The organism is Vibrio lentus, assembly GCF_002875945.1.
In the GTDB taxonomy this organism is placed as follows: domain Bacteria; phylum Pseudomonadota; class Gammaproteobacteria; order Enterobacterales; family Vibrionaceae; genus Vibrio; species Vibrio apostichopi.
The window spans coordinates 1-53,534 of sequence record NZ_MCZK01000015.1; the positions used below are offsets into that span (position 1 = coordinate 1).

Sequence of the window (53,534 nt, forward strand, 5' to 3'; positions counted from 1 at the left end):
TTGCACAAAAACTTGGAGTACTAAAAGGCGAAAGAGACCTCCTAAGATATTGTTTTATAACAGATTAAAGCTAATTAATCAGAATGGTATTAGACGTTTCGTGATGAACATGCTCAAACAATGTGACTGTGGAGATCCAAGCCAAAGAGTGAAGTGAAAGAAAGCTGGATGGAGCAACGATTATCAGGGTAACCCATTAAGCTGTAGGTACTACAGTTTAGTTTTTATCAACGCGAGCAGAGAATATTTGAACCTTAAGCTAATTTAGGTTGTGATAATGGCACTACATTCTCAATGGTAAGAGTTTGCAATTTTTCACCCCAAGCCTGCAATACAGATAACTGCTCATCAAGATAGTTATGGTGATTGTAAACTCTTAACATTCCCGGTAGCTGGTGGCCTACTGTTTTTTCGATCGCCACAATATCCAATCCCATCTCACTACAGCGGCTAATGAAAGTACGTCGTAGATCGTGTGGAGAGAATCGTTCAAAATCGGCTGGTAGATTACGTTTGATCAACGCACGTACTGCTGCTGGCTCTTGAACTTTATCTACCGTTAGCTGAGGCCAGACCAACTTCCACTTACTTGGCACATTTGTACGCTGCTCATTGAGAAGAGTAAGCAGATAATCACTTAAAGGGATTTTGCGACTTTCCGGGCTTTTGGTGTGACGATCCTCTGAACTTGCTGGCAATAACCACACCTTCTCTTTCAGATCTAACTCACTCCAACGCATTTCAAGCACGGCACTAATACGTTGCCCACAACCAAGTAAGAACTGCATCAAACAGATGTTAGAAGAGTCTGTACGCCAAGAATGAATACTCGTTAACAAAATTTTTAGTTCAGAAAAGCTCAAATTACGTTTTGTGACTTTAGAGCCGCCACCAACGTCTTTTGCTTTCAGTTGTGGTGCAGGATGAGTTTCAAGCATATTTAGCGCTAAGGCATGGTTAATCACTTGATTAATAATTTTATGGCAAGCAGCGATGGCTCCAGCCATACGCTTTCCATCCTTATCAACCTTCGCATCAAAGACCCTATTGAGGTCATATATACTTAAATCTGCCAATTTGATGTTACCGAGAATTGGCTTGATATCTCGATTGTAAATGATCCTCGACTGGTCGCCCCGTAGCTGTTTTGAAAGACGTTTTTCATCGAAGCTAATAAACGCATCATCAAAGGTCTTCGCTTCATCCTGCGCTCGTTTCTCGATATCCAGTTCAACCTTTGGATTCTTACCATTCTCCAACCAACTTCGATAACGACCAGCTTCCTTTCGCGCCTGGTCTAATGTCATCCCGCGTTCTGGTTTAATCTTAATGTATCGACCCATAGAGATTTTTTCGTGTTTCTTCCCTACTTGAAAACGAAAGATCCAGGTCATTGTGCCCGTTGGACGAACTCGAATGTTCAATCCTTCAACCTTTTTATCGGGGATCGAGTATTCCTTACCCTGTGGCTTCAATGCTTGCAGCGTTGCATTGGTACTGATTCGTTTTGTCATCATTGGAAAACCTCTGCATTTCTGGGTACGGCTCTGGGTACGGCGTGGGGTACGGGAAGCATCGAGTTTCTATTGTACGGCTTTGGACTCTAACGGACAACGAGATCATTAAAATAACTATAAATCATAATGTTACAGTTAAAAAATATAACTCTGTAGACGTTAAAGGACTAAAGGATCCATATACGCACCACATGGAAGCCGGTGTATTCCTAGAGCGTAAAGCATAAATCTCGCTCTCTAGGTCGTACAGCAGATACAAAAAAACGAGCCAATTGGCTCGTTTTTTTATTTATACGTTGGTTTAAGCGGTTTTACCGATAAAGCCTAGCTTCTTACCTACCCAAGCGAGTAGCAGCATCGCGACAATAATCGCAAAGAAGTTTGAACCTGCATCAGGGTGTTGTGCTTTCACAAAAGCCGAGTGGCCAAATGCACCCACAAAGAAACAAGCTAAACCCACTAATGGAATATCTTCAGATACTGGATTCGTTAGGTATTCTTGGTAAAGCGCTTGTACAGCCAAAACTAAAGCAATCAGCGGAAAAATAGAGAAGCCCACTTCGCTCATTGTTACCCAAGATAACAGTGCATCACCACACACACCTGCAACAACAGCAAGTACGAGTGTCTTTCTTTCAGAACCACGGTTTACAGTATTATTTTCATTCGACATTATTCAATCCCGCCTTTTAATCGGTTACGTTCACGTTCTTTACGATACCAAAAAGCCCCTTTGGCCATCATTCGCAATTGCATGATCAAGCGATCAGCCAATTCATCTCGCTGACGTCGATCTAAATCTAATGCTTCTGCCCCTGAGTTGAAGACCAAAATGACGGAGGCTTCAGCTTGAGTAAAAGCTTCATCTCGTGTCATGCCAGTCGTTATCAAATATTCGGTTAACTCAGCAGAGAAGTGCTGTATCTCACGAGCTACCGCTGCACGAAACTCAAACGAAGTTCCTGAGCGCTCTCGCAATAACAGTCTGAATACGTTTGGACTGCTTTCAATGAATTCCATAAAGGTTTCAACCGATGTGCGAATCACACTGCCTTCTTTGACTATGCGTTGCCTAGCTTGTCGCATTAGCTGGCGCAATAGTAAGCCACCTTCATCAACCATGGTTAAGCCAAGCTCATCCATGTCTTTGAAGTGACGATAAAAGGAAGTCGGTGCTATTCCAGCCTCACGAGCGACTTCTCTCAAGCTTAGATTGGAAAAACTACGATCAGCACTGAGTTGGCTAAATGCCGCATCGATTAAGCTACGACGAGTTTTTTCTTTTTGCTGTGCGCGAATGCCCATTGGTTTCATACTTTATCAACATCTTCTTTTACAGCCTAAACAGGCATGTCTAATACTCTCTTCAATATAACGCGAATCACTTATTTATATAAGGCACTCTGGTTATATAAGACACTCAACATACCTCTTTGTTCACGTACCGAAGTAAATACGTTCGAAGAAAAAATTTCAATCTCCACACTGTCATTTGGAGACATACGACATACCAAATATTATTTTTTCGATAACACTGCGTGATCCCACCGACTCTCTGATGCCCTTTTCATGTACCCAAGAACAGAATCAGTTAAAATCTCGCTAAAGCAATGTTAATCAAATATAACAAGGAAGATATCTATGCCGCACTCCAACCACTTTGATGTAATCGTAATTGGTAGTGGCCCCGGAGGCGAAGGGGCAGCGATGGGATTAACCAAAGCCGGGTTGAACGTTGCAATCATTGAGAAAGAGAGCAGCGTTGGTGGTGGTTGTACTCACTGGGGAACCATTCCTTCAAAAGCACTGCGTCATGCCGTGAGTCGTATTATTGAATTCAACAGCAACCCGCTGTTTTGTCAGAACAACAAAAGCATTCACTCAACCTTCTCCAACATACTGGGTCATGCTAAATCAGTCATAGATAAGCAAACTCGACTGCGCCAAGGTTTCTACGATCGCAACCAATGTACACTGGTATTCGGTACTGCCCGTTTTATCGATACCAACACTATTTCTGTTTTACAAAGCGATGGTACTGAAGAACATTACAGCGCAGACAAGTTTGTTATCGCGACAGGCTCTCGCCCTTATCAGCCAGACAACGTCGACTTCCTACACGAACGTATCTACGACAGCGATTCTATTCTTTCTCTTAAACACGACCCTCAACACATCATCATTTATGGTGCTGGTGTTATCGGTTGTGAGTACGCGTCGATCTTCCGTGGTTTAGGCGTAAAAACCGATCTCATCAATACTCGAGACCGCTTACTGTCATTCCTAGATAATGAAACTTCAGATGCGCTTTCTTACCACTTCTGGAACAGTGGCGTCGTAATTCGTAACGATGAAACCTTTGAGAAAATTGAAGGCACTGATGACGGTGTAATCATTCACCTAGAGTCAGGTAAGAAAATGCGTGCTGATTGCCTACTGTATGCCAATGGCCGAACAGGTAACACAGACAAACTCAACCTTGGTGCTGTAGGGCTAGAATCGGATTCACGTGGTCAAGTGTCGGTTAACAGCAACTACCAAACCAGTATCAACCACGTTTATGCCGTGGGTGATGTAATTGGCTACCCTAGCTTGGCTAGTGCTGCCTATGACCAAGGTCGTTTCGTGGCTCAAGCAATAGTGAAAGGCGAAGCGGAAGGCCATCTGATTGAAGACATTCCAACGGGCATCTACACCATCCCGGAGATCAGCTCTGTTGGTAAAACAGAGCAAGAGCTTACCGCCGCGAAGGTTCCTTACGAAGTTGGACGCTCTTCATTCAAACACCTCGCTCGTGCACAAATCGCGGGTAAAGATATTGGTAGCTTAAAAATCCTATTCCACCGTGAAACCAAAGAGATTTTAGGTATCCACGTGTTTGGTGAGCGTGCTGCGGAAATCATCCACATCGGTCAGGCGATCATGGAACAGAAAGGCGAAGCAAATACCATCGAGTACTTTGTGAATACAACCTTCAACTATCCAACAATGGCCGAAGCTTATCGCGTCGCAGCGCTGAACGGACTTAACCGTTTATTCTAAACAAAGAACCAACAGGACTATTTGACCACCTGTAGGCCAAATACATAAACAGCAAGCCATGAGCTTGCTGTTTTTATTTAAACCACTGAATTATATAGCCATGTGAGTAATTAGATCATGATGTTCTAAATACCATTTTACCTGCACAGCTTCTCTTTTTCGCTCCCTGAACTAGTCTAGCTAAGCTATCTAAGTAAGCTAAGCGAGAAACTCTCCTTTCTTCCATTGAGAAACAAATAAAACACCAAGACCAATCCCACGCATCGCCATAAAGCTCAACATTGCTAACCACAGCGCATGGTTTTCTAAACCTGATGCTAAGTAGAAAATTGCAAAGAAACTGCAGGTGGCCACAAACATACTGTTACGCATATCTTTGCCTTTGGTCGCGCCCACGAAAATACCGTCCAGCAAGAAGCACCACATAGAAACGAGTGGCATCGCAATCAACCATGGTAAATAAACTTCAGCCTGAGTCTTAACTTCTGGGATTGTGGTGATCATATTAATCAAACTAGACCCAGCAATCGCGAACACTATGGTCAGCACCAAACAAATATTGAAGCTCCAAAAGAAGGTGCCTATCAAAGACTGATTTAGCTCATCTTTATCTTTCGCGCCGATCGCTTTACCGACCATGGCTTCCATGGCGTAGGCAAAACCATCCATCCCATAAGAGATGATCATCAAGAAACTCATCAGTACCGCATTGGCTGCCACCACATCATCACCAAAGCTTGCGCCCTGGAAAGTCATAAAAGTAAAAGTGGCTTGTAAACACAATGAACGGAGAAAGATATCGCGATTCAGCTTTACGAAACGACTCAAGCCTTGACTGGTTTTCTTAAGCAGCTCCCATGGGGATGGCAGTTGCCTCTTCATCCAGATTCGATACACACAAATTAAGCCAAACGTTAGACCCGCATAATCCGCAATCACCGATGCCAACGCAGCGCCTTCAACTTGCCAGCCGAGGCCAATCACAAATACGATATCTAAAACGATGTTGGTGATATTAGTAATGATCACCATCCACATAGGTGCTTTGGCATTTTGGGTTCCGAGTAGCCAACCTAACAGTACAAAGTTAGTCAACGCAGCAGGCGCACTCCATGCTCGGATCGAGAAATATTGCTGACCATAGTGTTTCACTTGGTCACTAGCACTACTCAGAGAGAAAACCGCATCCGCAACGAAGCTGTGCAATAGCAAAAAGACACCAGCAAACCCTAAGGCCATGGTCACGCCTTGCACAAAGACTAAGCCAAGCTGCTTACCATCGTTCGCCCCATAAGATTGCGCGGCCAGTCCGGTCGTCGACATTCGTAGGAAGCCAAGCAACCAAAAAGTCACACTGATCATAGTGCCACCCAAGGCCACACCACCTAAATACCAAGAATGCTCTAAGTGACCGATAACCGCAGCGTCGACTAAACCCAGTAGAGGAACCGTAATATTGGAAAGAACCATCGGGATCGCGAGCAAAAGCACTTTTTTGTGCATCGCTTGATTGGATAGAGTTTGAAAAATAGTTTGGGGATTAAATAGCTTCACGATCACCTCTTTGATTAGAGGCGATAGTTTAACCTAGTGAGTGTGCTTTCACTATGTTGTGTACTTTATGTCTTGGTTAGCTTTTCCCAAGCTATCTGTTGATAGAAGAAGCTAGCATTACCATTTAACCAGTACTAATTGAGGAGTTAAACGCTTTTTAAACTGAGAAATCTTACACAACAATCGCTGCCATAACTTCCAACGATTACATTGCTGCTCTAATGGTGAAAATGACTTAACCCATTGCGCCCATGGCAACCAATTAAGAACACTATCTATTGGTGAAGACAACCCGTGAGCATATTCACCAGATCCTAGCTTCTTCCCCAACGTACTTGAGCTCTTATCTCCAGCCAATACTAAGCAGGCGTGGGCATGAGTAAAATAACGACTGAGAGACTGAATAAAATGTGCCGTCTGCTGTTCGTTGCAATCAAGCAGAGCATGTTCACACACCACCATCACTGAGGCTTGCTCTGGAATGTTCAATTCATCGAGCCACGTCAGATCGTCAACCGAGCCACATTCCAAACGATAGCGTTCATTTTTGTGGAACAAGCGTTGGCGCCAAACTAGGTTCTCTGTGACATCTAATTCAACCCAATGACAACGACCATTATCTAAACGGTAGAAACGCGTATCGAGCCCGGCTCCAACATTAATGATCCAAGCATCTGGATTATGAGATAAAAACTGCTGAACTTGAGAATCGCAAAGCTGAGTCAATGTGGCATAGAGAAGTTGTTGCTGGTCGAGTTCACCGGTAAGACATTCAGGCGCTAGTTGGCAACGCTTACAGGCTTGAGCTGCAATAGGATCATAAACTAGACCATCATCGGCAAGACTTTCGCGACTGCGAAACCAAAGGTGTTGAACGAGATTGGTCGGAACTTGAAATTCTTGATGTGCAGACCTTTGATCAGAAGAAGTCTTTTGATCAGAGGAGCGCGGCTTACGAATAAGCGGCTTCATTTGAGGTTTGGTTGGGTTTGGCATCATCATCTTCCTTGTATCTCGACAAAGAAGATGATAATGAATATCAATTACAATAACAAGTTATTGAGAATAAATATCAATAATCTGCTTGTAATGACTACATCCAGTCCGTGTTACGAATAATACCAACCGCAAGCCCTTCAATAGACAAGTGTTGGGACTCTAGGTCCACATGAATTGGAGAAAACTCTTCATTTTCAGCATGTAACAGAACGGTAGAACCTTTGCGTTCTAGGCGTTTTACCGTTACATCATCATCGACACGAGCAACGACAACTTGTCCATCACGCACGTCTTGTGTTTTATGCACGGCCAGTAAATCGCCATCCATAATACCGATGTCTTTCATACTTTCGCCATTTACGCGAAGTAAGAAGTCAGCTTGTGGCTTAAACATACCTGGGTCAACTTGATAATGCATTTCTACATGCTCTTGAGCCAAAATAGGCTCGCCAGCGGCAACCTGACCGATTAATGGTAAACCTTGCTCTTCGTTCGCTGCATCTTCAAGCAAAATACGAATACCGCGAGACGCACCCGGGATAATCTCAATCGCTTCTTTACGAGCAAGAGCTTTCAAATGTTCTTCTGCAGCATTAGCAGAACGGAAGCCTAGTTCGCGTGCAATTTCTGCGCGTGTCGGTGGCATACCGAAATCGTCAATCTTACTTTTGATAAGATCGAAAACTTGTTGTTGGCGGGGCGTTAACGGCTTCATGATTCACCTGTCTTTTTATACAGTTGACTGTGAGTATATCCAGTAACCGAACAAAAGCAAAGCAATTGGTTGTTTTTAGTTCATTTTTCAAAAATCACAAAAATAAAATGTCTAGCCAAACATAACCCGCCAAGCCTAAACAGACAAAAACCGCAGCAGAACCGGCATCTTTAGCCATGCCCGCTAGCTCATGATGTTCACTGCCAATTCGATCAACGACTGCTTCAATCGCCGTGTTGATCAACTCGACCACGACCACTAACACAACGGCCGCAATCATTAAGATACGCTCTACCTGGCCCACATCTAAGTAGAACGCCAGTGGGATTAACACCGCTGCCATAAATACTTCTTGGCGAAATGCCGCCTCGTTTTTAAATGAGCTAGTGATGCCTTGCCATGAAAAGCCTGCTGCTTTCACTATGCGTTTGAATCCGGTGTTTGATTTTTTGCTCATTTTTAACCCTATACTCAATCAGTCGATGAATGATTTTAAACAAACTTAACGGCAATATGACTATTTCCATTAAAAGGTTAGACCAGTTTCTGGTATTCTTGCATCGATTAAATTTACGCCTAGGCTTATCCCTATTTCACTCACAGGATTTATCCTTTCATCATAGAAATAGAGATACGCTTAAGCACATTGAAATAACTATTGAGGCAGTGAACCTATATGTCTTCTGGACAATCTTTTTCACGTTCATTAATGAAGCTACCTTTATCCGTTTTGGTAAAGGGCACATCAATACCTTCGAATCCGGTTGAGGATTTGAACATTGATTTAGGCAAACCGATTGTATACGCCTTACCATTTCGCTCAAGTGTCGACCTACTTACGCTGCAAAAGCATGCGCTGGAATTGGGCTTACCCGATCCTTTTAGCAAGCTTGAAATAAACGGCAAATCACTGCAACGCTTCGTGTTCATCTCTTCACGCAAAACATTGCTGCAAGACGATGACTATGTTCCAAGCTCTTCAATTGAAGTTTTCTCTGAGCTGCTTTCACTGCATGCTGAAGACTCAGAGCTTGATGTTCAAGTTATCCCAGCAACCGTCTTGTGGGGACGTAAACCAGGTAAAGAGAATAACCAGAAACCTTACCTACAAGCAATGAACGGCTTAGAAAAATCAAAAGCCGTATTACTGGCTGGTCGTGACTGTCTGGTTCGCTTTAGTCCGGTTGTCTCTCTACGCTACATGGCCAACTCACACGGTACTGATAGCACTATCGCGCACAAGCTTGCTCGCGTGGCACGTATTCACTTCTCTCGTCAAAAGCTTGCAGCATCAGGTCCTAACCTGCCAAGCCGCCAAGCACTGTTCGACCGCCTGTTAAAATCAGAAGCAATCAAGAAGGCGATAGAAGACGAAGCTGAAGCAAAAAATATTTCCATAGAGAAAGCGAGCAAAGAAGCTCAGGACATCATGGATGAGATCGCAGCTAACTTCTCTTACTCGTTAATTAAACGCGGTGAGAAGATTCTTGGTTGGTTGTGGAATAAGTTGTACCAAGGTCTGCATATTAGCAACGCTTCAACGGTTCGTAAGCTAGCTCAAGACGGTCACGAGATTGTTTACGTGCCTTGTCACCGTAGCCACATGGATTACTTGCTGCTTTCTTATGTGCTTTATCATGAAGGCATGGTGCCTCCGCACATCGCTGCGGGTATTAACCTCAACTTCTTCCCTGCCGGTCCTATTTTCCGTCACGGCGGTGCGTTCTTTATTCGTCGTAGCTTCAAAGGCAACAAGCTTTACTCAACGATTTTCCGTGAATACCTAGCCGAACTGTTCGCTAAAGGTTACTCAGTTGAGTACTTCAGTGAAGGTGGTCGTTCTCGTACAGGTCGTCTACTGCAAGCGAAAACGGGCATGCTAGCGATGACCATTCAAGCGATGCTGCGTGGTATGAACCGTCCTGTAACTTTGGTTCCTGTGTACATCGGTTATGAACACGTAATGGAAGTGGCGACTTACGCCAAAGAGCTGCGTGGTAAGCGCAAAGAGAAAGAGAATGCGAGCCTTGTGATTCGTACTCTGCGTAAGCTGCGCAACTTTGGTAAAGGTTATGTGAACTTTGGTGAGCCGATTCAGCTTAACCAATACCTGAACGAGCACGCGCCAGAGTGGACTAAAGACATCGATCCAATGGGCACCAGCAAACCACAATGGATGAACCCTGTGGTTAACGATCTGGCGACTAAGATGATGACGCACATTAATGATGCAGCAGCGACCAATGCACTGACACTCTGTGCGACCGCACTACTCGCTTCTCGACAGCGTGCATTGTCTCGTGATTCTTTGGTTTCTCAAATCAACTGCTACCTGTCTCTGCTTAAGAATGTTCCTTACTCGGATACATTCACAGTGCCTAAAGACAGCGCTGAAGATCTGGTAAAACACGCAGAGTCATTGAACAAGTTCTTGATTGAATCAGACACGATGGGCGACATCATTTCACTTGATCGTCACCAATCGATTCTGATGACTTACTACCGTAATAACATCATCCACTTGTTTGCACTGCCATCATTCATTGCTCAGATGACAATTCGCCAGCGTGGTATCTCAATCGCGAATATTCAGAAGAATGTCGCGGCGATCTACCCGTTCTTGAAGAAAGAGCTGTTCTTAAGCTATGACGAAGATCAGCTTGAAGATGTTGTTGCGAACATCATTAATGAGCTAGTCAACCAAGGCATGATTGTCGTTTCTGACGGTGAAGTAACAATCAACCAATCAAACAGCCAAGCACTGATGCTGTTAGGTCGCACGATTTCAGAGACTTTACAGCGTTACTCAATTGCGTTGAATCTGTTGGCAGAGAATCCTGATCTTGATAAATCCGATCTTGAGCAGAAGAGCCAAGACATCGCACAACGACTAGGCCGCTTGCATGGTATCAATGCGCCAGAGTTCTTCGACAAAGGTGTATTCGCATCAATGTTTGCGACACTGAAACAGCAGCAATATCTTGATAACGATGGTAACTGTGATTTAGAAAAGACTCAGCAATTCGCTAAGCTTCTTTACTCGATGCTTTACCCAGAAGTCCGTCTAACGATTCAAGAGAGTATTCACCAAGCAGAGTAACCTCTTGCTATACCGTGAATCTTTGTTCAAGGTTTGATTGAACACGATCGAAAAAGGCACCCAATGGGTGCCTTTTTATTTGGAGCGGATTCAGTTATCAACGTTTACCAGAAAGTAATAAATAAGCCTGCTGTCACTGCCATCCCAACGTAGTTGTTGTTTAGAAAAGCTTGGAAACATAAGTCTCGGTCACGATGACGCATCAAATGTTGTTGATACACAAACAAGCTACCGGCCACCAACAAAGCCCAATAGAAGGTATCACCCAACTGGTAATGCATGCCTAGCGCAATCAGCATCGCCAGTGTCACTAATTGTAAGAAGCCAACGATAAGCTTGTCGAAGCGGCCAAATAAAATGGCGGTCGATTTGATACCAATTTTAAGGTCATCGTCTCGATCCACCATCGCATATTGCGTGTCGTAGGCTATCGTCCAAAGCGCATTAATCACGAAAATAAACCACACTACATTTGGCAGTTCATTGGTTTGAGCAGCCCACGCCATTGGAATCGCCCAACTAAAAGCTAACCCAAGAAACAGTTGTGGAAGATGTGTAAAACGCTTCATGAAAGGATAGATAAAGGCTAAGCCAACACCGATAACAGAAAGCTTAATCGTCAGCGGGTTCATGGTTAACACCAACAAGAATGAAACCACCGCTAATACTAAGAAAAGTAATATCGCTTCTTTACTGGAAACTAAACCAGAAGGTAATGGGCGCTGCTTGGTGCGTTTTACATGACCATCGACTTTGCGATCAGCAAAATCATTGATCACACAGCCCGCCGAGCGCATCAACACGACGCCGAGCACGAAAACAACCAAGACATCAAAATCAGGCACGCCTTGCGCGGCAATAATCAGAGACCATAAGGTCGGCCAAAGGAGTAATAAGGTACCAATTGGGCGATTCATTCGCGTTAACTGCCAATACGCTTTCGCTTTGGTGGCCAGCATTTACACATTCTCCTTAGAGTAAATTGGGGCTGTGGGTAAAAACAACTCTGCCACAAGCATTGGCTTATGGTTCATCCATAATCGAGAGCGGCGCGCGAGCAATCGCTCATCGCCTGCAGTAACCCAACCGACTTGCAGCGCATCTCGCTTCACGTTCTCAGCGCTGAAAACCGTTAAACCAAGCGGGACATTCCCTTGTTGAGAAAGGTCAGAATGCTGATCGTCTAGCGTGACTCTTGGAATTAAGGTACGACCTAACACCCACGGGGTATCATCACCCTTTAAAATTACTTTACGCAGCAAGCAATCAAATGATGATAAAAGATGTTCCTCGTCAGGTTGGAGCATTGAGCGCTCGACAACTTGATTATGAAGCAACTCAACAGATAAATGCTGACAGCACTCCCCTAACTTTCGGGAAAGAGAACCTTGCTCCATCAGCCACTCTTTGGTGGTTTCATTAGGAAAATCAAATGTTTCTGTACTTTGCCAATCTACATTCATTAACGAATTAAGATACAGCGATATTGGCTGATTCATACTAGTATTCAATAGGTGACTTTACACGTACAATAAAGCTTCAACTTTCGAACAAAATTAAAGCGTTCTTCGAATTGTAAACGTATTTAGATTTAGACCGCTCATTGTAACAAGACAAACGCGTTTCGAATATCGCGAATAAACTAAAGAAAAGTCACAAATATGCACAAACGTTATGTAGCCCAAATATTTCTTGCGATTACCCTACTATTTTCAGCATCAAGTTTTGCAGAAGAAGAGTCTGGACCTAAACTCGCCTACTTCACACTAGAGCCTGACCTCACTACCAATTTTTACACTAAAGGTAAAAATCTTGGCTATATTCAGGTACGCCTCGACATCATGGTAGCAAACAGTGATGACCTAGCGGCCATTGAGCATCACCAACCTTTGATTCGTGATGCAGTGATTGAATTACTTGGCAAACAAAACGAAGAAACCATTAAATCGTTGTCTGGTCGTGAAGATTTAAGAAAAAGCCTAGTTGAGCACCTCAACAAGATTCTGCTTCCGGAAACAGGCAAAACGATCATTGCTGACTTACTGTTTACCAAATACCTCTACCAGTAACAGTCATTACCAATAGATTCCAAATAAAAAAGCGGCCAGTGGCCGCTTTTTTGTTGTTATCGTTTCTCTATCAATGAGAGAGCATCATTTAACTTCTTGCTGAGTTCGGCGCTTTCATCGCATCAATCAAACCAATTATCACACCAGCCGCTAAGCCAGCGAGATGCGCAGTATTGGCGATGGCCATGAATGGCTGCATATAACCTAAGACTAACCATACCAACATAAAGCCGACGATTTGTCTTGGGATACCTAAGCCAAGCTGAGGTGCTTTTGCACCCACTACCCACAAGTAACCGACCAACGCATATACCACGCCAGAAAGACCACCAAAGTTCGCCCCCTCAACCCAGTATTGTCCAGCACCAGAAAGAGCAGAAGACACAGCAAAGATCTGAAGCAACTTGAGGCCGCCTAACTTTTTCTCTATATCTCCGCCCAGTTGCCACCACCACAAGATATTGAATGCGATGTGCATAACAGAGAAATGCAAAACAGCGTGACTTAACCAGCGCCAAAGCTGCCATTGTTGTCCATCAACCGCAGGAAAATGTAAGGCGTTAAAGATTGCCTGACCAAAACCTATCTGCTGCAGAGCAAAAATCACCACACACACCAGCATGATACTCAGTGTCACAGGGCCAGCTTTGGCTTTTATCATGCCCATGAAGCTTGGTGTGTGGTAATGAAAGTTACTCTTTCTGGTCTCTGCCATGTCCCAAGACGCCGCTTGATAGCGCTTATGATTAGGCTCAGACAAGAAGCGATTGAGCTCAGCTTCGGTTTCAACCTGAAATTGGCTATCAAGAAGCCAAAGAGCAAAACGCCCTTCCCCCTCAGGAGACATCTGAATAGGGATCTGACGAGACGCCATATAATCAATAAATGCTTGAGCAAGACGTGGGTTGTCTAACACCATCAATCTAATCATTGTTACTTCCTATTCATGCTATGAGAGATGCTTGAAGCGTAAAGGTAATTAACCAGCAATCACAGGAAGTTCAGCACGGTGCCAAGCTTCGAAACCGCCATCTACACTATATACCTCTTCAAAGCCTTGATTCACTAAATATTGTGCAGCACCTTGGCTACTAATACCGTGGTAACACATCACCAAGATAGGTTGCTCAAACTCAACTTCGTCCATGAACGACACCATCGTATCGTTCGTTAGGTGATAAGCGGTTTTAGAGTGAGCGACCGCAAAAGACTGCGGGTCGCGGATATCGACAAGTCGAGCTTCACCTTGTTCTATAAGGGCTTGAGCACCTTTAACATCGATATGTTTAAACTGGTCCATGACTTTCTCTTTTATGCTGATTTACTTTGCTGCCATTGTAACCTATCCCAAGGCTAACAATCACATCCACTTAATAAGGTTATCCACCAGCGATCACTTTTACACCGATTGTGGATAAACCTGTGAATTGCGTGAATAAAGTGGTTTTTGAAAAATGGATCCACAACATATAGTAATGATCCTGATCTAGCTGTGGGTTACTTAAAACATATCCCCACACCAAAAACCCTTCCAAAGCCTTACTACACCCTGCTTTTAGACAGCTGACGAATAAACTTCTCACAGAGTTATCCACAAAATCACAATGCAAATATCGATCGCAAAAGTTGAGAATTCGATCCAAAACAAAAAGGCCGAGATCTCTCGATCTCGGCCTTTTTAAATTCTAACTTTTTATGGTGCTGTTAGTTTAGTGCTTAGAAGTCGCCAACGGCTTGTTTCAACTTCTTCATGGCATTCTTCTCTAACTGACGTACACGCTCAGCTGAGATGCTGTAGGTATCCGCTAAGTCTTGCAGGGTCGACTTGTTATCATCCAACCAACGTGAGCGCACAATGTGCTGACTGCGTTCATCTAAGCTCTTCAGTGCGAGCCCTAGACGATTATTGGTATGAGATTCCCAGTTAGCCGCTTCAACCGTTTCTGCAACGTCTGACGCTTTGTCTTCTAGGTAGTAAACCGGAGCCGTGTAAGCAGAACCGCCTTCGTCGTCATCCATCGGAGCTTCAAAGGTTGCATCTTGTGCCGCTAAGCGAGATTCCATTTCACGAACTTCTGAAGGCTCAACACCCAGTTCACGCGCAACAGTCTCAACTTCACCGTTATTGAACCAGCCTAAACGCTTCTTAGATTTACGCAGGTTAAAGAACAGTTTGCGCTGTGCTTTGGTTGTCGCAATCTTAACGATACGCCAGTTACGCAATACATATTCGTGAATCTCAGCTTTGATCCAGTGAACAGCAAAAGAAACCAGTCGAACACCCACTTCAGGGTTGAAGCGCTTCACCGCCTTCATTAGGCCGATGTTACCTTCTTGGACGAGATCAGCCATTGGCAGCCCGTAGCCAGAGTAGCCTCTTGCAACGTGCACCACGAATCTTAGGTGTGAAAGGATCAAACCTTTCGCAGCATCGATCTCACCTTTGTAATGTAATCGCTCTGCAAGTCCACGTTCCTCTTCAGGCGTCAGCATTGGGTAGCTGTTCGCTGATCGGATATAGCTATCTAAACTATCTTGTGTGACTAAAGCCATTTGATACGATTGGTTTGCCATTCGGTTCCTCATCAATCTCTGATCTGGAGTAATATATCTATTAAAACCCGACAATCTTGAACCTAAAATGAACAGGATTCAAGAAGGGGGAAGTAATTATGCATAATCAATTCGTCTATACAAGGTAAAAACTGATTAAAAAGTGCCTATTTATCGTCTAAATATGACTCTATTCAACTAAACAGGTTCAATTTCTTTTAGGTGGCGCTGTGCGGAAAGCTTCGCAGCCACACTGCCTAATAGGGTTCCAACGATCAAAAGCAGTAACGATTCATCCCAACTTAAGCCAATCAGTCTAAAGTGACTATCGTAAAGCTGAGCTAAATCATCAACCGCACTGTTAAGTAAAACCGTAATCAATGCCGTCATTACCCAAGCGCAGATCGCGCCTAACACACCAAACCACATTCCAGAATATAGGTACGGGCGTAAGATGAAGCTATCGGTGGCACCAATCAGCTTCATGGTTTGAATCTCTTCTTTATGCGCCAACACATTAAATCGCAATGTATTGCCAATAATCAAAAACACAGCGCCCAGCATAAGCACGGTTAATGTAATCACGATGACAGCCGCCAGTGCTTTGATCGCATCCAGCCTTGCAAGCCAATCTTCGTCTAAACGAACATCGGTCACGAGCTCTTGCTTCTTAACCTTGCTCGCCAATTCTTTGATTTGCGTGTCGTTGTGTACACTTGGCGTAATCACCAATACACCAGGCAACGAGTAATCATCTAAAATCGTCAGTGCGTCATCAAAACCAGAATACTTGCTCAGATCAGCAAGGCCTTGCTGTGGTGAAATGTATTCAACCAGCTCGACTTGATCCCAGCCTTCTATCTCATCTTTCAGCACTATCACTCGAGGTTCAGGAATTCCATCCTCTACGTAAGCACTGATTTGTGATGGGCTAGTGACGTCTTTCGCCACTTCTCCAACGTTTTTACCTAATAAGTACAAACAAGCAGGCATCGCCAAGGCCATTGAGATAACAGCCAACGTCAGTAGATTACCCAGTGGACGCTGCCACATTTGCGAGAAAGACGACTTGGCTTGTTTCCAGTGAACAACAAAAAAGCCATCACTGGCCGCACGGCTCGCGGCTCGGTTGGATTGAGGTTTCTTGATACGCTTATTAGCGGCCATAATCTTCAACCTCACTCAAAAAGCCTTGGTTTAATTCAAGATGGCGGTATTGGGGGCGAGTGTTCACTAACCCGATATCGTGCGTCGCTAGGATGATCGTTACACCCGCGCGGTTAAACTCTTCAAACAAGCGCAGGACACGGTTCGACAATTCAGGGTCTAGGTTACCAGTAGGCTCATCCGCTAAAAGCAGAGTCGGACGGTTAACCACAGCGCGAGCAATACCCACGCGTTGCTGCTCACCACCAGAAAGCTGGCTTGGCAAACAACGGGCTTTATCTAGTAAGCCGGTTTTATCCAACGCAGCACTGACTCGGCGCTTTATTTCATTTTCAGAAATAGATTCAATACGCATAGGCAGTGCGACGTTATCAAAGATAGATCGATCCATCAGCAGGCGATGGTCTTGAAAGACAATCCCAATATTACGGCGTAAAAAGGGAATGTCTTTGGCTGGTATACGAGTGATATCGTGGTCGTTAAACCAAACGCGGCCATCCGTTGGACGCTCGATGGCGCAAATCAACTTCAGCAAGGTACTTTTACCAGCACCGGAGTGCCCGCCTAAAAATGCCATCTCTCCACGTTTGAGATGAAAGTCCACTTTTTGGAGTGCCTGGCGTCCGCCTCGGTAGGCTTTACTCACTTGCTGAAATTTGATCACCGAAAATTCCTCTTACGATCACTCATATCAAACTTAAAACGGTAGCAGGTTAAGGATAAACCAATTTGCTACACGAGTTACTCTTCACGACTAAATAGTGCTTCAATAAAGTCTTTCGACTCAAATGGACGTAGGTCATCAATGCCTTCACCCACACCAATATAACGAATTGGAATCTGGAACTGGTCAGCAATTGAGAAAATCACACCACCTTTCGCCGTACCATCTAGTTTAGTTAGCGTAATACCCGTTACCGGTGCTACTTCACTGAACAGTTTCGCTTGGCTGATCGCATTCTGACCAGTGCCTGCATCTAACGTAAGCATGATTTCGTGCGGTGCAGAGTCATCAATCTTCTTCATTACACGAACAATCTTGCGTAGCTCTTCCATCAAGTTGCTCTTGTTCTGTAAACGACCGGCAGTATCAGCAATCACGACATCAACACCACGCGCTTTAGCAGCTTCAATGGCATCGTAGATAACAGAAGCACTGTCTGCACCAGTGTGTTGAGCAATTACAGGAACGTCATTACGTTGCCCCCAAACTTGAAGTTGCTCTACAGCTGCTGCACGGAAGGTATCACCTGCCGCCAACATCACTTTTTTGCCTTCGCCTTGGAATTGTTTCGCCAGCTTACCGATAGTGGTCGTCTTACCCACACCGTTCACACCCACCATTAAAATAACGTAAGGCGTTTTCGTTGTATCAACCACAAGAGGCTGTTCAACTTGGCTTAGGATTTCTGCCATCTCTTCTTTGAGCAGACCATATAGAGCTTCACCATCTTTTAGGTCATTGCGAGATGCTTTTTCTGTCAGGTTTTCAATGATCTTAACGGTAGTATTCATACCCACGTCAGCGATCAGAAGTTGCTCTTCCAGCTCTTCAAACAGATCATCATCGATTTGCTTACCCTTGAACAAGCCAAAGAAGCCAGCACCGATATTCGCTTTAGTACGACTTAGGCTGCGCTTAAGACGCGCAAAAAAGCTTTCTGTTGGCTTTTCTTGAACTTCTTCAATCTTAGCTTGAGGAACAACAACTTCTTCCTGTTCTGCTTCTGCTAGGACCGGCTGCTGTTCTTCTTGAGTCTCTTCAAGCGCTTGATCTGATTCAGCAAGCTCAGATTCAACTGACTGAGTTTCAGTTGGCTTAGCTACTTCAGCTTCAGCCTCGACTTGTGATTCAACTTCAGTTTGCTCTTCAACGTTTTCTACGTTCGCTTCATTCTGAGTTTTTGGGCTTTGTTCTTCTTCACCAAAACCAAGCCACGATAATAATCCGCGCTTCTTTTTTTCCGTCATCAGAGGAGTTTCCTAGATCTACTAATTAACTGCATTGACTTAATGCACGTCGACTCTTTGCTATTGTTATACAATACAAGCTTGTACAAACGAATAGTAAAGAAAAATGACAAAGCAGTGATAAGTTTGCTTTTAGCTTGATACACTTTGTCATTGCAAATTTATTTAATACCCGAACCCAACTAAATTGGGCTCGGTATAGTATCACTTTATTAGCGGTCAAAAAATCTATGGTAAGACGTCGCCAGCAAAACACATCACAAAAAAAGCCATCCGGAGGCTTTGTTCGAATTATTAGTGGCTCATGGAGAGGTAGAAAACTGCCCGTTCATGACTTAGAAGGCTTACGCCCGACCATTGATCGAGTAAAAGAGACTCTTTTTAACTGGGTAGCACAAGATATCCCACACTCGACCTGCTTGGATGTATTTGCTGGTTCTGGTGGTCTAGGTTTTGAAGCGGCTTCTCGCCAAGCAAAATTAGTGACGCTACTCGAAATGAATCAGAAGGCCGCTAAGCAGCTTGCTGATAATGCAAAAGAGCTCAAAGCAGACAACATCAACGTGGTGAACACTGATGCGATCTCTTTCCTCAAAAAGCCGGGTACTCCTTACGATATGGTTTTTCTTGATCCTCCATTTCGTAAAGGCTTATTAGCTGAAACTGTAGAGCTTCTTGAGAGTAATGGCTGGCTTGCCGACAATGCCATCATTTACGTTGAGACCGAAAAAGAATTACAACTCGAAGCAATGCCAGAGAACTGGGAATTGCATCGCGATAAGACCACGGGGCAGTCGAGCTACCGTCTGTTTAATCGAACCACTGAAGAATAGGAGTTATTGAATGAAGTTCTTACTTCCACTAGCAAAAGCAGCCATCGCCTTTGTTTGGTTTATCTTAATCGCCAACATTTTCTACCCATTCCCGGGTAATGCTGCGATTGCGCTTTATATCATGACAGCATTCTTGTTCTTCATGCACGGCCTGCAGATGCTGATCTTTATCGGTGCTTTCGGCGATAAGATCGAAATGTCACGTTGGGAGAAGTGGTCAATATTGATTTTCGGAGTCTTTGCCCTCCTCGATATCCGACGCAAACACATGATGTAGTCGAGCTAGAGCCTAGATATACAAGCTTCAGTACACAGTACTCGATGCAGAAAGCCTAGTTACGAGAAAGATAAATAAAAAACGCCGCTCATTTGAGCGGCGTTTTTTATTGTTCGAGAAGAAATTGAACGATAAGAAAATGCTAAGACATGTAGCTTTTCACGCCATCTAAGAACATTTGAGTCGACAGCATAACCAACAGTAGGCCCATTAGACGCTCTATCGCCTTCAAGCCTCTCTCACCAAGAATACGCAGGAAGAAACCATTAAACATAAGAATGAAGAAGGTTACGCCCCATGCCAGTAAAACCGACAGAGACAACTCAAACATCTGGTCTGGGTTTTGAGTTGCCAAAAGAATCAGCGCAGCGATAACCGATGGGCCCGCAATCATAGGAATGGCCATCGGCACGATAAACGGCTCTTCACCCGCGGCTAGGCCTGTGATGCTGCCTGCACTTGGGAAGATCATCTTAATCGCAATAATAAATAGAATGATACCGCCAGAAATACTCAGAGTTTCAGGCTGAACGTGCAGGAAGTTCATGATGCTTTGGCCAGCAAACAAGAACAGCAACAAGATAACGAGTGCAAACATCAGTTCACGAACGAGAACAATACGACGACGCTTAGGATCGATATGCTTAAGGATTGAGAGCACGATTGGCAGGTTGCCAAGCGGGTCCATAATAAGAAACAGCATGGTTGCTGCAGATAAAATTTCCATAAGTTTGTCTCGAAAAGCGTAAGTGCGCGGAGTATAGCAGCCTCAACATTGATTTTCGAACGCAGTAATAAACGAGTTAACTTATGCTATTTAGAAGGGAATTTAACGAGAGCAAAAAGAGAATTTAAGGAGTGAAGCCGAAACATCGTATCCACTCTTCTTATCTATAAAAGCCAAAAAGCTCTAAAAACCAAGTCACTGAGAATTAGTGATTACACACACGTTCGCGATTGGTGCAAAGCTTATCATCGACAACCACAACCTTTTCCATCTTCAGGAAAAACTTAAGCAGGCCATCCAAATCTAAACCACTTAGCTTACAAGTATGGAAACGAGCTTCTGCGCCATACGTTTGAGCAAGTTCTTGTGTTAGCTCTTCGCGAGTCAGTGGCTTTTCACTAAGTAGGTTTAAAACATTGTGTGCGTGAATTTCAGTCGTCATAACTCTATCTCAATATTTAATGAATCAAACGTAGAGTACCGATTTTCAGCAACCCTGCCTTGATGTAGCTCAGAGTTGAGAGCGCTCTATCCTAAATGGTTAGAGATGCCACGATAAGAGCATGAGCTAGGAAGTAACTGCCCGTAACCCAAAGATAAGCGCCCTTGATTGGACTACGATAGCAATTGAGAGCATACGCCAATGCAGAAAGCAGCAGCACGCTACAGCCAGCAAAACCGACCGCGTGTGATAGCTGAGGCTCAAGCAACCAAACCTCACCAGAGGCCCAAGCCAGCTGGATAAGCACAATGCCCATAATGACCACGGGAAAAACCAATCTATCTAGGCGCGGAAGAAGTAAGAAGAAAGCGACAACGCAGGCAGCCAACAATAATGCAAACAACCACCAAACCATCTCTCCTGAGAGTTGTAGCCAAAATGCCTTGCTATAACAGAGTTGAGCCAATAAAAAACAGACAAAATGAAGCGGTCGTTTTTGAGTCACCGTATGCAGAACATCAGCCACAGCCGAGATAGCTAAGCCAGCGACAATCCAATAAGTATAGTCAGCAACGATCGATTGAGTGACCGCCACTACCGCCAACAAAACAAAGGTAAACACCTTGTACACTAAGGCCTGACCGATATGTCCATGTTTCGTCCCTGAGATCGCTCCGATACCAGATAAAGAAACCGCTAACCAACTCCACATACCCATTGCCCTATTGCTTTAAAACGTCGCCAGTCTAGGCACACGAGTGTTGATGTAAAGCCTAAGCCCCTCAAAATTGGATCTTGATTACGCTTCCACTAAAAAGAGTCCCTTTCAGTTAAAGCCATGACAATTACGCGGAGATAGCAGTGATTCGTTTAAAACTAAAGCGATTCGCCGTAAAACACCTTTAAAATGGCGTTACACGACTCAGCTTTCAATTTTAGACACTTCTCGATCATTGAAATCCCAATAAACCACTAAATACCGCCAAAAACCACGACTAAAAGTTAAAAAAAAACTCACCAAAAAACATTAAAAACATTAAAAACAAATACTTAAATACAAAAAATCAGAGTTAACTAGCGAATAAAAACCCCAGACGACTCTAGGTTTGTAAAGTGAGAAACTTGTTTTCCTCATACCTAGAATTGTCAGAATTTCCCAAGCCTCGTGTAAAAAAAACCACCAAAACCGAGCTAAAAATCCAGAAACAAAACCAAATCAAACCTCACCACCGCCAACCCCTATTAATACAGTTTAACAACCTTTAACAATATAAATTACACATAACAAACATTATAAAACAGCAACTTAAAACAAATAAGAACAAACATGAATCACAACGAACAAAATAAGAACACACCAAAACACACAGTTAAACAGAGTCAAACAAGCCAAAAACCAATAGTTTTCTACTACTTTTGGAGCTTTCGAAAGTAATTCTTGATCTAAACCTATAAGTGGGCTATTCTTTAAAACATAGCGAGAGACAACCAAATTTAGGAGTAGTGTTATGATTTCATCTTCGCAAAGACAAGGACTTGTAATGATCGCGGTAGTTGTAGGTCTTATGACACTACCGATGATGTACTAAGCAAGTTACAGATAAAAAAAGGGACGCCATGAGCGTCCCTTTTTTTGTTCAATTTTTTCACTTCGAAAACAGATGCAGCGTTAACACATCCCAGTTCGCGTAATAGAAACCCGCTGCGGCTAAAGTCATTGCCATCATCAGTAAGATAGCAACTCGCCAGATAAAACGACCGCTTCGTGGAGTCAGTTCCTTCTCACAGTCGTTACACATCATGATGAATTTATGCTGGTCTTCCAGTTGAGCGTCATGCTCATTCACTACCTTGTTACGACACGTTGCGATATAACGCAGCTTGATTACCATATCGTGCGGTAGCCTTTCTTCACAGCTTGTCACAAGCTCGTGCAATCCTTCGCCTTCAGCGTGGTATTGAAGTCTCAATAATTTTTCAATATTGCGAGTTCTTGTCACCACTTTTTCAATATCGGTCATCTTAGCCCTCCCACTCCACACTATAATTCTAGTCGAGCATTTCCCTATTTTTATACAAAATCATTGCTATTTACTTAAGAAAGAGACAATAAATAACAATGCTTTATCCCAAGGTTGCCATTAAATGTGATATCAGCCGAAAAATAATCAGCTTAGCTTACAGCAGTTCACGAATAGCGGCTTTAAACACATATCCCTATTGCCCGAAAGACTAGAATAACCATCACGACTACATGGAGGTTCTATGCCTAATTCACTCTTTCTTGCCACCTTTGCACTTGCTGGCCTTGCTGCTTGGGTATTTCTTGGTTTCTATCGAAAACACATGCAAGGTGATAACGCGCCAGAAAAGAAAGTGAATGTCACTGTACTAGACAAGCAGTCGATCGACCTTCCTGACGCAGAGCCTGGCCAAGAAGATCAAGAGTACTGGATTTACGTTCAACGTGGTGTTGTTGGACCGAAGCGAGAATTCCAAGTCGGTATCCATTACTTTCATGCTCTTAACCCTGGCGATAAAGGAACTCTAACCTACCAGGGCGATAAGTTCTTACACTTTGCATTGAAACGTTAATTACTTCAATACAACCATCCTCAGCAGAACTAAGGCAATAACCAACTCGTTTTCTCAGATTTAGAAACCAGCCAGCTCATCCATAACGCCCCTGCACCACTGATCACTATCCATAATGGAATCACCCATGCTGGGTGTCCTTGGTACCAACCGAACTCTTTCATTGGCCACAAGAAGATAGGGTGCAGCAGATAGATACCTAAGCTGTGTTTACTGATAAAGCCAACCACTTGGTTACTTTTCTCAGATAACCCTTCTCCGTAGTAACGACACAGCATAAACACCATGCTCGCGGCTAATACAGTATTCAGCGTTTTGTAAGATAACCAACGACCAACGGTGTACTCCTCGGCAATTAAGCTCGCATCAACCACCATGTAGACCGTGGTTAACAATGCCAATGCGCCAAGCCCCACACTCACACCAACAGTTAACTTGTTAAGCGGCACCTTCTTGTACAACAGGTAACCCAATGGCAAGTAGCCAGTGTAAAGCCACAACTCGTGACTCCATGGGCCATCTATCCTGAGTAAGAACAGCAAAGTCGTAAATAACCAAACCGCAGTGAAACCATAAACGGCCTTATCCCCATACTTTCTGACCATGATCTGTAAGAAAGGAATCACGAAGTAGAGCGGGATAAAGTAATAGAAGAAACCAAGGTGGTAATAGGTGTAGTGATGGTAGCTATTGAGCAACACCTCCCAACTCACGTCGGCATCAAAGCCCATCGCAGACCAACCAGACAGGTAGGTATAGAAAAGCGACCAGACAATGAAAGGTATCAGTACCTTACCTAGGCGGCGCTTGAGGTAATATTTGGCGTCAAACGGGCGCTGATCGCTCAGCATCAACGCGCCACTAATCAAAATAAACACTGGCACAGCCCAACGACTGAAACCATTGACGGTGATCGCCGTTAACCACTCGCCAAAAGGAATCGTTCCTAGCTCGTTGCGATAAGGAGCCAAAACATGAATCGCGATAACCGCTACGGCCGCGACACATCGTGCTAAATCAAAAAAGAGAATTCGCTGCTTCATGTAAATGCCTGATTAATATTCAATCATTCTACTATAGCAATAAAAAAGCTGACCGGAATAAATACCAAGTCAGCTTATTGTTAAAGGAGAAGCATATCGCGAATTAAGTTCGTTCGACTTTAGATTATGCGACTTTAGCTCTTGTGAATGAAGCTCTTGCGAATGAGGCTCATGCGGCTGACGCTTGCGGCACCTTAGGTAAACGCAAAGAGATCACCGTCGTTATCGCTAAGAACGCGAACGATACCCACAGGCACGCAGACAAACCGGCCATTTGAAATACCAAGCCCGACAGAATAGTACCAATCAGGCGGCCCATCGCATTCGCCATGTAGTAAAAACCGACGTCAAGCGACACACCATCGCCCTTCGCATAACTGACAATCAGGTATGAGTGAAGTGATGAGTTCACAGCAAAGATGGCGCCAAATACCATCAAACCACCGATGATAACCAGCTCGGGTTGCCAACCAATCTGTACCGCATAAGCAATACCAGCGGTCACGATAGCCAATGCACCCGCCCACAATAGCGCTGCATGGCCATCAGGTACCTTACCTTGCGCTTTGCCGGTAATCTTAGGTGCAATGCCTTGTACAAAGCCGTAAGCAATGGTCCAAGCCGCTAAGAAGCCACCAACCCATGAGTGATCCCAACCAAACACGCTGCCTAGATAAATCGGCAGAGCAATTACAAACCACACGTCACGAGCACCAAATAGGAACATACGCGCTGCCGACAAGATATTGATGGATTCAGACTTAGAGAAAATTTGTTTGAACTTGGGTTTGGTTTTCGCTTTCCCCATGTCCGCTTCTAAGCTCACTAAGCTGCCAATGAAGACCAATGTCAGAACAGCAGCCATCGCTAGCACTGCGTATTGGAAGCCAATCGTCGAAAGCAGCAAGCCACCAATAAAGAACCCCGCACCTTTAAGCGCATTCTTAGATCCGGTCAGAATCGCAATCCACTTATAAAGCGCGCCTTGCTGTTCATCCGGAACCAAGGTTTTGATTGAGCTCTTGGCACTCATCTTATTGAGGTCTTTAGCGATACCAGACAACGCCTGCGCGGCCATGACCCAAGGGATGGTCAACATTGCACTTGGCACCGCCAGCATACCTAAGGCGACAACCTGCATCCCTAAGCCGATATTCATGGTCTTATTGAGGCCAAGACGAGCCCCTAACCAACCACCGATGAGGTTAGTCACCACACCAAAGAATTCATAAAAAAGGAACAGTGAGGCGATCTCTAACGAACTGTAGCCAAGGTCGTAGAAATACAGAACCACCAGCATACGAAGTGCACCATCAGTAATGGTGAAATTCCAGTAGTTGAATGTCACCAACATATATTGGCGAACGCTCTTACTTAGATTTGAAAACATAACGCTATCTCTGCAATCTAAACAAAAAGAGCTTTTGGATCATGATAAGTTCAACACTCCAGATACCAAAAGCTCCTTATATAACAACCATGGCTTACTAGCTATTCGCTACGCCATTAATGTACTCAACCTGGATAGGCTTAGTAAATGGCGCCGGGACGCAGTGCCTGCACCTCTTGAACAACCTTGCTCAAATCCCAGCCTTTTTCTAACAATAGGTGAGCTGCGAACAAACCAGTGCGACCAGAACCGCCCATGCAGTGCATTGCTACCTTGCCACCGTTATCCACGACTTGGTGTAGTGCAGGGCTCGCTGCTTGCCATTTCGCAGCAAAATCAGCACCCGGTGCACAATCGTCTTCGATTTCGATTTGGAACCATTGCATGCCTAGTGCTTGCGCTTTCTCACCTAGCTCAGAAACATTCTTGCTTGCCAGTTCTTCACTGTCTAGAGCCGTCACAATCGCTTCCACGCCTTGCGCTTTAAGTTGCGCTAGAGATGCATCTAAGTCAGTGTCTTTAGTGCCTGGGCACGGAGTAAGCACTAACGCACCAGTGTCTAAATCTAGTTGCCATGTTGGGTGTACTTGAGAATTTGTCATCGTCATCAATCTCTTAAAATTCTTTTAAATTAAGCTAGGCCGACTGTACGAGCTAACTCAGCGGTGCGCGTTGCGTAGCCCATCTCGTTGTCGTACCAAGCGTAGATCTTAACCATGCGCTTACCAACTAACATGGTTGATAGTGCATCTACGATAGTTGAACGTTGGTCGCCTTTGTAATCGATAGAAACCAGTGGACGCTCTTCAAAGCCAAGGATGCCTTTCAGTTCGTTCTCAGACGCTTCTTTCAGCATCGCGTTAACTTCTTCTACCGTGGTGTCTTGCTTCACTTCGAAGATGATGTCTGTCAGAGAAGCATTCGCTAGTGGTACACGAACTGCGTGGCCGTTGATGCGGTTTTCAAGCTCTGGGAAGATCTCAACAATCGCTTTAGCGCTGCCCGTTGTTGTCGGGATAAGGCTCATGCCACATGCACGTGCACGGCGTAAGTCTTTATGGGGTGCATCAAGAATAGTTTGCGTGTTGGTTAGATCGTGAATAGTAGTGAAGGCTGCATTTTCGATACCTAGCTTCTCGTTGATCACTTTAACCACTGGCGCGAGACAGTTGGTTGTACAAGACGCTGCGGTTACGATTTTGTGTACAGCTGGGTCGAAGATGTTGTCATTCACACCGACAACGATGTTTGCAATGCCTTCTTCTTTCACTGGCGCCGATACCACAACGCGCTTCACGCCTTGCTCAAGATATTTGTTTAGGAAAGATGTCTTACGGTGAACACCCGTCGCTTCAATCACCACATCACAACCAGACCAATCGATCGCGTCGATGTCGCGCTCTTTGGTGGTTTTAATGCGTTGACCGTTGATGATCATCTCATCGCCTTCAACAGACACTTCATGGTTCCAACGACCTTGAACTGAATCGAACTCTAGAAGGTGAGCCAATGTCGCTGTATCACCAGCCACATCGTTAATTTGAACAAATTCTAGCTCAGCCCAATCGAATGCTGCGCGAAGTGCTAGACGGCCGATACGGCCAAAACCATTAATACCTACTTTGACTGTCATTTTCTGTTCTCTCAGTTAATTGCTTTCATATGTGAAGCCGCTGCGTTGTTGACTGCGTTCACTTACCCTAATCACATAGGACATCTATGCTCATAGGGATAAGTTCACTTGCCGCCTAGCTGCAACTCCAACTATTTCGGCAATAAGTTCTAATGTATTTAAACGCAACATTGAGGGCGTGAAGTGATTGCTTCTAAACGCTCAATATCTTGTTGGTATTCAGTTTTCAAACAGTTCGATGCGATAAGGTCATCAATTAACTTTAGCATCCAACCTGGTAAATCTTGTGACAGGCGGTAGAACACCCACTGTCCTTGGCGAACATCCGTCAAAATGCCATTTGAGCGCAACTGCGCTAGGTGACGGGAAACCTTTGGCTGACTTTCTTGCAATGCCTGAGTGAGCTCACCAACAGACAAGCACTCATTGCGCACTATCAACATTAAGCAACGCACTCGCGTTTCATCAGACAGTAATTTAAAAAATTGGTGAGGAAGCATAACTATATACTCATATATGGATATGCGTATATATTAGCTATAAAAAAACGCACGTCAAGGCGTGCGCTTTAATTGTCATAAAAGTTTAACGAAGAGGAATTAGAGCTGATTGGTTACGTTATGACTCCAGCGTTGAGCTTCAGTGAGCTCGGTTTTAACCTGTTCAACATTCAGTCCCAAATGAGCACAATGCTTATCAATTTGTTGCCAATCCGCATGTTCAAAGCTCTCTTCAAGCGCTAAAAGCGTTCCATATGGCCCTTCTCTGCGTAACAAAGCGACCTTGATGGTTTTAGATAATGGGAGTTGTTCAACAAGATTTTCTAGCGATAAATCTAACAAAGCATCGAGTGACGAAAACAAGCCAATCATAAAGGCTTGCTCAGCATGCCCTGAAAACGGCTGATAGCGAGACATACGCTGACAGAACTGAGCTCGCTGAAGCGATAAGCTGTATAACTCTTTCGGTTTCTTATCTGACACATAAGAAGCCACCGCCAGCGAAACAAACATTTTGAGTTTTTCTTGCCCTAGATAAACCAAGGCCTGACGGAAAGAAGAAATTGTCACCTCAAGACGCGGCGACATGGAATTCACAAAACGTAAAAGCTTGTATGACAACGCCACATCTTTGGCCACAATATTTTCAACTCGTTGAAAATCGACATTGGCTTTACACACTTCTTGAAACAGCTCCATAGCAATCACCTGCTCTGGGCTAATGTACTTGGTTTTGACTATCTCTGGCTTACTGAAGAAGTACCCCTGAAAAAATCGAAAACCTGCTTCTTTGGCTTGTTGGAACTCTTGTTCGGTTTCGACTCGCTCAGCCAGAAAGCTAAACTTCTGCCCTTGATGAGCCCTAACTAACTCACACGCTTCATCCAAGCCCATTTGCATAATATCGAGCTTCACAATATGCGTGTATTTTAGGAAACGTTCCCATTCTGGCGTCGAAGTAAAATCATCTAGGGCAATCATGTAGCCCGCTTGGTAAAGTTCTTTAACGGCTTCTAATAACTGGTCGGTCGGTTGGCAGGTTTCAAGGATCTCAACCACGACCTTGTCTTTAGGCAAGCTCAAAGGCAACCGACGGATCAGGCTTTGATACGGGAAGTTAATAAAGCAGCGTGAAGATGGGATCGAAGGGTTAAGCCCAACCGATAAGAAGTTCTCAACAATCAGACGATACGTTGCTCGATTAGACTCAATATGCGCAGGATAGGCATTCCTTTCTCCGTCGCGAAACAACAGCTCATAGCCAAGCGTGTTCTTCTTGCGATTTAAGATAGGTTGTCTAGCAACGTAGGTAGCGGTCATTTATTGATAACTCTATTGGTTTAACGATAACTCTATTGCCAAAACTAAGCTTTCGCGGCAGCCAGCAAAGCACCGCAGCCCATGAACATACCACCAAATATTTTATTTATCTTACCCATTACACGATCAGAACGAATAAAACGTCCCATTTGTGAAGCTAATGAGGTGTAACCCAACATAACCACGCTATCAATGAATACCGTCGTTACACCAAGCACTAATAACTGTGGAGCCTGAGGCTGTGTCGGATCGATAAATTGAGGAAACAGAGCCACCAAAAACACGATTGATTTCGGGTTGGTGAGATTAATCAGCACCGCATTTCTCAGCAATCTTCCGCTCGATAATGTTGTGCTCTCTTCTGAAGCCACCAAGCTAGAGTTATCACGCCACTTTTGAATGCCCAACCACAAAAGATAAGCCACACCGACCCATTTGATGATAGTGAACGCCAACGCGGATTGAGCGACTAGTGCACCAATGCCCGCTCCCACCAGCATGATGTGGAATGCTAGGCCGAGCTGTAAGCCTGCGATCGACGCGAGCGACTTCTTGGTGCCATAACTTAGCCCATTGCTGATTGAATTAACGGTACCTGAGCCCGGAGCCAAACTAAACAAAATCGCCGTGACGACATAAGCAAGCCAAACATGAGTATCCATTTGCATTTCCTTACTAGTTCTTTAATCTAACAACATTAGTAGCGATAACGCTCTCACATGCATCAGTTCAGGTAATTTCCCATGGAAAACCACAGTGCCGCCCTGTTTTCATACACGCAAGAACCTGAGTTCGAGCAAGCGATTAAACACCCGATCCCTGCCCTTTGGCAACAACGAAAAGATGGATATGTCACATCATCTGGTAAAAAGAAGCTGTACTGGTGTAGCCTAACCTCACCAACGCACACCAAAGCCATTGTGATTTCAAATGGTCGCATCGAGTGTTGCTTGAAATACCAAGAACTCTTTTATGATTTCTATCAACAAGGCTATGACGTTTATTCATTTGACCACCAAGGTCAAGGCCAGTCGGAACGTATGGTAACAGACTCTGACATCGGTCACATTCATGAGTTTGATGATTATGCGTCAGATATGTCCGACATCATTGCCAGTTTTGACCTCAACCGATATTCCAATCGTTATCTGCTCGCTCACTCAATGGGCAGCACGATAGCCACTCGCTACCTGCAAACTCACCCAGACCACCCGTTTGACAAGGTCACGCTGTGTGCACCAATGTTTGGGATCAATACTGAATGGTACTTTAAGCCTATCGCGATGGTTGTTGGGCAGGTACTCACGGCTTTCTATGCCAAGCCGACTTATGCCCCAGGGCAACAAGCGTATTACTCGAAGCCCTTCGAAAATAATTTGTTAAGCCAAAGCAAGGTACGTTACCAATGGTTCCGACGACTGTATGACGAGTCACCCTCTTTGCAAGTGGGTGGACCAAGCACTCGCTGGGTATGGCAAGGATTAATGGCGGCCAAGCAGGCAATCCAACAAACCCGTCAAATCAAAATCCCTCTGCTATTGATTCAGGCTGGGGAAGAGAAGATTGTGAGTAACGATGCTCAAATGAAGTTCATCAATAAGCTGAAGAAAACCAACTCAGCCAGCCAGTTTAAGGCCATTGAAGGCTCTAGACATGAGGTGTTGTTTGAAAAAGATGAATATCGCAATCAAACACTGGATGCCATTAATCAGTTTTTTGTTTAACGCTCGCACACCAATAGAAAGTAACGACTAATAAGATAAGCGCTAAAGAGGAAGAGAAGTAAGTGAGCTTTGCCCTCTTTTCTTGCATGAATTTGGCATACAATTTCTAGATAGAGATATTGTATTTCAAAGGGCACTGGCATTGGCTGGTGTCGATATTGGTTAAGCATTTTGCAATGAGGGTTAAATGACTATTCCTGCACTAAAAGATTCCGTGAAAATTGTTGCCTCTGATCTAGATGGTACGCTTTTGGCTCCCAACCATCAGTTAAGCGATTTTACCAAGCAAACACTCACGAAGTTACACGGACAAGGTTATACCTTTATCTTCGCAACAGGTCGTCACCATGTTGATGTTGCCGGTATTCGTAAGCAAACGGGCATTCCTGCTTATATGATCACCTCGAATGGTGCTCGCGTTCATGACCAAGACGACAATCTGATGTATGCCAAGAATATCCCTGCGGAATTAGTGCAAAGTGTTGTAGATGTGTTTAAGAAAGACCCAGAGATCTTCATCCATATCTATATGAACGATGAGTGGTTACTGAATCGTGATGACGAAACAATGAAGAAGTTTCACGATCAAACAGGCTTCACATACCGACTGTACGATGCAGATAACGCACCGAGTGAAGGCATTGCTAAAATCTTCTGTACTCACCCAAATAAATCACATGAGCACCTTGTGCCATTTGAAGATGAGCTCAACGCTCTGTTTGGTGAAAAATTGAATGTCGCTTTCTCAACACCTTGGTGCTTGGAAGTGATGGCTGCAGAAGTGTCTAAAGGCGATGCGCTACAAGCCGTGGCTCAATCTATCGACCTTGAGCTAGAAAACTGCATTGCTTTTGGTGATGGCATGAACGATGTCGAGCTACTATCAATGGCAGGTAAAGGCTTAGTAATGGGTACATCCCATGAAAAAGTACTTAAAGCGCTGCCTGATAATGAAGTGATTGGCAGCAACGCCGACGATGCAGTTGCGCACTACTTAGAAAAGCACCTGCTTTAATTTAGTCAAAAAAATCTGAATAAATAAAAAGGCAGCCAGTGGCTGCCTTTTTTGAACCTTACGCTAAAAGCTTCCTCTAACGTTAGCGATAGCCGAGTACTTCTTTTCCTAAGATCGCCTGCCACTCCTGTTCAGTAACAGGCATGATGGATAAGCGGTTGCCTCGTTTAACCAGCGGCATTTCGGCGAGCTCAGGCATAGCTTTAAGCGTCGCCAGAGGGATCAAGCGCTCAGTCACTCGCACAAACTCGACATCCACCATAATCCAGCGCGGATTATCGGGTGAAGACTTGGCATCGTAGTAATCACTCTCGGGATCGAATTGAAAATGGTCTGGGTAGGCTTCTCTGGTTACCTTTGCGATCCCTGCTACGCCAACTTTTTTGCATGATGAATGGTATATCATCACCAGATCGCCAAGCTTGACGTCATCACGCATCATGTTTCGAGCCTGATAGTTGCGTACACCCTCCCAACAAGAGGTTTTTTGCACTCTAAGAGTCTGAATAGAGAAGGTGTCGGGTTCTGTTTTAAATAACCAATATGCCATAATAAATCCAATTAACGGTTGCTCCGAGGAAGATATAACATGAAGGTAATGAAAAACCCAGTGACATGGCTAGTCGCATTCGCTTTACAAGGCTGTGTAACGGCACCAGATACGCCGCAACAACCTAAATTACCACCAGCAACCTTAGATGAACCACTGAGCATTCAACCGCAAACCTTCATCATGCGTGGTCAGGTTGTGGTTGGTCATGAAAGCCGAACTTTCACGCCTTGCGGCAGCCAACAACAATACTGGTTAGATTTATCACCCGAGTTAGCGCTAGAAGCACAAGGGCTGGCAACCAGACCTTATCAAGCCTTATACGGCGAGCTTATCGGTCATCTCACCGTGCCTAGCCAAACGGGATACAATGCCGATTTCACCGCACGCTTCGTGGTAGAGCAAGTCAATGTGCTAACGGCTGAGAACCCTGATCGTTGTGACCAACCACTTCGCGCAACACGCACTTTTGGTAATGAACCATACTGGTCAGCAACCTTCGATAAAGACCAACTCAAATACACTAAGATGGGCGAAGAACCTCAGCGCCTCAATATCGAATCTAGCCGCACCACACCAAGCACCCGCGACTACCAGCTTAAAGGTAACCAGGCACAAGGTGAGCTAAATCTTAAAAAAGAGAGCTGCAGCGATGGCATGAGTGACTCTATCTATGGCTGGCACGCCAAACTTAATCTCAATGACAGCAACTACAATGGCTGTGCAATGGTGGCTAACCAAGACCCAACCCTCGACTGGAGTGGCCTCTACTTCGCAAGCTCAACGCAGAACACTGGCTTCTCTATCAACCTAGAACTCAACGATGACCACAGCGCTATTACGACTTACTCGTACAGCAATGGCGATCCTTCTATTATTGAACAGGGCTTCTGGCAGCAACTTAACCAAAATCAGGTTCAAGTTGTGATGACTCGCCACCAGCAACAGTACTTAATCTCTGAGCGCATCTTCACACTCGATAACGGTAAACTGGTCGCTGATAAGGAAAAAGTGGGCAATGTTGTCTACCCTATTGCCAATGGCGGTCTAGTGCTATTTGAAGCCAAGAGTGAACAGGCACAAGTAAATACGACCACCAACGTTGATCTAACTGCAAAGCAGGTAAACTCCAGTGATCAACTTGATCAAAAAGTCGACCAAGCGATCCGCGAGTATTTTAAGATCAACAACACCGCACCAGACAATACTAAGTACCGCTGGCTAACCTACGATCTGAACGGCGATGGCAAAGATGAGCTATTTGCTCAACTCGACTGGTGTGGTTCGGGTGGCTGTACGTTGCTTATCTTTGAAAACCACCAAGACAACTGGCGGTTCAATAGCCGAGTGACACTGGTTAAGGGCGATATACGCCTAGGTAAATCACAAAATCATGGCTGGCAGGATCTGATCTTCAATGTCAGCGGCGGCGGAGCAACACCAGCGAAGCACACACTGTCTTATACGGGTGTTAGCTACCCACTAAACCCAAGCGTTGCTCCAGTTGCGGATGATGCTGATATCAGCGATGTGGTTCTGTTTGCTGATGGTGTATCACCAGCACAAAGCGGAGTTAAGCTATAACCATGAGTAATCAACAAGCTTGCGGTGGTTGTGGCTTCACTCATCAATGTATTTGTCATCGTATACCAAGTGTCGAAAGCCAAACTGATCTTGTACTGCTGACTCATGAGAATGAACTGTCGCGAGACACCAATACCGGAAAGCTGCTTGAGCAATCTATTCAGCAGTGTCAGTCCTTCGTGTGGCAACGAAAAACACCGCCAGAAGAGCTGATTGCCTTACTCGAAGACGACGCATTACAGCCTTTTTTGCTATTTCCAAGTGACAAGAGTATTGAGTGCCAGCAAGCCGTATTATCTGTAGCCGGAGATCGTAAGCCGTTATTCATCATATTGGATGGCACATGGCAGGAAGCGAAGAAAATGCTCAACAAGAGCGCGTGGTTAAACACCCTTCCTCAAATCCATCTCGATATCACGACGGAATCGTCATATACCTTGCGCCGCAATCAAGACAGTGGGCACCTATGTACCTGCGAAGTTGGCGTTGAGTTGCTAAAAATGTTGGGAGAAGCCGAGCCAGCAAGGCTGATTAACGATTACTACCAGCACTACCTAAAGGTGTTTCAAGCAGATAAATGTGGTCATTCACTCAAATAGAGGAAGCCACGTACAAGCTTGCGGTAGATAACGTAAAACAGAAACAAAAAGGGTGAGCCATAAGCTCACCCTTTTCACATCTAACGTTAATCTATTGAATCTATTGAACCGATCGGTGTTTCACGTGAAACCCATACTCTGGCTGCTCTCCGAGAAAACACTTCGTCACATAGAAAGCACTTCTCCACGTAACTCGCTCTATTAGAATAAACGCTGGGGTTCACCAAAATAATAACCCTGCAGATAATCGACACCCATATCCTCTGCGATTCGACACACCTGTTCATTATGTACAAACTCCGCCACTGTCTTGGCGTTCAATATCTGGCACAAGCTAACAAGCTGTTGGGCAATCTTGCGCTGTTTCTTATCTTGGTCGATATTGCGAATCAGGCTGCCATCGAGCTTTATCACCTGTGGCTCAAGCTTCAATATCTCATCAATGTTCGAATAGCCCGATCCAAAATCATCCACGATGATATTCACGCCCAAATCACGAAAGTGATTACATATCTCAATCAGCCTGCCGTAATCTTGAATCTGTTCCGTTTCCAACACTTCCAAGCCGATACGTTGCGGATGACTAATTTGTTTGATGGCTTGCTCAAGGTGAAGGATGGTTTTCTCGTTGTTGAAATCTTGTGGCGCCAAGTTAATCGAAAACGAATCGGTCCTTTGACTCATAAAATCAAAGGTACGCGTTATCATCTGGCGACTAAGGCGCGTATAAAGATGGGTGCCTTCGATAATCGGTAAAAACTTACCCGGAGCAATCAGCTGGCCATCTTCTTCAATTCGAACCAAGCACTCATAGCTTTCAACTTGATGGCTGTGCGCGGACACTATCGGCTGAGAACACGCAACAACGTTTTGATTCAACACCGCGCGGCTAACACAAGACAACCAACCTAACTGCTCTTGGCGCTGCTTCTCTAGCTGGATTAATGTTTTAGCACTCACAAGATGCTTGTTTTGACTGACTGCACTGCGACGAGCGTCAATGGCCTTGAGTAACAAGTCATCAATCGATGTGGTTGGGAAATCACGACGGCTCGCAACACCGGCACAAATTGAAACCGAGAGATAATCGATATCCGGTAAGCCCATTGGCTCAAAGTTTACATGTTCGGTTTTATCGGCAAACTCAGAAAATCGCTGATGGATGTGTTCATGACTGGCCCAGCTTTTAAAAACTACCGCCCACTCGCCAATTCCGATGCTATAAAGCTGACACCCTTCATCAAAAAACTGCCACAACGCCTTCTGAAAATACTCACTCAAATCACGAAGCAGCTTGTCACCCACTCGATAACCGTACTTTTCATTGATCTGCCCGAATGTTGTAACCTTCAGCGCCAGTAAATGACTATCAGCATTCATTTTTGACAGTTTTTCACGCAACACACTTCGATTGGGTAAACCCGTTCGACGATCAATCCGGTAACTGGCGGTCAATGCCGTGGCTTGCTGCTGGATCTTACTCGCCATACTGTTGTTCATGTCATCAACATCGAGCAAGGCATTACGAATCAATGAAAATAAGGGCGATATGTTTGTGGCCGGTTGCGTCTCAAGTGGAACGGCACCTTCAGCTGCAATCGCTCCCTCTCTTAAAGTGAGATACGTTAGGCTGTGATGCAAAATGCGTTGCTGTTCATCATCTTGATAAAGCTCGCCCATACAATACACACCATAGGTGTCTGCCAGGTTTTGAAAAACCTCCACCTCTTGGTTGCCATCAATAAAATCGATACGAGAAGTGCAGTTATAGATAAAGAACTGTTGCGGAGCATGAACGCCAATTTGTTGAACGCCAAGCCGTATCTGCTCCAAAGTCAGGGAAGGATGGTCATAACAAAACCTCACCTCTTCACCTAACTGAAACGAGCCACTGAATTCAACCTCCCCCAATTCAGTGACCTTAAGTGGCAGATGGATATTCTGCTCTTTCGGATCACCGACCATCAAAGGGAAGTTATGCAGCTGTTCAAAGGGAACTTCAAAACCATCGGCCAGATAACGATTATACAAATCACGAATCGGCATGCCGTCTAATTCAGCCAAGCGGTTACCTTCAGCGCCAGTAACTCGAAAGGTTCGCCCTATCGGGTTCCACTCGGTGTAATAGCCTTTGGTTACTGCTAGCTCAGAGCTATGTAAGGCCAACATTACGTATGCATTTTCGTAGCAATGGCCATTCAACACAACCCATCGTCCGCTATCGGTGATGGTGGAAGCGCCACCACATATAGGCAGTGAGTATCTGGATTGTTCAAACGCAGCAAACAAGGCTCTGTTGTTTATCTGCAAGCGATCGGCAAAACAGATAATACTTTGGGTCTGAGCGGTGCATCCCAACTGTTCCCACATCGATTGGCTATCAACTTGTGGCTGCTCGCTATATTCTACGACACCACAAGAAAATGAAGTGCTGTCAAAGCGAGTAACAATTAGGTACAAGCCCTGATGTAAAATGACACCTTGGCTGATGTAATGATTGGCACTACAACCAATGAGCTTTGCGTTGGGGAAAGTCGATTGAATTACTTGGCAGGCAGCCAAAACCGAACCTTTCTCGAAAGACGAAAACACCTGAATCAGTAGGCTTTCATGTGTATGAAAATCTATCTTTTCCAATTCACGTTGGGTTTGTTCTATGTCTTGTATCAGGAGAGAGGTCGACTGCATATTCACATTAATCGTTGCGTTAATGATTTGTTATTGTGCTTATTATAGATAAGGCTTGCACGGAATACTTACAATCGTCTTGTAAATAATGTGACGTTAGTTAGACATCACTCATTCCACCAAAAAACAGTCATTAATGGTGGCTGAGCGCTTTCAAAGTAAAGGATGGCAGGATTTTACGAGCTTTAACAACTAAAACAGTCGCTTAGGCTCGCCAAAGTAATAACCTTGCAGGTAATCGACACCCATTTGCTCCGCTATCTCACAAACCTGTTGGTTATGAACAAATTCAGCAACTGTTTTGGCATTAAACACTTGGCATAAGCGAACCAGCTGAGATGCGATGTTTCTTTGCTTTTGGTCTTTATCGATATTACGAATCAAGCTGCCATCTAGCTTGATGATCTGCGGCTCGAGTTTGATGATTTCATCAATGTTGGAATAACCCGAGCCAAAATCATCAACAATGATTCTCGCACCGAGTGCACGGAAGTGATCACACACCTCAATCATGCGGCCGTAATCTTTGATCTGCTCAGACTCGAGTACTTCTAAGCCAAGTCGAGTGGGATCGTTCATCCCACTAATCGCAGCTTCGAGAATCTCTAGCGTCTTATCGCTCAATAGGTCTTGTGGAGAGAGGTTAATCGAGAACGGGCTCTGCTTATCCGCCATATAACCAATGGTGTTCTTAATCATATGTCGACTAAGGCGAGTATAAAGATGCGTGTCAGCAATCATAGGTAAGAACTTACCCGGTGGCACAATCGTCCCGTCGGCTTCCATGATTCTGACCAAACACTCTTGGCCAATCATTTCGTGGGTACCCGCTGCAACAATAGGCTGTGAGTAAGTGATGATGTTCTGATCTAAGATTGCTCGGCTTACACAGCTCAACCAACCGAGCTGTTCCTTACGATCTTCCTCACTCACCTGAATGTCTTTCGCGTTAGTAATATGGGTGTTATTACGCACTCCATAACGTCGAGCTTCAATCGCTTTCAATAAGATCTCATCACCGCTGTCGGTTAAGAAGTCACAACGACTGGCAAAACCACCACACAGCGAAACCGACAGATAATCAATATCGGTTAATCCATACGGCTCAAAATTAATGTGTTCAATGTCATCAGCAAACTCAATGAAGCGTTGCTCTATCTTCCCGCTATCGATACTCGCATTAAAGATGATCGCCCACTCACCAACACCAATACTGAACAGCTCGACCTGAACCTTGGATTCCTTCACGACACGAAGGTGTAATCGCTCAACAAAATGATTCGAAAGGTCGAGTAACAGCTGATCACCCACTTGATAACCATACTTCTCGTTAACCTGATGGAAATTAGTCAGCTTTAGAGTCAGAAGGTGTTCACTGAACAGAATCGTATTAAGGCGTTCTTTTAATACAATGCGATTAGGCAGCCCGGTACGCGAGTCAATTCGGTAACTCTCAGTTAGACGGCGTGCCTGCTGATGAAGTTTTTTCTCCATCTGGGTATTAATGCTGTCTAAGTCCGCAACCGCATTTCTCACCAAATTGAGCAGCGGTGATACCGTAGAATCACAATGGAAATCATCACAACGAAATTCGTCTATTTCATCCGACTCTCTCATCGCAATGTAGGTGAGGCTGTGATGAAGTATGTCTTGGCGATCTTCATTGCGGTAGAGCTCACCCATGCAGTAAGCACCGCTGGCCTTCACAATGCCTTCAAATGGCTTTAGTTCGAGCTTACTGTCGATGAATTCAAGTCGAGAGACACAGTTATAAATGATCACCGATTCTGGTTGGTGCATCGCAAGCACCTCGGCACCATGACGCACTTTTTCAGCGGTTAAAGACGGGTGGTTATAACAGAACTGCGCTTCTTCTCCGACATGCCAAGGGCTATCAAACTCAATACTGCCATCGTCATTGATACGAAGAGGCGTTGAAATCCCCTTCTTTCTTCCGAGTTCACGATAAAGCGGGAAACTCATTAACTGACTAAATGGGAGATCTTTGCCATCAGCAAGGTAATGTTTGAACACGTCAATGGCGGGCTTGTCATTCAATGCATATAAGCGGTTGCCCTCAGCTTGAGTGACTCTCAACTTCATTCCAATAGGGTTCCACTCAGAATACGCGTCCGACCAAACCTTCAACTTTGGGTTGGTCAAAGCAACTGCAACACAAGCGTGCTGATAGGTCTCTTCGTTATGCATAACCCAACGGCCAAAATCATTCTCATGGCAGAGTCCACCAGCCACCGGCAAGGTATAAGGCAGATTTTCAAAAGCGCCATAAATCGGATAATCGCGCCCTTCAACCTGATCACACAGGCTAATCACAGTTTTGGTATCTTTAGAAAGAGATAATTGAGCCACCAGAGCTTGGCTATCGTGGTTCGGATTGCCAGTAAAAGGCTGCACAGCAGAGGTTAAATGAGTTTCATCAAACTCGCTGATAATCACTAAGGTACAAGCGCTTTCAAGGCAGTTATCACAAATAACATGACGTGCACTTTGGCCTATCAATATGGAATGATTTAGATGCTTGAGAGCAACACTCGCAATGCGTCGAGCAACGTCTGGAGATTGGGCTGAAAAGAGTTGAATTAGGTATTGCTTGCGGTCACACCATTCTCGCTGTTCAAATTGAGATTTAAATAACTCCTCAGTATTTGCGAGAAATGTAAATGTTTGCATGCCAACCCTTGTTCAAAATCGAATGAAATGAGAACCCGCAACCACTGCTATGATTGAAATGAATCGATAAAAAGTAGTCGCCAATTATCCTAGCCTAAACAGGCATTTAATTACGACTAATGTAACAATTCAATATCATAAATGCGACCCAATAGCTTACCGTAGCTATTAAATTAGTCGCATGAGATCGCTAAGTTGCTCTATTTCAACATCAGGGAGCACACTCGCCTTCGAGGAGAGGTATAAATTGGAACCAGTGTCATTAAACCAGCACGCTTGGAAGCCATTTTTCTTAGCTCCGTAGACATCCGTTCTCAGATGGTCACCCACATGAAGAATATTGGTCGCATCACAATCTAAGTACTGCTGCGCTTTTTCAAACATATCTGGATACGGTTTTGCTCTGCCATCAGGGCCGGCTTTGAGGATTAATTGAAAGTAATGCCCTAAGCCAATTTTATGCGGATCGACATTACCATTGGTAATCGCCACCAAAGGAATACGCTGGCTAAGCTCAGCCATCACTCGGTGCGTTTCTTGAGGAACATCCACCTGATTGCGCAACCATAAAGCATGCTCTATACCTTCACGAGCCGCCTGTTCTGCTTGCTGCTGAGAGTATCCCAATAGTAGCAAACCACTCTTAATCTGTGTTTCACGCCACACGGTGACATCATGTTTTAATGCTGGGTTTTCAGAGGCGACTTGTTGTTTGATACCTTGCCACTCTTCCAACGAAAGAGAAGCCGACACAGGATGCTTTTGATACAGCCACTGCGCCATCTCTTTCTCAACCTTCATGATCACAGGCCAGTTGTCGTACAAGGTATCATCCAAATCAAAGGTCATGGCTTTGATGGGCTTTAACCCTCGATAAATTCGCATAGTTAAACCCTTAATCTAATCTTTATTCTTCTTACGAGCTCTTGGATGAGCTTGGTCATAAGCTTGTGCTAAATGTTGGAAATCTAAATGGGTGTACACTTGTGTGGTCGAGATGTTTTCATGTCCGAGCAACTCTTGGACCGCACGAAGGTTTTGGCTTGATTCAAGCACATGCGTTGCAAACGAGTGACGCAATTTGTGTGGGCTAATATGACTGGCAACAGCCTGCTTCTTGCCCCACTCTTCCATACGCTTCTGAACACTGCGATGAGAAATACGAGTACCGAGTTTAGAGACAAACAGTGCAGGCTCACCCGGCGAAGCGAGTTCACCGCGTACTTTTAACCATTTATCGACCCACTCTTTGGCTAAACCGGAAAACGGTGCTTTGCGTTCTTTGTCACCCTTACCAATCACTCGGATTTCGCCCTGTCGAGCCAACACATCTCTCAGGTTGATCCCGACCAGTTCGGCCAATCGTAATCCCGCGCCATACATCACTTCCATCATCGCTCGGTCACGAATCGATAATGGATCATCCTCATTCACATCAAGCAGTTGACCCACTTCATCGACATCAAGATTTTTAGGTAAAGGGCGTTGTTTACGAGGCGCTGAGACACCTTTAGCTGGGTTAGCTGACATCTCTCCACGCAATACAAGGAAATCAAAGAAGCTGCGCAATGAAGATAAGCGAGTCGCAATACTGCTGGCTTTCATACCCTCACGCATACCTTTACTGGCGAGTTGTCTTACCCATGCAGCGTCCACTTGAGTCCAATCTTTCAGCCCTAGTGTGACTAAATGAGCGGCCATGGTCTCGAGCTGTTGTCGGTAATTGCGTTGGGTGTGTAGGCTGAGTCCCTTCTCGCTTCTGAGATATTCATAGAAGCGAGATAGTGGCTTTTGAAGGCTGTTAGGAAGAGGTATTTTGGGCTCTAGGCTCATTATTTATCTGCCAAGGTAAGGTGTCCGCCAAATGAGCAACAACAAGCGCTAAATGGCGTAAAAAGAGCGTATCCATATGAGGTTGGAAATGGCCGCCATCTTCGCTAGAAAAGGCGAGCAAGCCCAATGGAGACTGCTTAGCAAGCGGAAGTACTACATAAGAGCCTAGCTCTGGAACTGGAAAATCACCAAACAAATCTTGTCTGTCCGTTTTTCTCAAGCGCCCTAAATAAGCATCTTTACCGTTGAAATGGTTCAATGAAAACTTCGAATAACGCTCTCCATTAAGCTGGTAAAAGCCCAACTGAGACAGTACGCGAATATGAGCTTTCAAACCTAATTCAATCGCCTTTTGTTCAACCGCCTTAATGACTTGCATGAAGTCACTGCACTTCAATACCTGAGCTTGCAGATCCATAAACTCATAAAAAGTTTTGTCGTTATTCGCAGCCAGTGACATCAAGCCAGTGATCTCTTCTTCTAACTCTTCGATTCTCTGGCGTTGACGCTTAAGCTGAACCTCAACCAAAGAAACCGCGCCCTGCTCAACATTGTTAACAGCAAGGCGATCAACCAGATTTCTTCTGTCTTGAAAAAAATCTGGGTTATCACGTAAATATTCCGCGACCACTTCTGCGGTGAGTGCGTCGGCTTCAACGTAAGACAAAACCTATCCTTTATTTTTTATGAATCTATTTGTTATCAGTCATTATTAGCAAGAAAGTTGACCATCAAACACATGCGTTGCAGGGCCTGTCATAAACAGAGGTTTACCCGGACCTTGCCAGCTAATGTGTAAGTCACCGCCAGGTAGACGAACTTTCACATTCTCAGCCAGTAAGCCTTGAGTAATACCAACCGCAACTGCGCCACATGCGCCGCTACCACATGCCTGAGTTTCACCCGCGCCGCGTTCGTAAACACGTAAACGAACCTCTTCACGGTTAACCACTTGCATAAAGCCAGCGTTAACACGCTCAGGGAAGCGTTCATGTGATTCAAGAAGCGGACCTAAGGTCTCCACATCGGCAATATCGACGTCATCAACAACAGTAACCACATGCGGGTTACCCATGCTTACGGCACCGCAGAACAAGGTGTGCACATCCGTTCTCAGGATATACGTCTTCTCTGGCTGCTTTGCCTTGAATGGAATCTTGCCTGGTTCGAACTCAGGAATGCCCATGTTCACCGTGATCTGGTCATTGTCTTCAATCTTGAGAACCATTTTTCCTTTCTTGGTGCTCACGTTGATGCTGTACTTATTCGTTAAGCCTTTCATGCGAACGAATCGTGCAAAACAACGAGCGCCATTGCCACACTGCTCCACTTCACTGCCATCCGCATTGAATATGCGGTAATGGAAGTCAGTTTCTGGATCATAGGGAGCCTCAACCACAAGTAGCTGATCAAAACCCACACCAGTGTGACGATCCGCCAAACGACGGATCAAATCTGGAGAAAAGAAAATATTTTGAGTAATGCAGTCCACGACCATGAAATCATTGCCCAAACCATGCATTTTAGAAAAGTGGAAGTGCATAACGCTTAAAATTACTCCGGAAGAATGTTTTCAAGTTCCCACAGACTCGTAAGCTCTTCACGCTGACGAACCAAGTGAGTTTTATCGCCATCAACCATAACTTCAGCCGCACGCGAACGAGTGTTGTAGTTAGATGACATAGCGAAGCCATAAGCACCAGCAGAACGAACGGCCAGTAGATCACCTTCTTCAAGAACAAGGTCACGATCCTTACCTAGGAAGTCACCCGTCTCACAGATAGGGCCAACCAAGTCGTAAGTCACGGCTTCACCCTGACGCGGGCTTACAGGAACAATATCCTGCCAAGCTTGGTAAAGTGCCGGGCGCATCAGGTCGTTCATTGCTGCATCTATGATGGCAAAGTTCTTATGCTCAGTAGGCTTGAGGAACTCGACTTTCGTTAATAATACACCAGCGTTAGCAGCAATCGCTCTTCCAGGCTCGAAAATCAGCTCTAGATCAGAATGATTGTCTAGGCGAGCCAACAAAGCTTTCGCGTAGTCTGAAGGTTGTGGTGGTAATTCATCACGGTAAACCACGCCCAAACCGCCACCGACATCAAGGTGTTTGATGTTGATGTCATTAGCACGTAGTTGGTCGATCAGTGCAAGCAGGCGGTCAGTGGCATCGATGAAAGGTTCGATATCCGTTAGCTGAGAACCGATGTGGCAATCAATACCATGGATAGACAAGTTATCGAGTGTTTTTGCAAACGCATAAACAGCAGGAGCACGGTCGAAGGCAATGCCGAACTTGTTATCACGCAGACCCGTAGAAATGTAAGGGTGAGTGTTCGCATCAACATCTGGGTTAATACGCAGTGAAATCGGCGCCTTAACACCAAGCTCACCAGCCACTTTATTCAGTCGCTCTAGTTCTGGCTCAGACTCTACGTTGAAACATTTAATGTTCAACTCAAGCGCACGCTTCATTTCAGCGGCTGTTTTGCCGACACCAGAGAACACAACTTTCGCCGGATCGCCACCTGCAGCAACCACACGCTCTAGCTCACCGCCAGATACAATGTCGAAACCAGAGCCCAAGCGAGCCAAAGTGTTCAACACGCCAAGGTTCGAGTTAGCTTTAACGGCATAACACACCAAGTGTGGATGCTCGCCAACCGACGAATCAAACGCATTCCAGTGGCGTTCTAATGTTGCACGAGAATATACATACAGCGGTGTACCATATTGCTCTGCTAGTTGTGAAAGTGCGACGTCCTCAGCCCAAAGCTGGCCATCTTCCTGATAGTTGAAGTAATCCAAAGTTCTTATCCCTTATAAATAACGATTTCTGCGTGTTTCACTTATTGTGATTGTTCAGTCTGCTGAACTTCATCAGGATCGTACAACGGACCCGTTTGACCACAACCAGAAAGTCCAATAACGGACACCATAAACAGAGCGGTAATTAATTTTTTCATTTTGCATATCGTGATTATTAACTCAATGCCCCCTATAATCGCACCACACTCAAGAAAAGCAATAGGATAGAAAGGATGAACGATACTGAATTTCATCAGCTGGTCGATATACAGATGCAAAACATCGAAGAAGCTATCGATGAATCAGAGGCAGATGTTGATTACGAAGTGACTGGTAACGTGATGACGCTGGAGTTTGAAAACCGCAGCCAAATTATCATTAACCGCCAAGAACCAATGCGTGAGATCTGGCTAGCGTCTAAATCTGGTGGCTTTCACTTCAAGCTAATTGATGACAAGTGGACATGCTCAAAGACAGGCATGGAATTGTTTGAGATGGTAAAAGAAGAATGCGTAAAGCACGCAGGTGAAGAGATCAATTGGGTCTAATCATTTGTAAGCAAAACTAAAAAGGAGTGAATCAATCACTCCTTTTTTAATATCAATCAGTCTCAATAAGCCTAGATGTTGACTATCTTTGAACTCCGAGAAGACAAGGTTGCATCGTTACGGTAAGGCACAACATATGAGTTGCCCTCTTCAGGATGCACGATCTGGTAGTACTGAGGGAGATTAAAGTTAATCAACTTAGACGACATCTTCGACTCATCTTTTACCGACGTGTAGAAAGAATTCACGCTCGCGATCATCTCATCTTTTTCACCGCTGTACTGGTGATACACCTCAACTTGATTCGACTCGTCCAATACATAAATATTGAAACCTTTGTCGGTGTCTTCGAAGAAAAATTGAATTAACCCTTCACTGGCAAAGCCATCAACCACATCTGGCAGCTGATATTCTTGCTCTTTATCAAGCATCAGTAACGGTGAGCCCTTCAGCTTATTGGTTGAGATACTGCGGTAGAAATCGACCGAGTTTTCCAACATCTGTACCGACACACCACGACGCTCAAAGAACAGACCAAACATCTTGTTGGCTAAGCGAATAGCTTTAAAGCGGCGGCGTTTTTCTGGCTCAATCGGTTTCAAGCGTAAATCGATACACTCAGCAAGCAGTTGATAGACCATGTTACGCATCACACCACGTAGGTTCTTGCTGTAACAGAACACATCGACCGACTCTGGCGGTAAGGCATCTTGGTGCATCTTACCCAGTACCGTCTTAAGCGCGTCCAGCATCGCAGTATCACCTTGGAAATGAAGCGTACGTACTTCATGCCAAGAGTTACGATAAACCAAGTCGACACTTCCGACTAAACTCTTACCTTCTTCACCAAAACTGAAGATATCAGCGTTCTTAAGATCAACCTTCAATGCACGACCACTTAATTCAGAAGTCGGGTCATTTTCAAAGTTGATGAACATCGCCAGTTGGCTGATCTCACACGGGCTCGCCAATGCTTGCATACTTGGGCGACGCTTACGCAAAGAGAAAGTATTACGAAGGTCACTCACCATTTGATAGAACTTATCGATATCAATATGAGCATCGCGAACGACTGAATGCAAACGCGTCGATTCTGTAATCAAGCCATTAAAGAATGACCAAGCAACCAGCTTACTCAAGTACTCATGGTGCTCAAGTGAAGGCTGACCAAGAATACGATGCGCTACCAAGGGCTGTTTATACAGATACCAACCAGCTTTGTTGGACTGACCCTGACGAACTTCGATGAAGCTCAAGTCTGGTTCATGCAGATCTGGAGAAATTTGCGGATTCAGCAGCGTCACTTTACCCGGCAATACCTCAAACGCAGCGTAAAGCTTACGAGCCAAGATACTGATATCTTGTGGGCTGATTGCCGAAGTGATGTCGTTGCGACGCGCAAATTGAATCAGGTTACGGTAGCTCAGCATCAAGGCATCAAGCAGCGCATGGTGCACCACTTTAACCTGCTCAACCTTCCAGTTACGGCGGTTGTCGAGCTCAGCAATAGTTTCCTGTCCCCAGTTCCAAGACTTAGTCATCTCGGTTAGGGCTTCACGACGCCATGCCACAGAACCAATACCCGCTTCACGCGATAACTTCTCGTGGGTCTTAAGGTAGAAACAGCGTCTCACCAGATCCAAACGAGTATGGTCATTAATGCGTTCTAGATAGCGAGTTACCTTTTCTAGCATCAGATAATAGCTATCCATGCCATACAGATCCGGTTCATCCGCGAAGAAACGGCGCTTGGTATCAATACTCAATAGTTGGGTATTTGGGTATTCCCATGAATACGCTTCTAACAGGATCGCCTTCAACACCGATTTATACGGGGAGTCGATACTCTTATAAAGCTGCCATAAGTTTGAACCAAAGTACTCTTCAGCAGGAATGCGATTCAGCTTGCCGAAATCGATCCACTGCGAACAATCAAGATAACCATCCTGACATAAGCCTTGAACGTATTGGTCATAACACTCTTCCATCTCAGGAGGAATGATTTGCCATAGCAAACGTTGGCCAGCCAAGCGAACGGCTGAACGATAGAATTCATCAAGCAACAACAAGTGCTGTGAAGAACCGCAATTATCACCGGTCATCTCTTCAGAATGGTTCGAGCGAAAACGCTGTTCATCCATCAAGAAAAAATTAGCCTCAACCCCTAAGGTTTCCGCCCAATCAGTAATAAGCAAACATTTATTAGTCAGGCTATCGCGAGCTGCGCCATCCATATCCGGAGAAACACACACCCAGATATCAAGATCACTTGAGGTGCTTTGACCAATAGAGGAAGTACTACCCATGGTGTACAAGCCAAGGATTGCCGGTTCAGCAGCCTCAGTGAGTTTGCCACCAAGCGTTAATTCCGTATCAGATACAAATTGCTTTTGGAATTCATTAAGCGTGAAGCTACGAATTCCAAAAGGAACTTGTTGGTCATAGTAACCGGGCATCATTGGATGATTGAAGTGAAGCAGTGCGGGGATAAGGTTGAAAACTCGCTGGCCTTGGACATTCATCAACGCCAACGCACGATCAATGCGCTGCTGATTTAGATTGTCTAATCGTTGAATCAAAGTCTGAGTGTAAGCCTGCAAGGTAAGTCCTTGGTTTGAGATTAAATGCACTTCTGTTTAGTTACTGAACGAAAGCAGCAACAAAACGTGATCAATTTAACACTTTTACCCTTAATGGTAAAGCAAAGGAAGCCGTCATACTGGCCAATTCCTCAATGACAAAAAGTTAAACTCACGGCGCCGTAGTGTCCTCTTTATTGACTATTTCTAATAATAGCCCATGTTTCAAATGAGATACCAATCACACTATTTTGGTGAACTCATGAAAATCTCTCAGCTATCAAAGCATGGAATGATCAAACAGTAAGAATTTCCGTCTCACAATGGTAGGATTAGGCTATTACAGAACCTATATCGGAAACACCATGACAAATTCAGCACCAATCCGTATCGCTACCAGAAAAAGCCCTCTTGCCCTTTGGCAGGCATACTTTGTAAGGGATGCACTGCAAGCTGCTCACCCTGGTTTAGAGGTTGAGTTGGTAACTATGGTGACCAAAGGTGACATCATCCTAGACACGCCGCTTGCTAAAGTGGGTGGTAAAGGACTGTTCGTTAAAGAACTCGAAGTGGCAATGCTAGAAGGTCGTGCTGACCTTGCAGTTCACTCAATGAAAGATGTGCCTGTCGACTTCCCTGAAGGTTTAGGTCTGGTGACGATTTGTGAACGCGAAGATCCTCGTGATGCTTTCGTATCAAACACTTACAACAACATCGATGAGCTACCACAAGGTGCTGTCGTGGGTACGTGTAGCTTGCGTCGCCAATGTCAGTTACTGGAATACCGCCCTGATTTAATCATCAAGGAGCTACGCGGCAATGTAGGTACTCGTTTAGGTAAACTCGATGACGGTCAATACGATGCGATCGTACTGGCTGCAGCTGGTCTTAAGCGTCTAAAATTGGAAGAACGCATCCGCAGCTTTATCGAACCAGAACAGTCTCTTCCAGCGGTAGGCCAAGGCGCTGTTGGTATTGAATGTCGTCTTGATGATGAGCGTCTGATTAAGCTTCTTGAACCACTGAACCATAAAGATACAGCCGACCGCGTGCTATGCGAACGTGCAATGAACCTAACTCTGGAAGGTGGCTGCCAGGTTCCTATCGGTAGCTACTCACTATTAGACGGTGACAACATATGGTTGCGTGCTCTTGTCGGTGAACCTGACGGTTCTAAAATGGTTCGCGGCGAGATCTCTGGCTCTCGTAAAGATGCTGAAGCGCTTGGCGTTACTCTGGCAAATCAACTGCTGGATGACGGTGCGAGAGAAATCTTAACCAAGCTATACGCAGACCAAGAATAATTATGACAGTGTTGGTGACTCGTCCCGGTTCAGAGGGACAATCGCTTTGCCAACAACTAGCGGATGAAGGGATTCAAGCCATCCATCATCCGCTTATTCGTATCGTTGATAATCCAGACTCAGTGGATTTAAGCTCCCAGCTTAATAACAGCGATATCATTATTGCAGTCAGTCACCATGCCGTGACCGCTGCCCAAAGTATCCTTTCGAAAACCTCATCTATTTGGCCTACTTCACCGCTTTATCTTGGCGTTGGTCAAAAAACTGCGCACGTTTTAAGCAAAGTCTGTAAACAAAAAGTAAACTATCCTCAAGTCAGTGATAGTGAACATCTTCTTAAACTTACTGAACTTAATGGCGTAGATAATAAATCCATTTTGATACTGCGTGGCAATGGTGGGCGTGAGCTCATTCGAGATTCTTTACTCAATCGAGGTGCACAAGTCTCTTATTGTGAGACCTATCGTAGAGAATATATTCCCATTAGCGACCACAATACCTATCAAACATGGATAAACAAAAACACGTCCAAAGTTGTCATCACTAGTCAGGAGCAATTGGAGTATCTCTGCTCAATTACCCCTGATGAGTATTTGGCTTGGCTTTCAACAAGACAACTATTTGTCCCAAGCCAGCGCATAGCAGCACGAGCACAACAGCTCGGCTTCTCAAACGTGACCAATACTCAAAGTGCTACGAACCAAATATTACTGGCTGCTCTCCGGCCTTAGCTAGAAACAGGAAATAAGCATGACAAGCAAAAAAAATAATGAGCATATTGAACCTGAACAGAAACAAGACACTCAGCCAGTAGTTGTTGAAAACGAAAAAGCTGAATCTACAGAGACAAAACAGCCTGAACAAACACTTGATGCATCTGCGTCAAATACCGCTCAAAATGAACAGCCTCAAGCTGAACATAAAGAGCAAATAGAGAAAGCGGAAAAACAAGGTAAGCACGGTGTCAAACTAGGCGCTATTGCGATCGCTATTTCTATTATTTTCAGCGGCGGCATCGCGTTTCAAATGCAGCAAAAGAGCGCTGAGTACTCAGCTCAAATAGCAGCTCTTCAAGCACAACTGCAAAATACCCAATCTGCAGTAAATAAAGACCTACAAACCATCAAACAAGAGACTATCCAAGAAGCGTCGCACGCAGTGGAGAAAACTCAGGTTGTACAATCTCAACAACAGAAGAGCATTCAAAGCCTACAGTTAGCGGTTGCTGACGTCAAAGGCCGTCGACCGAATGACTGGTTGCTTGCTGAAGCCGATTACCTGGTGAAACTTGCAGGTCGTAAACTGTTCCTAGAGCATGACGCCGTGAGTGCAACCAAACTAATGGAAAGCGCCGATCAACGTATCGCCGCACTGAATGACCCAAGCTTAGTATCTCTGCGTCAATCCATGACCAATGACATTACTAAGCTTCGCACTATCCCTCTGATCGACCGTGACGGCTTAGTTCTGCGTATCACAAGCCTACAACAACAAGTCGATACTCTACCGCTTGCCAATGCGATTCTCCCAGAAGCTGCAGTTGTAGAGAAAAAAGCCGTATCGCAAGACATCAATGATTGGCAGAACAACCTGATGACGTCGATGAAAGATTTTTCAGAAAACTTCATCACCTTCCGCAGTCGTGATGGAGAAGTCATCCCTCTACTATCACCAGAGCAGCACTTCTACCTACGTGAAAATATCAAAGGCAAACTAGAGACAGCCATTCGCGCCGTCTACAAGGAGCAAGGCGACATCTACAGTGCCGCACTGCAAACAGCTAACGAGTGGTCGAAGTCGTACCTAAACCAAGATAACAACTCAGTGATTGAGTTTGAGAAGGCAATTAAGCAGCTGAGTGAGCAGAATATTTCTGTGAAATATCCTGTGAAACTTGAGTCTCAAAATGAGTTATCTGACGTAATTCGTGAACGCCTACGTCGTGAAGTAACCGTTATGACCACGGAGGAAAAATAATGATTCGTTGGATTTTTCTTTTTCTCGTTCTAGGTGCAGGACTCGCTGTAGGTACCCAGTTCTCAGGTCAGCAGGGTTATGTCCTAATCTCAATTGCGAACAAAACGATTGAGATGAGTGTGACAACTCTAGTTATTTTTGTGATTGCAGTTCTAGCGGCTTTGTTCGGCTTAGAATACCTATTTAAGAAGCTTATTTACGCAAGTTCAACCACTTGGAACTGGTTCAGTGTTCGTAAACTGAAACGCTCTCGTCGTTATACCAATGAAGGCATCATCAAACTTCTTGAAGGTGACTGGAAAGGCGCAGAGAAGAAGGTAACTCGTTGGGCTAACCACCACGACATGCCACTGCTTTGTTATTTAGTCGCTTCTCAAGCGGCACACGAACAAGGTAATACAGCTGAGCGTGACAAATACATCGAGCTCGCTAGCCAGCAAGACAACTCATTACTTGCCGTTGAGCTAACCAAGGCTAAACAACAGATCAGTGAATCAAACTACGAAGCGGCTTTCGATACACTTTCCACATTGAAAGGTTCGTACCCAAATAACACTGCTGTACTTGGCCTGCTAAAAGCCACTTACATGCAGCTTAAGTTGTGGCAGCCATTGTTAGAGCTAACGCCTAAGCTCGCTAAGAACAAGCTTCTTACCGCTGAAGAGCAAGTTGAGTTGGAACAGAAAGCACAATGTGGCTTACTTCACGATGTCGCACAGCAGCAAGGTAGCGAAGGTTTAATCAGCCATTGGAACAAGCTTTCAAGAAAGCAGAAACAAAGCTCTCACCTTGTTTCCTGTTTTGTGAAGCAACTAATCGCTCGTAAAGCTGATTCAGAAGCCTTCACAGTGATTAAAGAGAACATCGCGAAGAGTGGTTCAAATGAACTCTATATGTTGCTTCCTGAGCTTAATCTTCCTGATCACCACCCAGTAGTCGTAATGCTAGAACGCGCGATCAGTAAAGATGGTAGCAATGCTGAAGCACATAGCGCATTGGCTCAATTCTACCTAAGAGAACAGAAGTGGGCAGAAGCACAAAGTCACTTTGAAAAAGCATTGGCACTTCGCTCTAATGTTTCAGATTACGGATACCTATCTGATGCACTAGAAAAGCAGAACTTAACCAAAGCAGCTCATGAAGTTTCTCGTAAGGCACTCGCTTTAGTTCAGCCAGCTTAATCTAATACATCTAAAATGAAGCCGGTGCCTAGCATCGGCTTTTTTATGTCTGCAGTTTGGCCTAGATAACTTCCGAAGTACCGATAGTCAAAACACTTAGGAGAAAGAACAATAGTCCCCCTTCTAATAGCCTTCAAATCCTCCAACCTAGGTTGTTCGAAGCTTCATCAACATAACAGTCCATTCCTAATTAAATCTACCTAGCCCTTAACCACTCATAGCTAATACATCTTAACCATTGGCCTTCACATACTATCAATGATTTATTAGTGCTGATTTTAAAAATCACACAGTTAAGTCATCATGAAATCACTCACAAGGTCTCCCAAAAAACAGAGAGAGAGACTTTAGGTCAATACGTAGACAGTTCAGTCTATTATGAAAAAGCACTGTAGAAGCCATTAGAGTTGGCTGAAACCTATGTATAAATTATTGAAGGAATGGGGAGCACGTAACTTGGAAGGATTGTAGAGAAAGAAATAGAAAACGTTTCTCGGTAGTTGTCACTTGATTGAAGTGAGGTCGATATTACAGTGGGCTTTGCTATTATAGTCACTAGATGAAAGTCCACACTGCAGCAAGACGCCTCAAAGCTATGGATTTTGTAAGCCCGAACTATCTTCGTAACTAATTTATTGCTTCAAAACTAAAGAAGGGAGTGTATATCTGCGGACTTCAGACTCTAGATTAAGCCAAGGCTGAGATACAACAAAACCTCGCAGCTTAAAGCGAGGCTTAGTCATTACACAGAGTGCGCTTAATGTAGAGCCTATTTGGAATTTTCATAAGGGTTTCAATGTGTAAACACATTTTAGGTCAAGACGGCCTAGAAACGTAAAAAGCCCTGCTATTCCTAACAGAGCTTTCTAATCAATGATTGATTCGGGGGTTATTTGGGATGAACAACTTTACGAAAGTTGTAGCAAAGACTTAAAACCTATACCCCAGAAACGACGAAAGCCTAGTCGTAAGACTAGGCTTTCTGATAAGTGGCGGAGTGGACGGG

The 53,534-nt window shown here is 44.6% G+C and carries 50 protein-coding genes and 1 pseudogene; 15 read left to right on the forward strand and 36 right to left on the reverse strand.

All coding sequences use genetic code 11. The features are described 5' to 3' along the window. Positions 1-254 precede the first annotated feature (254 nt). The 3 genes from BCT49_RS01510 to fabR all read right to left on the reverse strand — a co-directional run bounded on the left by BCT49_RS01510 (position 255) and on the right by fabR (position 2,831). Entirely contained in the window at positions 255-1,514 is a 1,260-nt protein-coding gene (locus tag BCT49_RS01510; protein WP_102433907.1) for a tyrosine-type recombinase/integrase, read from the reverse strand. Between the two features lie 304 nt (positions 1,515-1,818). Then, on the reverse strand, positions 1,819-2,190 hold the full coding sequence (locus BCT49_RS01515; RefSeq protein WP_004736696.1) for a YijD family membrane protein: 372 nt from the start codon (positions 2,188-2,190) through the stop codon (positions 1,819-1,821). Beyond that, positions 2,190-2,831, reverse strand: a complete 642-nt coding sequence (fabR, locus tag BCT49_RS01520) for an HTH-type transcriptional repressor FabR (RefSeq protein ID WP_004736697.1) — start codon at positions 2,829-2,831, stop codon at positions 2,190-2,192. Before fabR ends, BCT49_RS01515 begins: the two co-directional genes overlap by 1 nt. A 327-nt stretch (positions 2,832-3,158) precedes the next feature. Here fabR and sthA point away from each other — a divergent pair, with 327 nt between their 5' ends. Then, positions 3,159-4,559, forward strand: coding sequence for a Si-specific NAD(P)(+) transhydrogenase (gene sthA / locus BCT49_RS01530; protein WP_102433876.1), 1,401 nt, complete (start codon positions 3,159-3,161; stop codon positions 4,557-4,559). Positions 4,560-4,757: 198 nt separating this feature from the next. Here sthA and dinF read toward each other — a convergent pair whose 3' ends face one another. The 4 genes from dinF to BCT49_RS01550 form a co-directional block, all read right to left on the reverse strand. Further along, a complete protein-coding gene (gene dinF / locus BCT49_RS01535; protein ID WP_198595802.1) occupies positions 4,758-6,113 on the reverse strand; it encodes an MATE family efflux transporter DinF in 1,356 nt (451 codons plus the stop codon). A gap of 117 nt (positions 6,114-6,230) precedes the next feature. After that, the gene (locus tag BCT49_RS01540) at positions 6,231-7,109 is read right to left on the reverse strand and encodes a class I SAM-dependent methyltransferase (protein WP_102433877.1); all 879 of its coding nucleotides are present in this window, start codon (positions 7,107-7,109) and stop codon (positions 6,231-6,233) included. A gap of 97 nt (positions 7,110-7,206) precedes the next feature. Beyond that, complete coding sequence (gene lexA / locus BCT49_RS01545) at positions 7,207-7,827, reverse strand: transcriptional repressor LexA (RefSeq protein ID WP_017104719.1); 621 nt, start codon at positions 7,825-7,827, stop codon at positions 7,207-7,209. Positions 7,828-7,921: 94 nt separating this feature from the next. Beyond that, positions 7,922-8,284 (reverse strand): diacylglycerol kinase, encoded by a 363-nt coding sequence (locus tag BCT49_RS01550; protein ID WP_029225659.1) that lies wholly within the window; start codon positions 8,282-8,284, stop codon positions 7,922-7,924. Positions 8,285-8,503: 219 nt separating this feature from the next. Between BCT49_RS01550 and plsB the strand changes: the two genes are divergently transcribed. Continuing rightward, positions 8,504-10,927, forward strand: coding sequence for a glycerol-3-phosphate 1-O-acyltransferase PlsB (gene plsB / locus BCT49_RS01555; RefSeq protein WP_102433878.1), 2,424 nt, complete (start codon positions 8,504-8,506; stop codon positions 10,925-10,927). 104 nt (positions 10,928-11,031) lie between these two features. Here plsB and ubiA read toward each other — a convergent pair whose 3' ends face one another. Continuing rightward, the gene (ubiA, locus tag BCT49_RS01560) at positions 11,032-11,886 is read right to left on the reverse strand and encodes a 4-hydroxybenzoate octaprenyltransferase (RefSeq protein WP_102433879.1); all 855 of its coding nucleotides are present in this window, start codon (positions 11,884-11,886) and stop codon (positions 11,032-11,034) included. After that, entirely contained in the window at positions 11,887-12,426 is a 540-nt protein-coding gene (locus BCT49_RS01565) for a chorismate lyase (protein ID WP_198595803.1), read from the reverse strand. A 162-nt stretch (positions 12,427-12,588) separates the two neighbouring features. Between BCT49_RS01565 and BCT49_RS01570 the strand changes: the two genes are divergently transcribed. Continuing rightward, positions 12,589-12,996 carry a flagellar basal body-associated protein FliL gene (locus BCT49_RS01570; protein WP_102433881.1) on the forward strand — a complete coding sequence of 136 codons (408 nt, stop codon included), beginning with the start codon at positions 12,589-12,591 and terminating at the stop codon, positions 12,994-12,996. Positions 12,997-13,084: 88 nt separating this feature from the next. Here BCT49_RS01570 and glpG read toward each other — a convergent pair whose 3' ends face one another. The 6 genes from glpG to ftsY all read right to left on the reverse strand — a co-directional run bounded on the left by glpG (position 13,085) and on the right by ftsY (position 18,687). Then, positions 13,085-13,927: a rhomboid family intramembrane serine protease GlpG gene (gene glpG, locus BCT49_RS01575; RefSeq protein WP_102433882.1), complete on the reverse strand. Its 843-nt coding sequence runs from the start codon at positions 13,925-13,927 to the stop codon at positions 13,085-13,087. 48 nt (positions 13,928-13,975) lie between these two features. Further along, entirely contained in the window at positions 13,976-14,296 is a 321-nt protein-coding gene (gene glpE / locus BCT49_RS01580; RefSeq protein WP_004736711.1) for a thiosulfate sulfurtransferase GlpE, read from the reverse strand. Between the two features lie 416 nt (positions 14,297-14,712). Further along, positions 14,713-15,570: an RNA polymerase sigma factor RpoH gene (gene rpoH / locus BCT49_RS01590; RefSeq protein WP_029223651.1), complete on the reverse strand. Its 858-nt coding sequence runs from the start codon at positions 15,568-15,570 to the stop codon at positions 14,713-14,715. A 177-nt stretch (positions 15,571-15,747) separates the two neighbouring features. Further along, a complete protein-coding gene (gene ftsX, locus BCT49_RS01595; RefSeq protein ID WP_102433883.1) occupies positions 15,748-16,716 on the reverse strand; it encodes a permease-like cell division protein FtsX in 969 nt (322 codons plus the stop codon). Continuing rightward, positions 16,706-17,380: a cell division ATP-binding protein FtsE gene (ftsE, locus tag BCT49_RS01600; protein ID WP_004740528.1), complete on the reverse strand. Its 675-nt coding sequence runs from the start codon at positions 17,378-17,380 to the stop codon at positions 16,706-16,708. The genes ftsX and ftsE overlap by 11 nt, the downstream gene beginning before the upstream one ends. Before the next feature lie 77 nt (positions 17,381-17,457). Next, positions 17,458-18,687, reverse strand: a complete 1,230-nt coding sequence (gene ftsY, locus BCT49_RS01605) for a signal recognition particle-docking protein FtsY (RefSeq protein ID WP_102433884.1) — start codon at positions 18,685-18,687, stop codon at positions 17,458-17,460. A 230-nt stretch (positions 18,688-18,917) separates the two neighbouring features. Here ftsY and rsmD point away from each other — a divergent pair, with 230 nt between their 5' ends. Next, positions 18,918-19,520 carry a 16S rRNA (guanine(966)-N(2))-methyltransferase RsmD gene (gene rsmD / locus BCT49_RS01610; RefSeq protein WP_017104730.1) on the forward strand — a complete coding sequence of 201 codons (603 nt, stop codon included), beginning with the start codon at positions 18,918-18,920 and terminating at the stop codon, positions 19,518-19,520. A gap of 10 nt (positions 19,521-19,530) precedes the next feature. Further along, entirely contained in the window at positions 19,531-19,797 is a 267-nt protein-coding gene (locus BCT49_RS01615) for a DUF1145 domain-containing protein (protein WP_009848233.1), read from the forward strand. Between the two features lie 142 nt (positions 19,798-19,939). Here BCT49_RS01615 and BCT49_RS01620 read toward each other — a convergent pair whose 3' ends face one another. The 4 genes from BCT49_RS01620 to BCT49_RS01645 all read right to left on the reverse strand — a co-directional run bounded on the left by BCT49_RS01620 (position 19,940) and on the right by BCT49_RS01645 (position 22,987). Then, positions 19,940-20,524: a YhgN family NAAT transporter gene (locus BCT49_RS01620; RefSeq protein ID WP_029223649.1), complete on the reverse strand. Its 585-nt coding sequence runs from the start codon at positions 20,522-20,524 to the stop codon at positions 19,940-19,942. A gap of 205 nt (positions 20,525-20,729) precedes the next feature. After that, on the reverse strand, positions 20,730-20,966 hold the full coding sequence (locus BCT49_RS01625) for a YecH family metal-binding protein (protein ID WP_102308293.1): 237 nt from the start codon (positions 20,964-20,966) through the stop codon (positions 20,730-20,732). A 91-nt stretch (positions 20,967-21,057) separates the two neighbouring features. After that, positions 21,058-21,678: a lysoplasmalogenase gene (locus tag BCT49_RS01630; protein WP_102433909.1), complete on the reverse strand. Its 621-nt coding sequence runs from the start codon at positions 21,676-21,678 to the stop codon at positions 21,058-21,060. Positions 21,679-22,612: 934 nt separating this feature from the next. Then, the gene (locus tag BCT49_RS01645) at positions 22,613-22,987 is read right to left on the reverse strand and encodes a DUF4145 domain-containing protein (protein ID WP_102433886.1); all 375 of its coding nucleotides are present in this window, start codon (positions 22,985-22,987) and stop codon (positions 22,613-22,615) included. Between the two features lie 244 nt (positions 22,988-23,231). Between BCT49_RS01645 and BCT49_RS01650 the strand changes: the two genes are divergently transcribed. Then, complete coding sequence (locus BCT49_RS01650; RefSeq protein WP_102433887.1) at positions 23,232-23,561, forward strand: DUF2500 domain-containing protein; 330 nt, start codon at positions 23,232-23,234, stop codon at positions 23,559-23,561. Between the two features lie 29 nt (positions 23,562-23,590). Here the strand turns inward: BCT49_RS01650 and BCT49_RS01655 are convergent, their stop codons facing one another. From BCT49_RS01655 to rhtB, 7 genes and pseudogenes are all read right to left on the reverse strand, one after another. Then, complete coding sequence (locus BCT49_RS01655; protein ID WP_102433888.1) at positions 23,591-24,604, reverse strand: acyltransferase; 1,014 nt, start codon at positions 24,602-24,604, stop codon at positions 23,591-23,593. A 169-nt stretch (positions 24,605-24,773) separates the two neighbouring features. After that, positions 24,774-25,994, reverse strand: a complete 1,221-nt coding sequence (gene arsJ, locus BCT49_RS01660) for an organoarsenical effux MFS transporter ArsJ (protein WP_102433889.1) — start codon at positions 25,992-25,994, stop codon at positions 24,774-24,776. Between the two features lie 97 nt (positions 25,995-26,091). Then, positions 26,092-26,602, reverse strand: a pseudogene (locus BCT49_RS01665) (cyclin-dependent kinase inhibitor 3 family protein). A 23-nt stretch (positions 26,603-26,625) separates the two neighbouring features. Continuing rightward, positions 26,626-27,627 (reverse strand): ArsJ-associated glyceraldehyde-3-phosphate dehydrogenase, encoded by a 1,002-nt coding sequence (locus BCT49_RS01670; RefSeq protein ID WP_102433890.1) that lies wholly within the window; start codon positions 27,625-27,627, stop codon positions 26,626-26,628. Between the two features lie 158 nt (positions 27,628-27,785). Further along, the gene (locus tag BCT49_RS01680) at positions 27,786-28,127 is read right to left on the reverse strand and encodes a metalloregulator ArsR/SmtB family transcription factor (RefSeq protein ID WP_102433891.1); all 342 of its coding nucleotides are present in this window, start codon (positions 28,125-28,127) and stop codon (positions 27,786-27,788) included. A 99-nt stretch (positions 28,128-28,226) separates the two neighbouring features. Continuing rightward, entirely contained in the window at positions 28,227-29,447 is a 1,221-nt protein-coding gene (locus tag BCT49_RS01685) for an EAL and HDOD domain-containing protein (protein ID WP_102433892.1), read from the reverse strand. A 44-nt stretch (positions 29,448-29,491) separates the two neighbouring features. Further along, a complete protein-coding gene (gene rhtB, locus BCT49_RS01690) occupies positions 29,492-30,109 on the reverse strand; it encodes a homoserine/homoserine lactone efflux protein (protein ID WP_029223645.1) in 618 nt (205 codons plus the stop codon). Between the two features lie 81 nt (positions 30,110-30,190). On the opposite strand from rhtB, the gene BCT49_RS01695 reads away from it, so the two are divergent. Then, positions 30,191-31,171 carry an alpha/beta fold hydrolase gene (locus tag BCT49_RS01695; RefSeq protein WP_102433893.1) on the forward strand — a complete coding sequence of 327 codons (981 nt, stop codon included), beginning with the start codon at positions 30,191-30,193 and terminating at the stop codon, positions 31,169-31,171. A gap of 187 nt (positions 31,172-31,358) precedes the next feature. Beyond that, positions 31,359-32,186 carry a Cof-type HAD-IIB family hydrolase gene (locus BCT49_RS01700; RefSeq protein WP_102433894.1) on the forward strand — a complete coding sequence of 276 codons (828 nt, stop codon included), beginning with the start codon at positions 31,359-31,361 and terminating at the stop codon, positions 32,184-32,186. A gap of 82 nt (positions 32,187-32,268) precedes the next feature. Here the strand turns inward: BCT49_RS01700 and BCT49_RS01705 are convergent, their stop codons facing one another. Continuing rightward, a complete protein-coding gene (locus BCT49_RS01705) occupies positions 32,269-32,736 on the reverse strand; it encodes an EVE domain-containing protein (protein WP_102433895.1) in 468 nt (155 codons plus the stop codon). Positions 32,737-32,775: 39 nt separating this feature from the next. Between BCT49_RS01705 and BCT49_RS01710 the strand changes: the two genes are divergently transcribed. Together BCT49_RS01710 and BCT49_RS01715 are read left to right on the forward strand one after the other, a co-directional pair. After that, positions 32,776-34,320, forward strand: coding sequence for a COG3650 family protein (locus BCT49_RS01710; protein ID WP_102433896.1), 1,545 nt, complete (start codon positions 32,776-32,778; stop codon positions 34,318-34,320). Positions 34,321-34,322: 2 nt separating this feature from the next. Continuing rightward, entirely contained in the window at positions 34,323-34,919 is a 597-nt protein-coding gene (locus tag BCT49_RS01715) for a tRNA-uridine aminocarboxypropyltransferase (RefSeq protein ID WP_102433897.1), read from the forward strand. 201 nt (positions 34,920-35,120) lie between these two features. Here the strand turns inward: BCT49_RS01715 and BCT49_RS01720 are convergent, their stop codons facing one another. The 8 genes from BCT49_RS01720 to lptM all read right to left on the reverse strand — a co-directional run bounded on the left by BCT49_RS01720 (position 35,121) and on the right by lptM (position 45,097). Beyond that, complete coding sequence (locus tag BCT49_RS01720; RefSeq protein ID WP_102433898.1) at positions 35,121-37,607, reverse strand: bifunctional diguanylate cyclase/phosphodiesterase; 2,487 nt, start codon at positions 37,605-37,607, stop codon at positions 35,121-35,123. A gap of 192 nt (positions 37,608-37,799) precedes the next feature. Further along, positions 37,800-40,298 carry a bifunctional diguanylate cyclase/phosphodiesterase gene (locus tag BCT49_RS01725; protein ID WP_102433899.1) on the reverse strand — a complete coding sequence of 833 codons (2,499 nt, stop codon included), beginning with the start codon at positions 40,296-40,298 and terminating at the stop codon, positions 37,800-37,802. Positions 40,299-40,466: 168 nt separating this feature from the next. Next, positions 40,467-41,183: a 5-amino-6-(5-phospho-D-ribitylamino)uracil phosphatase YigB gene (gene yigB / locus BCT49_RS01730; protein ID WP_102433900.1), complete on the reverse strand. Its 717-nt coding sequence runs from the start codon at positions 41,181-41,183 to the stop codon at positions 40,467-40,469. Positions 41,184-41,198: 15 nt separating this feature from the next. Then, positions 41,199-42,131 carry a tyrosine recombinase XerC gene (gene xerC / locus BCT49_RS01735; RefSeq protein ID WP_076668583.1) on the reverse strand — a complete coding sequence of 311 codons (933 nt, stop codon included), beginning with the start codon at positions 42,129-42,131 and terminating at the stop codon, positions 41,199-41,201. Next, the gene (locus BCT49_RS01740) at positions 42,100-42,798 is read right to left on the reverse strand and encodes a DUF484 family protein (RefSeq protein ID WP_102433901.1); all 699 of its coding nucleotides are present in this window, start codon (positions 42,796-42,798) and stop codon (positions 42,100-42,102) included. The genes xerC and BCT49_RS01740 overlap by 32 nt, the downstream gene beginning before the upstream one ends. Positions 42,799-42,843: 45 nt before the next feature. Then, positions 42,844-43,674, reverse strand: coding sequence for a diaminopimelate epimerase (gene dapF, locus BCT49_RS01745; RefSeq protein WP_102433902.1), 831 nt, complete (start codon positions 43,672-43,674; stop codon positions 42,844-42,846). Positions 43,675-43,685: 11 nt separating this feature from the next. Continuing rightward, positions 43,686-44,939: a diaminopimelate decarboxylase gene (gene lysA, locus BCT49_RS01750; RefSeq protein ID WP_009848209.1), complete on the reverse strand. Its 1,254-nt coding sequence runs from the start codon at positions 44,937-44,939 to the stop codon at positions 43,686-43,688. A 41-nt stretch (positions 44,940-44,980) separates the two neighbouring features. Further along, on the reverse strand, positions 44,981-45,097 hold the full coding sequence (gene lptM / locus BCT49_RS26355) for an LPS translocon maturation chaperone LptM (protein ID WP_407829960.1): 117 nt from the start codon (positions 45,095-45,097) through the stop codon (positions 44,981-44,983). A gap of 75 nt (positions 45,098-45,172) precedes the next feature. Here lptM and cyaY point away from each other — a divergent pair, with 75 nt between their 5' ends. Continuing rightward, positions 45,173-45,487 carry an iron donor protein CyaY gene (gene cyaY, locus BCT49_RS01760; protein WP_010438796.1) on the forward strand — a complete coding sequence of 105 codons (315 nt, stop codon included), beginning with the start codon at positions 45,173-45,175 and terminating at the stop codon, positions 45,485-45,487. A 71-nt stretch (positions 45,488-45,558) separates the two neighbouring features. Here the strand turns inward: cyaY and BCT49_RS01765 are convergent, their stop codons facing one another. Next, a complete protein-coding gene (locus BCT49_RS01765; RefSeq protein ID WP_102433903.1) occupies positions 45,559-48,087 on the reverse strand; it encodes a class I adenylate cyclase in 2,529 nt (842 codons plus the stop codon). A gap of 344 nt (positions 48,088-48,431) precedes the next feature. Here BCT49_RS01765 and hemC point away from each other — a divergent pair, with 344 nt between their 5' ends. Genes hemC through BCT49_RS01785 form a run of 4 tightly spaced genes read left to right on the forward strand, consistent with a single transcriptional unit; the run spans position 48,432 to position 52,528 of the window. Beyond that, positions 48,432-49,370: a hydroxymethylbilane synthase gene (gene hemC, locus BCT49_RS01770; RefSeq protein WP_102353435.1), complete on the forward strand. Its 939-nt coding sequence runs from the start codon at positions 48,432-48,434 to the stop codon at positions 49,368-49,370. Positions 49,371-49,372: 2 nt separating this feature from the next. Further along, positions 49,373-50,101 (forward strand): uroporphyrinogen-III synthase, encoded by a 729-nt coding sequence (locus BCT49_RS01775; protein WP_102433904.1) that lies wholly within the window; start codon positions 49,373-49,375, stop codon positions 50,099-50,101. A 19-nt stretch (positions 50,102-50,120) separates the two neighbouring features. Continuing rightward, the gene (locus tag BCT49_RS01780; protein ID WP_102433905.1) at positions 50,121-51,347 is read left to right on the forward strand and encodes a uroporphyrinogen-III C-methyltransferase; all 1,227 of its coding nucleotides are present in this window, start codon (positions 50,121-50,123) and stop codon (positions 51,345-51,347) included. Continuing rightward, positions 51,347-52,528, forward strand: a complete 1,182-nt coding sequence (locus BCT49_RS01785) for a heme biosynthesis protein HemY (protein ID WP_102433906.1) — start codon at positions 51,347-51,349, stop codon at positions 52,526-52,528. Before BCT49_RS01780 ends, BCT49_RS01785 begins: the two co-directional genes overlap by 1 nt. Positions 52,529-53,534 lie beyond the last annotated feature (1,006 nt).

What these genes read in the sequence shown, in the direction of transcription:
- BCT49_RS01630 (WP_102433909.1), bottom strand. Translation starts at nt 21,678, where the DNA reads ATGTGGAGTTGGTTAGCGGTTTCTTTATCTGGTATCGGAGCGATCTCA.
- ubiA (WP_102433879.1), bottom strand. Translation starts at nt 11,886, where the DNA reads ATGCTGGCCACCAAAGCGAAAGCGTATTGGCAGTTAACGCGAATGAAT.
- ftsX (WP_102433883.1), bottom strand. Translation starts at nt 16,716, where the DNA reads ATGGCCGCTAATAAGCGTATCAAGAAACCTCAATCCAACCGAGCCGCG.
- plsB (WP_102433878.1), top strand. Translation starts at nt 8,504, where the DNA reads ATGTCTTCTGGACAATCTTTTTCACGTTCATTAATGAAGCTACCTTTA.
- rsmD (WP_017104730.1), top strand. Translation starts at nt 18,918, where the DNA reads ATGGTAAGACGTCGCCAGCAAAACACATCACAAAAAAAGCCATCCGGA.
- BCT49_RS01700 (WP_102433894.1), top strand. Translation starts at nt 31,359, where the DNA reads ATGACTATTCCTGCACTAAAAGATTCCGTGAAAATTGTTGCCTCTGAT.
- glpG (WP_102433882.1), bottom strand. Translation starts at nt 13,927, where the DNA reads ATGATTAGATTGATGGTGTTAGACAACCCACGTCTTGCTCAAGCATTT.
- BCT49_RS01695 (WP_102433893.1), top strand. Translation starts at nt 30,191, where the DNA reads ATGGAAAACCACAGTGCCGCCCTGTTTTCATACACGCAAGAACCTGAG.
- BCT49_RS01645 (WP_102433886.1), bottom strand. Translation starts at nt 22,987, where the DNA reads ATGACCGATATTGAAAAAGTGGTGACAAGAACTCGCAATATTGAAAAA.
- cyaY (WP_010438796.1), top strand. Translation starts at nt 45,173, where the DNA reads ATGAACGATACTGAATTTCATCAGCTGGTCGATATACAGATGCAAAAC.
- BCT49_RS01515 (WP_004736696.1), bottom strand. Translation starts at nt 2,190, where the DNA reads ATGTCGAATGAAAATAATACTGTAAACCGTGGTTCTGAAAGAAAGACA.
- BCT49_RS01725 (WP_102433899.1), bottom strand. Translation starts at nt 40,298, where the DNA reads ATGCAAACATTTACATTTCTCGCAAATACTGAGGAGTTATTTAAATCT.
- BCT49_RS01510 (WP_102433907.1), bottom strand. Translation starts at nt 1,514, where the DNA reads ATGACAAAACGAATCAGTACCAATGCAACGCTGCAAGCATTGAAGCCA.
- BCT49_RS01680 (WP_102433891.1), bottom strand. Translation starts at nt 28,127, where the DNA reads ATGCTTCCTCACCAATTTTTTAAATTACTGTCTGATGAAACGCGAGTG.
- hemC (WP_102353435.1), top strand. Translation starts at nt 48,432, where the DNA reads ATGACAAATTCAGCACCAATCCGTATCGCTACCAGAAAAAGCCCTCTT.
- yigB (WP_102433900.1), bottom strand. Translation starts at nt 41,183, where the DNA reads ATGCGAATTTATCGAGGGTTAAAGCCCATCAAAGCCATGACCTTTGAT.
- BCT49_RS01670 (WP_102433890.1), bottom strand. Translation starts at nt 27,627, where the DNA reads ATGACAGTCAAAGTAGGTATTAATGGTTTTGGCCGTATCGGCCGTCTA.
- BCT49_RS01655 (WP_102433888.1), bottom strand. Translation starts at nt 24,604, where the DNA reads ATGAAGCAGCGAATTCTCTTTTTTGATTTAGCACGATGTGTCGCGGCC.
- BCT49_RS01685 (WP_102433892.1), bottom strand. Translation starts at nt 29,447, where the DNA reads ATGACCGCTACCTACGTTGCTAGACAACCTATCTTAAATCGCAAGAAG.
- dapF (WP_102433902.1), bottom strand. Translation starts at nt 43,674, where the DNA reads ATGCACTTCCACTTTTCTAAAATGCATGGTTTGGGCAATGATTTCATG.
- arsJ (WP_102433889.1), bottom strand. Translation starts at nt 25,994, where the DNA reads ATGTTTTCAAATCTAAGTAAGAGCGTTCGCCAATATATGTTGGTGACA.
- BCT49_RS01620 (WP_029223649.1), bottom strand. Translation starts at nt 20,524, where the DNA reads ATGGAAATTTTATCTGCAGCAACCATGCTGTTTCTTATTATGGACCCG.
- BCT49_RS01550 (WP_029225659.1), bottom strand. Translation starts at nt 8,284, where the DNA reads ATGAGCAAAAAATCAAACACCGGATTCAAACGCATAGTGAAAGCAGCA.
- glpE (WP_004736711.1), bottom strand. Translation starts at nt 14,296, where the DNA reads ATGGACCAGTTTAAACATATCGATGTTAAAGGTGCTCAAGCCCTTATA.
- rhtB (WP_029223645.1), bottom strand. Translation starts at nt 30,109, where the DNA reads ATGGATACTCATGTTTGGCTTGCTTATGTCGTCACGGCGATTTTGTTT.
- BCT49_RS01540 (WP_102433877.1), bottom strand. Translation starts at nt 7,109, where the DNA reads ATGCCAAACCCAACCAAACCTCAAATGAAGCCGCTTATTCGTAAGCCG.
- BCT49_RS01720 (WP_102433898.1), bottom strand. Translation starts at nt 37,607, where the DNA reads ATGCAGTCGACCTCTCTCCTGATACAAGACATAGAACAAACCCAACGT.
- BCT49_RS01615 (WP_009848233.1), top strand. Translation starts at nt 19,531, where the DNA reads ATGAAGTTCTTACTTCCACTAGCAAAAGCAGCCATCGCCTTTGTTTGG.
- sthA (WP_102433876.1), top strand. Translation starts at nt 3,159, where the DNA reads ATGCCGCACTCCAACCACTTTGATGTAATCGTAATTGGTAGTGGCCCC.
- BCT49_RS01650 (WP_102433887.1), top strand. Translation starts at nt 23,232, where the DNA reads ATGCCTAATTCACTCTTTCTTGCCACCTTTGCACTTGCTGGCCTTGCT.
- ftsY (WP_102433884.1), bottom strand. Translation starts at nt 18,687, where the DNA reads ATGACGGAAAAAAAGAAGCGCGGATTATTATCGTGGCTTGGTTTTGGT.
- BCT49_RS01715 (WP_102433897.1), top strand. Translation starts at nt 34,323, where the DNA reads ATGAGTAATCAACAAGCTTGCGGTGGTTGTGGCTTCACTCATCAATGT.
- BCT49_RS01705 (WP_102433895.1), bottom strand. Translation starts at nt 32,736, where the DNA reads ATGGCATATTGGTTATTTAAAACAGAACCCGACACCTTCTCTATTCAG.
- rpoH (WP_029223651.1), bottom strand. Translation starts at nt 15,570, where the DNA reads ATGGCAAACCAATCGTATCAAATGGCTTTAGTCACACAAGATAGTTTA.
- BCT49_RS01710 (WP_102433896.1), top strand. Translation starts at nt 32,776, where the DNA reads ATGAAGGTAATGAAAAACCCAGTGACATGGCTAGTCGCATTCGCTTTA.
- fabR (WP_004736697.1), bottom strand. Translation starts at nt 2,831, where the DNA reads ATGAAACCAATGGGCATTCGCGCACAGCAAAAAGAAAAAACTCGTCGT.
- BCT49_RS01785 (WP_102433906.1), top strand. Translation starts at nt 51,347, where the DNA reads ATGATTCGTTGGATTTTTCTTTTTCTCGTTCTAGGTGCAGGACTCGCT.
- BCT49_RS01565 (WP_198595803.1), bottom strand. Translation starts at nt 12,426, where the DNA reads ATGAATCAGCCAATATCGCTGTATCTTAATTCGTTAATGAATGTAGAT.
- BCT49_RS01570 (WP_102433881.1), top strand. Translation starts at nt 12,589, where the DNA reads ATGCACAAACGTTATGTAGCCCAAATATTTCTTGCGATTACCCTACTA.
- lexA (WP_017104719.1), bottom strand. Translation starts at nt 7,827, where the DNA reads ATGAAGCCGTTAACGCCCCGCCAACAACAAGTTTTCGATCTTATCAAA.
- BCT49_RS01780 (WP_102433905.1), top strand. Translation starts at nt 50,121, where the DNA reads ATGACAAGCAAAAAAAATAATGAGCATATTGAACCTGAACAGAAACAA.
- BCT49_RS01775 (WP_102433904.1), top strand. Translation starts at nt 49,373, where the DNA reads ATGACAGTGTTGGTGACTCGTCCCGGTTCAGAGGGACAATCGCTTTGC.
- lptM (WP_407829960.1), bottom strand. Translation starts at nt 45,097, where the DNA reads ATGAAAAAATTAATTACCGCTCTGTTTATGGTGTCCGTTATTGGACTT.
- BCT49_RS01625 (WP_102308293.1), bottom strand. Translation starts at nt 20,966, where the DNA reads ATGACGACTGAAATTCACGCACACAATGTTTTAAACCTACTTAGTGAA.
- xerC (WP_076668583.1), bottom strand. Translation starts at nt 42,131, where the DNA reads ATGAGCCTAGAGCCCAAAATACCTCTTCCTAACAGCCTTCAAAAGCCA.